The organism is Azorhizobium sp. AG788 (assembly GCF_004364705.1).
Lineage (GTDB): Bacteria > Pseudomonadota > Alphaproteobacteria > Rhizobiales > Xanthobacteraceae > Azorhizobium > Azorhizobium caulinodans.
In genome coordinates, this window is the sequence record NZ_SOBM01000001.1 from 734916 (window position 1) to 790373 (window position 55458).

The following is a 55458-nucleotide window of genomic DNA, read 5'->3' on the forward strand; positions in this document are numbered from 1 at the left end:
CGCCATCATAGCCGCGCGCCCAGAGCCAGAAATGGTCCGAGAGCAGAAGGGCGACGCGGCCCTGTCCCACCCGGTCGAGCTGGAGCACCGGCTTGTCGCCGGGGGCGCTGAGGACCGTGACGCCCGAGCGCGCCTCCGCATCCACCACCCGGAAGAAGCGGCTCCAATGCGGCGGATCGCTCTCCGAGCCGGGCAGGCCGCGCGTCACCGGATGGCGCTTGCCGAGGTCGGTGAGCTTGGCCACGTAGGGCGCTTCCGTGGTCTGGCCCGTGGGCGCGGCGGGGAGAATGTCCTCCAGCGGCGTGTTGTAGAGCGAGCCGGTGTCCACGAAGTCCGTGCCCGCCGCCACCAGCAGCGCGCCGCCATTGCGCACATAGCGCACGATGTTGTCGAAATAGACCTGCGGCAGCACGCCCTGCTGGGCGTAGCGGTCGAAGATGATCAGGTCGAAGTCGCGGATCTTGGTCTGGAACAACTCGCGGGTCGGGAAGGCGATCAGCGAGAGCTCGTTGATGGGCGTGCCGTCCTGCTTCTCCGGCGGCCGCAGGATGGTGAAGTGGACGAGGTCCACGTTCGCATCGCTCTTCAGCAGGTTGCGCCAGGTGCGCTCGCCCACGTTCGGCTCGCCGGAGACGAGCAGCACCCGCAGCTTGTCGCGCACGCCGTCGATGGAGACGGCGGCGCGGTTGTTCACCAGCGTCAGCTCGCCTTCGAGCGGCGGGGCCTCCACCTCGATGATGTTGGCGCCCGCATGGGCGATCTCCACTTCCACCTGCGCGGGTCGGCCGGCGGTGACGACAGGATTGGCAATCACCTCGCCGTCACGCCGAACAATCACGCCGACGCGCGCGCCCGCCGGCACGCCTTCGTCGGTCACGCGGAAGGTGAGCATCTGGCGCTGGCCGACGATGCCGAAGCGCGGCGCCTTCTCCAGCGCCACCCGCCGGTCGCGCTCGCCCGCCTGACCGGTGATGAGGCCGTGCACGGGGGCGTTGAAGCCGAGCGCGGCGGCCTGCTCGGGCACGTCGTGCACGCGCCCGTCGGTGATCATGATGGCGCCCGCCACCCGCTCCGGCGGCACATCGGCGAGGCCGGCGGAGAGGGCGGAGAAGAGCCGCGTGCCGTCCGTCTCGCCGTCGCGGGCGTCAGCCTCAATGGTGCGGATCTCAAGGCCCGGAATGCGCTTCAGCCGCTCGTCCAGCGCGGCGCGGGCGGCCTCCGTCTGGGTGGTGCGGTCGCCGAAATTCTGGCTGGCGCTCTTGTCCACCACCACCGCCACCACGGAGGAGAGCGGCTCGCGCTCCTCCCGCGTCAGGGACGGGTTGGCGAGCGCGATCAGGCCCACGAGCAATGCTAGCGCGCGGATGGCACCGCCGCGCGTGCGCGCGCCCACCAGCAGCACCGCCAGCACCAGAGCCACGGCGGCAAGGGCGCCGAGCACCGGCCAGGGCAGGAAGGGCTCGAATGCGAGGCCGTAGCTCATGAACGCCTTTCAGGGGCCGCCGGGCGGCGGGACACGGGCTTCGTCATTGGCCGAGGCGCTCCAGCAGGGCCGGCACGTGCACCTGATCGGCCTTGTAATTGCCGGTGAGCACGTACATCACCATGTTGGCGCCCGCCCGGAAGGCCATCTCCCGCTGGCGCGGCTCGCCGGGGGTGAGGGGCAGTAGGGGCTCGCCATTCGGCCCCACGGCCCAGGCGCCGGCCAGATCGTTGGACGTGATAATGACGGGCGAGACGCCATCGCCCGCACGCGCGGGACGCTCGTCGCCGTCCTGCGCCGCCGGCAGGGCCTCAACCCAGGTGGTGCCGCCGGTGAAGCGGCCCGGGAAATCGCGCAGCAGATAGAAGGTCTTGGTCAGCACGTGATCGCGCGGAATGGGCGAGAGTTCGGGCACGTCGAGGCCTGACAGGATCTCGCGCAGGCGCGCGGCGGCGGGCGAGAGGGGGCCGCTGCCGCCCTGCGGCGTCTCAAGGGCGTCGCGGGTGTCGAACACGACGGTGCCGCCCTGCTTCATGAAGGCGTCGATGCGCGCCAGCGTGGCCGGGGGCGGAACGGGGGAATTGGGCAGCACCGGCCAGTAGAGGATGGGGAAGAAGGAGAGGTCGTCCTTGCCGATGTCCACGCCCATGGGTTCGCCCGCCTGCAAGGCGGTGCGCTGGGCGAGGAAGGTGGTGAGGCCTTCAAGGCCGGCGCGGCTGATCTCATCCACCTGCGCATCGCCGGTGGTGACATAGGCAAGGCGTGTCTGGGAGGTGGCCTTCACCGCGAAGTCCGAGGCCGCATCCGCCCGCGCGGGGGAGGGGGCAAGGATGCCGCCAGCCCCAAGGGCCAGTGCGCCCAGCAGCGCGGCGGTGGTCGCCCGCCGCCCGAAGCGGCGCAGCGCGCCGGAGAGCACCAGCACCGCCAGCGCATCGAGCAGCAGCAGCGCCATGGCGGCGAGCAGCGCCAGCCCGCGCAGGTCGCGCGGCGCGGCCTCGCGCACCGGCGCGGCGGTGGCGCCGAGGGGGGAGAGGTCGAGAGGGGCGAGCGTGTCGTCGGGCTTCAGGGCATTCACCGCCAGCAGGGCATCCGGCGGGCCATAGAAGCCGGGCGGATGCTCGGCGCTGGCGCGCTCGTTGAAATTCGCCGGAACGGGCTTGGCGGTGGGGCCGGGCGGGCCGAAGGCGCCGTAGCCGTCCAGCAGGCGGGTGGGCGGAATGCTGGCCACTGCCCCCTGCGCCACACGCGCGGCGGCCGTGTCGGCGCGACCCTCATCGGTCGCGGCCGCGGCATCGGAGAGGGCGATCACCCGGCGCAGCATGTCCACGAATGTGCCAGAGAGCGGCAGGTTCGACCAGCTTGTGTCGGCCGTCACATGGAACAGCACCACCATGCCCCGCCCGCGCGGCGCGCCGGTAACCAGCGGCGTGCCGTCGGTAAGGGCCGCCCAGGTGTGCTCGCCGAGATTGCCGTCCGGCTCGGCCAGCACCTGCCGGTTCACGCTCACATCGTTGGGCAGCTTGAGGTCGTGGAAGGGGCCTTCCGTGGTGAGGCTGCCCAGCGCCTGCGGCGTCTCCCACGACAGCGAGCCGCCGAGCGTGCGTCCGCCCCGGCGCAGGCGCACGGGCAAGAGGTCGTCCTGCGCATTGGCGAGGCGCGGCCCGGCGAAGCGCACCAGCACGCCGCCATTCTCCACAAAACGGGCAAGGCGCGTGCGGGTGGCCGGGGGAATGGTGCCCACGTCGGTGAGCACGATCACCGGCACGCGCTGCTCCAGGAAGCGGTTGATGTTCTCCACGGGCGCGCCGGTCTCGCCCATGCGCAGGTCCGCGAAGGGGCCGAGCGCGCGGGAGAGATAGTAAGTGGGGGCCAGCAGAGGCTGGCCGGTGTCGGTGGACGCGCCAGACACGACGCCGACCGTGCGGCGGCGCCAGCGCTTGTCCAGAAGCTGCACCGCGCCGGCCGAGCGTTCGCCGACGATTTCGAGGCGCGACACCTCGTTGCGGATGTCCACCGGCAGATTGAAGGTGGCAAGCGCCTCCCGCACGCCGGGGCCGAAGGAGAAGGCGGCTTCCCCGAGCGCGAGGCCCTTCATGTCACGGGCTTCCACCCGCCCGGCGCGGGCGGGGCCGTCGTCGGGGCGCAGCACCTTCACGGTGAGCGCGCCGGCGGCATTGTCGGGCGCGGCGAGGGCGAGCGGGGTCGCGACGCCGCCACTCACCACCAGTGGGGGGCGGGCACCCTTCAGCGCGGCAAGCTGCTGGGCGAGGTCGGGATCGGTGGCAAGGTCCACGCCGTCGCTCACATAGACGAGGCCGGCGTCGCTCTGGCTGCCGATGATCTTCGCCGCCAGCGCGAAGGCCTCCTTGCGGGCCGGAGCCCAGGCGACGGGGGTGAGCGAGCGCAGCTTGTCCCGCGCCTGCGCCGGCAGGAGGAGCGTTGCGTCCTTCGGCACGTCGCCGGTGGGAATGAGGGCGACGCCCCGGCCGTTGGCGGCGGCCTCATCCACGAGGCCATTGGCCGTGGAGATGCGCTGCGCCCATGTGGCGGCGGCAGGCCAGCCCTGGTCGATCACCAGCACGAGCGGGCCGGAGGATGAGGGGGCGGAGGCGGGCGGGTTCCAGATGGGGCCGGCGGCGGCGAGGATCACGAGCGCCGCCAGCAGCAGGCGCAGCAGTGTCAGCCACCACGGGGTGCGGGCGGGCGTCTCCTCCTTCGGCCGGATGTCGAAGAGGAGGCGGGTCGGCGGGAAGTTCAGTTCCTTCGGGCGCGGCGGCACAACGCGCAGCAGGAACCACAGCGCCGGCAGGGCCAGCAGCGCGGTGAGCAGCAAAGGCGAGGCGAAGCTGAGCGGAAGGCCCATCATGCGCGGGTCTCCGTCGCGTCCGGTGTCAGGGTCGCGCCTGCATTCCCCACCCCCATGCGCATGTGCAGCGCCAGCAGCAGTTCGCTCGCCGGCCGGTCCGTGCGGTGGACGCGGAAGCTCCAGCCGAGCCGGTTGGCGGCGGCGCGGATGGCCTCGCGATGGGCGGCAACGCGCGCCTCATAATCCGCCCGCCACGTTTCGGCACGGCCGACCGTGATGCTCGCGCCGCCTTCCGGCTCGCGGAAGGCTATGCGGCCGGAGAAGGGGAAGGTCTCTTCCGCCGGATCGACGATCTGCACCACATGGCCGTGGGCACCGGTGCCGGCCAGCGCCTCGATGCGCGCCACCACCTCCGGCGTCGGGCTCCAGAAATCGCCCAGAAGCACCACTTCGGACAGAGGCGAGGGATGGAACAGCGGCGGCAGGCTGCCGGGCAGGCTTGGCGCCAGAAGCAGTTGCTCGGCCATCCGCTCCATGATGCGGCGGCTGGCGGTGGGACGCAGGATATCCGGCACGCCCACGCGCTCGCCGCCCTTTACCAGAAGCTCGGCGAGCGCCAGCGCCACCACCAGCGCCCGGTGGCGCTTGGGTTCGAGCTTGGGCGAGGCATAGTCCATGGAGGCGGACAGGTCCGGCCAGATCCACACGGTGTGGGCGGCCTCCCATTCGCGCTCACGCACATACAGATGATCGTCGCGGGCGGAGCGCCGCCAGTCCACGCGCGCGGCGGGCTCGCCATCGGTGAAGCGACGGTACTGCCAGAAGTTCTCGCCCGACCCCGAGCGGCGCCGGCCGTGGACGCCATGCTGCACGGAGGCGGCGATGCGCCGTGCCTCCAGCACGAGGCGGGGCATGGCCGCCGCGAGCACGGAAGCCTCATGGGACAGGTGCGCCATGCCGATGGCGGCGGCCTCTGCCGTCTCTGGGATGTCCTTCGGACGCAACGCCACGCGATTGCGCCTCAGCCCAGCCGGGCCGCGAGGCGCTTGATCACGCGCGTCACGCTCTCGCCCTCGGCACGGGCGGCGAAGGTGAGCGCCATGCGGTGCTTGAGTACCGGCTCCGCCAGTGCCACCACGTCATCCAGCGAGGGCGCATAACGGCCATCCAGCAGGGCGCGGGCGCGCACCGCCAGCATCAGCGCCTGCGAGGCGCGGGGGCCGGGGCCCCATGCGATGTGCTTCTGCTCGTCGCTCTCGCCGGTGCCGGGGCGGGCCGAGCGCACGAGGGTGAGGATGGCTTCCACCACCGATTCGCCCACCGGCAGGCGGCGCACGAGGCGCTGGGCGGCGAGCAGGTCATCAACGCTCATGGCGGCGCGGGGCTTTGTCTCTTCCGCGCCCGTGGTGTCGAACAGGATGCGCCGTTCGGCATCGCGATCGGGATAGTCCACGTCGATTTCCATGACGAAGCGGTCGAGCTGGGCTTCGGGCAGGGGATAGGTGCCTTCCTGCTCCAGCGGGTTCTGGGTCGCGAGCACATGGAAGGGCTTGGGCAGATCGTGTCGCTCGCCGGCCACCGTCACATGGTATTCCTGCATGGCCTGAAGCAGCGCCGACTGGGTGCGGGGCGAGGCGCGGTTGATCTCGTCCGCCATAAGGAGCTGGGCGAACACCGGCCCCTTGATGAAGCGGAACGCGCGCTTGCCGCCGGCGCTTTCCTCCAGCACCTCGGCGCCCAGAATGTCGGAGGGCATGAGGTCGGGCGTGAACTGCACGCGCCGGGCATCGAGGCCCAGCACCGTGCCCATGGTTTCCACAAGCTTGGTCTTGGCGAGGCCCGGCACGCCCACCAGCAGCGCATGGCCGCCGGAGAGGATGGTGACGAGGGCCTGATCGATCACCGTCTCCTGGCCGAAGATCACCGAGGAGATGGCCGTGCGGGCCGCGCGCACGCTGGCGGCGGCCGCCTCGGCATTGCGCACGATCATCTGATCCAGGTCGAAGGTTTCGCTCGGTGCCGACATGCCCTATCTCCGCTTCGCCGGGAGCTTCGCCGCCAAACACGGCAAGACCAAGCCCGCTCTCGTCCTTGTCAGGTCGCGAGGAGGCCGCGCCCGGAACCGGCAGGCGGAGCGTCGGATTTCTCCGGCGCACCACCACCCTGCCGGAGGATCAAGCTTACGATAAGTTGGCGCCGCGTCGAGCCATCCGTTTTGCGGTGCACGGAAATCGGTGTCACGTCATTGCGAGGAGCGGGCGTAAGCATGGCTGAGGAAACCGGTCCGACCGGACAGGAAACGGGCGAGGCGGGCGCCGCCTCCGGCCGCCTCGAGGCCGTGATGGCGGCGGTGAAGGCCGCTGGCGGACGCGGTCCGGCGCCCGTGGAGAAGTGGAACCCGCCCGATTGCGGCGACATGGACATGCGTATCGCCGCCGACGGCACCTGGTTCTACATGGGCACGCCCATCGGCCGCCCCGCGCTGGTGCGCCTGTTCGCTTCCGTGCTGACGCGGGAGGGGACGCGCTATGTGCTGAAGACACCGGTGGAGAAGATCGGCATCACCGTGGACGACGCTCCTTTCCAGGCGGTCGAGATGGCGGTGGATGATGCGGACGGACAGCCGGTGCTGGTGTTCCGCACCAACATGGATGACCTCGTGCGCTGCGGCCCCGGCCACGACCTGCGCTTTGCCCCCGGCGGCGAGCCCGGCGAGCTGACGCCCTATGTCCATGCGCGCCATGGGCTGGAGGCCCGCCTCACCCGCGCGGTCTTCCTGGATCTCGTGGAGCGCGGCGAGGTGCGGGAGGTTGAGGGCACGGCGATGTTCGGCGTCGCCTCGGGCGGGGCCTTCTATGCCATGATGCCCGCCGCCCAACTGGAAGGCAGCCTGTGATGACCGCCCCCTTTCCCTCCGCCGGGGCGCCGGTTGGCACGTCGTCGCCCGAGCTCGAAGATTTCCTCGACCGCGCCGCCTTCGGCCTCTCGCAGGTGCCGCCTCCGCCCTATGTGCGGGACGACCATGCGACGCTGAACGGCGACCACGCCATCTCCAGCCATGTGCCGGTGCCGGAGAAGCCGCCGCGCCCGGCTGCCGTTCTGGTGCCCGTGGTGGCACGGCCAGAGCCCACGCTGCTCTTGACGCTGCGCGCCACCAACCTCTCCCATCATGCCGGACAGATCGCCTTTCCCGGTGGGCGGATGGACCCGGAGGACAAGGACGAGGTGGCCACGGCACTGCGCGAGGCGCGGGAGGAGGTGGGCCTTGCGGGCGATCTGGTGCGCCCTCTCGGCTTCCTCGACGGGTACCTCTCCAGCACCAATTTCTGGATCGTACCCGTGGTCGGGCTTATCCCGCCCAATTACGCCCTCGCCCTCAATGAAGCCGAGGTGCAGGAGGCGTTCGAGGTGCCGCTGGCCTTCCTGATGGACCCCGCCAACCACCAGCGCCAGTCGCGGGTGCGCGAGGGCATCCGGCGCTATTTCTTCGCCATGCCTTATGGCGAGCGGTTCATCTGGGGCGTAACGGCCGGGCTGATCCGCAATCTTTACGAGAAGCTCTACGCATGATCCGCACCGTTCTCGTGGAGACCGCGCTCTTCCTCTCGCCCTTCATTGCCTATGGCCTGATCCTGCTGGCGCTACGCGGCTCCGTGGTGCCGGCGCACTGGTCTCCACGCGCGCTCGCCGCCTGTGCCGTCCTTGCGGTGCTGCTGGTGGCGGCGGGTCTGTGGCTGTTCGAGTGGGATCAGGGCGCGCGGCCGGGCAGCCGCTATGTGCCGGCCCATATGGAGAATGGCGTCTTCGTGCCGGGCCGCTACGAATGAGCGGCCCGTCGCTGGCGGGGGCCGTCTTCCTTGCCGCACCCCCGTTGCGGGCGGTGCTGGCCGCGCTCAATGGCGACGGCGAGGAAACGCGCATCGTCGGCGGCGCGGTGCGCAACGGCCTGCTGGGCGAGGCCGTGGGCGAGGTGGATCTCGCCTCCACCTGCCTGCCGGAGGAGGTGGTGCGTCGCGCCGAGGGCGCGGGCTTGAAGAGCGTGCCCACCGGCATCGCCCACGGTACCGTGACCGTGGTGAGCGCGGGCGTGCCCTTTGAGGTGACGACGCTCCGCGAGGATGTGGAGACGGACGGGCGCCATGCGGTGGTGCGCTTCGGCCGCGACTGGGCGCGCGACGCCGCGCGCCGCGACTTCACCCTCAACGCCCTCTATGCGGATGCGGACGGCCGGGTCTTCGACCCTGTGGGTGGTCTGCCGGACCTCATGGCGCGCCGCGTGCGCTTCATCGGTGATGCCGAGACCCGCATCCGCGAGGACCATCTGCGCATCCTCCGCCTGTTCCGCTTCCACGCCACCTATGCCGAGGGTCCCGTGGACGCCGAGGCGCTCAGGGCCGCCGAGCGGCTGCGGGCCGGCCTCGACCAGCTCTCGCGGGAGCGGGTGCGGGCGGAACTGGTGAAGCTGCTCGTGGCCCGGCGGGCGGCGGACACGCTGGTGGAAATGACCGATGCCGGCCTGCTGACCCGCATCCTCGCGGGGGTGCCGGACCTCGCGGGCTTTGCGCACCTCGCACGGCTTGAGCCTGAGCTTGGCATCCAGCCGGCACCCATGCGCCGGCTCGCGGCGCTGGCTGTCCGGATTCCCGAGGATGTCGAGCGTCTGAGGGTCCGCCTGCGGCTTGCCAATGCAGAGCACGCCCGCCTGCTGGCGCTCGCCGGCGCGCGGGCGGTGGGGCCGGGCCTCTCCGCTCCGGAGGCTCGGGCGTTGATCTTCGCGCTGGGAGCGGACGTGTTCCGGGATGCCCTGCTGATCGCGGCGGCACGGCGGGGCGGCGATCCATCGGCGCTGCTGGCGCTCGCCGCCGCATGGCCGGTTCCGGAATTCCCGCTGACCGCTCGGGATCTCATGGCCCTCGGGCTCAAGCCGGGACCGAAGCTCGGCGCCGCGCTGGCGTCGGCGCGTGAGGCATGGGTGGCGGCGGATTTTCCGCACGACGCCGAAACCCTTGCGGGCATGGCGCGCGCGGCGGCCGAAGCGGGAGGCGGCGGGCCGTCCTCCCGCTGAACGCGGGGCCGATGCGGCGCGACCGCAGGCTCAGTCCTCGTCTTCCTCGTCCCCGTCTTCTTCCACCTCGAACTCGGTGATGTCGAGGACTTCAAGGCCGATCACCGGCAGGGTCTGGGTGCGGAACTCGCCATTCTCGTCCGAATACCACACCACCTCGACCATCTCGCCGGATTCGGAGATGACGGTGAGGGCAGGGCTGCCGGACTTGAGCTGAACGATGTCACCGGGGGCGAAGGCCATGGGTGTTCTCCGTTACGGCGCCTGAAGCGCTTCAACGGTGTAGCGAGCCTGTGTGACGCCCCGACAACGGCGGTGGTGCCGTCCTACGGCCACTTCACCACGGGCGGCATGGAGGAGAGGATGGAGGCGATGTTGCCGCCGGTCTTCAGGCCGAAAATGGTGCCGCGGTCGTAGAGCAGGTTGAACTCCACGTAGCGGCCGCGGCGCACGAGTTGCTCCTCGCGCTCCGTCTCGTCCCAGGGCCGCGCCATGTTGGCGCGCACGAGGCGGGGATAGATGTCGAGGAAGGTGGTGCCCACCTCCCGCGTGAAGGCGAGATCGGCGCCGAAGTCGCCCGAGTTCAGCCAGTCGTAGAAGATGCCGCCGATGCCCCGCATCTCGTTGCGGTGCTTGAGGAAGAAATACTCGTCGCACCACGCCTTGTAGCGGCCGTAGTCGGCCACCGCATGCGCACCGCAGGCCTTCTCGAACGCGGCGTGAAAGGCTCGCGTGTCCGGATCGTCCTGCGTGCGGCGGGTGTCGAGGACCGGTGTGAGGTCGGCGCCGCCGCCGAACCAGCTCTTTGTGGTGACGACGAAGCGGGTGTTCATATGCACAGCCGGCACATGGGGATTGGCCATGTGGGCGATGAGCGAGATGCCGGAGGCCCAGAAGCGCGGGTCTTCCGCCGCGCCGGGAATCTGGCCCCGGAACTCGGGCGCGAATTCACCGAAGACGGTGGAGGTATGCACGCCCACCTTCTCGAACAGCCGTCCGTGCATCATGGCCATGGTGCCGCCGCCGCCGGGCGCGCCCGTATGGTCCGTGCGGTCCCATGGCGTGCGCACGAAACGGCCGGCCTTTTCGCCGTAGAGCGTTGGGGACGCCTCGTCCTCCAGTTGCTCGAAGGCAGCGATGATGCGCCCCTGCAAGGCCTCGAACCACGCGCGGGCCTCGGCCTTGCGGCGCTCCAGCTCGGCGGTCTCGATGGCGGTGTCGGTCATCGGCGCTTAACCTCCTGCGGGCCCCCGCCGCGTTCTAGAGCATGTTCGGTCCGCCGACGGAAGCGGCGGGCAGGGACCCGCGCCGGAGAATCATGTGGGCTCCGGGGCGGGGAAACCGTTCGTCTGCCGCAGGGCCTCGCCCAGCGCCATGGCGGCGGAGACCGCCACGTTCAGCGAGCGCATGCCCGGCCGCAGCGGGATCTTCACCCGCGCATCCGCGGCCGCATGGACCTCCTCCGGCGCTCCCGCGCTCTCGCGGCCGAACAGCAGCACGTCGCCGGGCTGGAAGGTGAAGGCGGGCAGGGGCGTCGCCCCCTTCGTGGTGAAGAGCACGAGGCGCCGGCCTTCCTCGCGGCGCCAGCGCTCGAAGGCGGCGAAGGAAGCATGGCGTTGCCACTCCACCGCATCGAGATAGTCCATGCCGGCGCGGCGGAACGCGGGCGCGCTCACCGGAAAGCCGGCGGGCTCGATGATGTGCACGGGAACACCGAGGCAGGCGCCGGTGCGCAGGCACGTGCCGGTATTCTGAGCGATATCTGGGCAGTAAAGAGCGAGGATCATCCGTAAAGTTACGTAGCTGGCAGAGTTCTGGCGGAAAGATGGCGAACCCGAGACCCGGTGCCGCATGGGGGCGATCTGGACACGGTTCGGATAGGGTGTAATTAGAGACACTTGAAGGTGCTGCTTCCCTTTCGTCGGGAGGGGTGTGCCTTAATCTCGCGGCGTTCGCACATGCGGAAAACAGCATTGTTCTCCGCAATATATTTGTTGCAGCCGCGAAGATGACGCGAACGAATATTGAGGGAAAGCGCCGTGGCACATACGGAGACGACCCAGACGACCCGCCGGGATTTCCTTTACATTGCAACGGGCGCGGTCGGCGCAGTCGGCGTGGCCGGGATGGTCTGGCCCTTCGTGTCGCAGCTTCAGCCGGACGCTTCGGTGCTGGCGCTGTCCACCACGGAAGTGGACCTGACCCCCATCGCCGAAGGCCAGATCGTCACCACCCAGTGGCGCGGCAAGCCCATCTTCATCTTCAACCGCGCCCCGAAGGACGTGGAAGCCGCGCGCGCCGTGCCGCTGACGCAGCTTCTCGACCCGCAGCGCGACCAGGACCGAGTAAAGACCGGGCATGACAACTGGCTCGTGGTGATCGGCATCTGCACGCATCTGGGCTGCGTGCCGCTCGGCCACCAGGGCAATTATGACGGCTGGTTCTGCCCCTGCCATGGCTCGCAATACGATTCGTCCGGCCGCGTGCGCGTCGGACCGGCCCCGCTGAACCTCGCGGTGCCGCCCTATAATTTCGTTTCCGACAGCAAGATCGTGATCGGCTGACGCGCGCGTCGCCCGTCCATAACAAGGGTTGGCCCCATGGAAGGACATTCCACCTACCAGCCGAAGAGCAGGGTTGCGCGCTGGTTCGAGAGCCGGCTGCCGCTCGTCGGTCTCGTGCATTCGAGCGCGATTGCCTATCCGGTCCCCAAGAACCTGAACTATTTCTGGACCTTCGGCGCGATCCTCACCCTCATGCTGGTGGTGCAGATCGTCTCGGGCGTGGTGCTCGCCATGCACTACACCGCCTATGCGCCGGTCTCCTTCGCCCGCGTCGAGCACATCATGCGCGACGTGAGCTTCGGCTGGATGATCCGCTACATCCACGCCAACGGCGCTTCGATGTTCTTCATCGCCGTCTACATCCACATGTTCCGCGGCATGTATTACGGCTCCTACAAGGCGCCGCGCGAGGTGCTGTGGATCCTCGGCGTCATCATCTACCTGTTGATGATGGCCACGGCCTTCATGGGCTACGTGCTGCCGTGGGGCCAGATGTCCTACTGGGGCGCCACCGTCATCACCAACCTGTTCTCGGCCATTCCGCTGGTCGGCGAGACCATCGTGCAGTGGCTGTGGGGTGGGTATTCGGTGGGTGATCCGACCCTCAACCGCTTCTTTGCGCTCCACTATCTGCTGCCCTTCATGATCGCCGGCGTCGTCGGCCTGCACATCTGGGCGCTGCACCATGTGGGCCAGAACAATCCCGACGGCCTCGACGTGAAGAGCGTGGCGAAGGACACCGTGCCGTTCACCCCCTATGCGACCATCAAGGATGTGTTCGCCATGGTGGTGTTCCTGCTGTTCTTCTCCTGGTTCATCTTCTACGCGCCCAACTACATGGGCCACCCGGACAACTACATTCCGGCCAACCCCCTCTCCACCCCGGCGCACATCGTGCCCGAGTGGTACTTCCTGCCCTTCTACGCCATCCTGCGCTCCATCCCGGACAAGCTCGGCGGCGTGCTGTGCATGTTCGGCGCCATCGCGGTGCTGGCCTTCCTGCCCTGGCTCGACACCTCGAAGGTGCGCTCGGCCAAGTACCGCCCCCTCTTCCGCCAGTTCTTCTGGATCTTCGCGGTGGTGGCGGTGGGCCTCGGCTACCTCGGCTCGCAGCCGGCGGAGGGCGGCTACGTGATCGTGTCGCGCATCTTCACCGCTTATTACTTCATCCATTTCCTCGTCATCCTGCCCGTGCTCGGCCTCGTCGAGCGCCCGAAGCCCCTGCCGGCCTCCATCGCCGATGCGGTTCTGGCCAAGGGTGGCGCAACGGTCGTCGCCGGAGCCTCGGCTCCGCAGACCAAGGGCTGAGCGAGCGGCGGAGACAGAGCCATGAAGAAGACGTTTCTCCTCGGCGCCGTCGCGCTGGCCCTCGCCTTCGCCGCGCCGGCCCGCGCGGCGGAAGGGGGCCACGACGACCTGCCGCACCGCGAAAGCTGGTCCTTCGCCGGGCCGTTCGGCATGTACGATCCGGCCCAGCTCCAGCGCGGCTTCAAGGTGTTCCGCGAGGTCTGCGCCTCGTGCCACTCGGCCAATTACCTCTACTTCCGCAATCTGGCGCAGGAAGGCGGGCCGCACTTCTCCGAAGCCCAGGCCAAGGCGGTGGCGTCCGAGTATCAGATCACCGATGGTCCGAACGATCAGGGCGAGATGTTCCAGCGCCCCGGCCGCCTCTCGGATCACTGGCCGGCGCCGTTCCCCAATGACCAGGCCGCGCGCGTCGCCAATGGCGGCGCCCTGCCACCGGATCTCTCGGTGATCGCCAAGGCCAGAGCCTCGCACGTGGGCTTCCCCGGCTTCATCCTCGACGCCTTCACCCAGTATCAGGAAGGCGGCGTCGACTATATCCACGCGTTGCTCAACGGCTATGTGGAGCCGCCGGAAGGCGTGACCGTGCAGCCCGGCCTGCACTACAACAAGTATTTCCCCGGCCACCAGATCGCCATGCCCAAGCCGCTGAGCGACGGGCAGGTGGAATATACGGACGGCACGCCCACGACCGTGGATCAATATTCCCGCGACGTGTCGGCCTACCTCATGTGGATGGCAGAGCCGCACCTTGATGCCCGCAAGCGCATCGGCTTCCAGGTGTTCATCTTCCTCATCGTGCTGGGCGGTCTACTCTATTTTACGAAGAAGAAGATCTGGAAGAACATCGCCCACTGAGGCGATCTCCGCTCCCGCTTCAGACAGGCCCCTTCGAGGGGCCTGTTTTCGTTTGAGAAATCAGAACCGTGTGGCGAGGCTTACGAACCAGTCCGGCAAGGCAGCGACCACCATGCCTTCCAGCGTCTTGTCGAGCCCGGTGAGGATGAGCACCGCCACCAGCACGAGCGCGACGCCGAAGAGGCGGCGCGACAGATGGGCAGCCCGTGCCAGGCGGCCCCGCCCGCGCGCCGCGAGCAGTCGCGCGCCGCTGCCCGCCAGCAGCAGGGAGGTGGCGGCACCCAGCGCGAAGACGCCCATGGCGGCAGCGGCCTGAACCTTCGAGCCGCCCGAAGCGGCCAGGGCAAAGGCTGCACCGAGTGTCGGCCCGACGCAGGGTGCCCAGGCGAGACCCAGCAACGCGCCGGCACCGAACTGGCCGGCTAGACCGGGCGAAAGCCCGCCGGCGAGCCGCGCCGCACCACCCGCCAGCGGCGCAAGCAGGGCACCGAGCTTCTCGCCCACGGCCGGCAGCGCGAGTGCCAGCCCGGCGACCAGCAGAAGGCCCGCCGTGCCGAAGCGCAGGGCGTGGGATTCGCCGAACTCGATCCCGGCCGAGGCCAGCAGCACGCCGCTCACCGCGAAGCTCACGGCAAGACCAAGGGCAAGTGCGAGCGGTCCGAAGCGGCTCGAGGTGGTCGCGCCGGCGAGGACCACGGGCAGCAGAGGCAGCACGCAGGGATTGAGGATCGTGAGGAGGCCGGCGACGAAGCTCAGGGCGAGGATCATGGCTCACGCGCCCCAGAGCGGGCGCCGCCGGAGGCGGGCGGTGACCATCGGCTTGGGGGCGGGAGGCAGGTCACCGGGCGGCCTCAGTAAGCCGAATCCAGAACCTTCACCACATCCGCCTCGGTCACGCCCCACGACATGCGGCCGGTTTCCTTGCTGCCGTCATAGGCGATGAGGGTGGATCGGGGGACACCGAGTTTCGCGACCACATCCTTCTGCTCGTCATAGGCCACGCGCAGGAAGGTCGCCTTGGCGTATTTCGGATCGTTCACCAGCCGGGAGAGGATGCCCTCCTGCGCCCGGCATTGCAGGCACCAGGGGGCATAGACATGCACGAAGACCGGTCCGCCCGCCTTCGTCGCCGCCGCGAAGGCCGCGGGCGTGTAAGGCTGGAAGGCGGCGGCAAAGGCGGGGGTGGCCGCAAGGGCGAGGGGCACAGAGAGGCTTGCGAGCGCGAACGTGCGGCGGGAGAGGGGCATGCGGTCCTCCTGATCCATCGGTGCGCGGCTGCGGGCCGCATCCCAGTCATGGGCTGGCTACGGTGCGCCGCGCATGGCGGATCATCCCCTCACGGGGGCTTGAAGGCTTTGTCGGGTCCTCAAACGATGCTAGGTGCGAGGCATCGGGCGCCGCAGCGCGGACGCCAGCTTCCCCTTGCCGAACGGCTATTCCGCGAGTTCCTCTGATGTCGCCTCTTCCCGATCTGGCCTCGGTCGTCCGGACCATCCCCGATTATCCCAAGCCCGGCGTCATGTTCCGGGACATCACGACCCTGCTCGGCAATCCCCAGGCCTTCCGCCGCACGGTGGACGAACTGGTGCAGCCCTGGGCCGGCGCGAAGATCGACAAGGTGGCGGGCATCGAGGCGCGCGGCTTCATCGTCGGCGGTGCGGTGGCGCACCAGCTCTCCGCCGGCTTCGTGCCGATCCGCAAGAAGGGCAAGCTGCCCCACCAGACCGTGCGCATGGCCTATGCGCTGGAATACGGGCAGGACGAGATGGAGATGCACGTGGATGCCGTGCATCCGGGCGAGCGGGTGATCCTCGTGGACGATCTCATCGCCACCGGTGGCACGGCGGAAGGGGCGGTGAAGCTGCTGCGCCAGATCGGCGCGCAGGTGGAGGCCGCCTGCTTCATCGTGGACCTGCCGGATCTCGGCGGTGCCGAGAAGCTGAGGGCCATGGGCGTGCCGGTGCGCACCATCATGAGCTTTTCGGGCCACTGAGCCCGGAACCCAAACGCAAACGGGCGGCCGCAGGGCCGCCCGTATCATTTCAGGCGGAACACCGCGCCTCACATGTTGGGATAGTTCGGCCCGCCGCCGCCCTCCGGCGCCGTCCAGTCGATGTTCTGGTTCGGGTCCTTGATGTCGCACGTCTTGCAGTGGACGCAGTTCTGCGCGTTGATCTGGAAGCGCGGACCGGACGCCTCTTCCACCCATTCATAGACGCCCGCCGGGCAATAGCGGTTGGACGGGCCGGCGAAGACGTCGTGTTCCGAGCGCTTCTGCAGGTCGAGGTCGCGCACCTTCAGGTGAACGGGCTGGTCTTCCTCGTGATTGGTGTTCGAGATGAACACCGAGGACAGCTTGTCGAAGGTCAGCACGCCATCGGGCTTGGGATAGGCGATGGGCTTGAATTCGGACGCGGGCTTGAGGCTCGCGGCGTCGGTCTTGCCGTGCTTCTGGGTGCCGAAGAAGGAGAAGCCGAGCGTGTTGGTCCACATGTCCAGCGCGCCAAGCGGAATGCCGAGATAGGTACCGAAGCGCGACCAGAGCGGCTTCACATTGCGCACCCGGTGAAGGTCGCGGCCCACGTCCGAGGCCCGCCAGGCGGCCTCGTAGCTCGACACCTCGTCATAGCCGCGCCCTTCCACCAGCGGGCCGAAGAGATGCTCGGCCGCCAGCATGCCGGAGAGAACGGCATTGTGGCTGCCCTTGATGCGCGGCACGTTCACGAAGCCTGCGGCGCAACCCACCAGCACGCCGCCGGGGAAGGAGAGGCGGGGCACGCTCTGGTAGCCGCCCTCGGTGATGGCGCGCGCGCCATAGGAGATGCGCTTGCCGCCCTCGAACGTGTCGCGGAACGTGGGGTGCGTCTTGAAGCGCTGGAACTCGTCGAAGGGCGAGAGATAGGGGTTCTGGTAGTTCAGGTGGACCACGAAGCCCACCATCACCTGACAGTCTTCCATGTGGTAGAGGAAGGCGCCGCCGCCGGTCTTGCCGTCCAGCGGCCAGCCGAAGGCATGCTGCACGAGGCCCGGCTGGTGCTTCTCCGGGGCTACCTTCCAGAGTTCCTTGAGTCCGATGCCGAACTTCGGCGGCTCGCGGCCGGCGTCAAGCCCGAAGCGGGCGATGAGGCGCTTGGTGAGGTGGCCCCGCGCGCCCTCGGCGAAGACCGTGTAGCGGCCGCGCAATTCCATGCCGCGCGTGAATTCACCCTTGGGCTGGCCTTCGCGATCGACGCCCATGTCGCCCGTGGCGACGCCGCGTACGGCGCCATTTTCGTCATAAAGCACTTCGGAGGCGGCGAAGCCGGGATAGATCTCGACCCCCACGGCTTCCGCCTTCTGGGCGAGCCAGCGCACCACATTCCCCAGCGAGCCGATGTAGTTGCCGTGATTGTTCATCAGCGGCGGCATGGCGAAATTGGGCAGGCGCACGCCGCCGGCAGGACCGAGGAGGTAGAAGCGGTCGTCGGTGACCTGCGTCACCAGCGGGGCATCGCTTTCCTCGCGCCAGCCGGGCAGCAGGCGATCGAGGCCGATGGGGTCGATGACCGCGCCCGAGAGGATGTGGGCACCGGCCTCGGAGCCCTTCTCCACCACCACGACGGAGATGTCGGCGCCCTTTTCCTCGGCGAGCTGCTTCAGGCGGATGGCCGTGGCGAGGCCGGCGGGACCGGCGCCGACAACCACGACGTCATAGTCCATGCCTTCGCGTTCCGGCAGCTCCGCCTCGGTCATCTCTCTGTTTCCCTGTTATGATGTGCCGGCGCGGGCGTGGCGCCGGCGGAGGTTGGAGTTGTTCCACGCTCTTTCCCGAATGGCAATTCGCTTTGCGTTCGGGCAAGGAGCCCGTTTGCCGCCATGGCTCCGGTTTCCGCGCGGGGCGGCTCTGCTATAAGCTGGCCCGAGGCACGCCGGAACACCGATGACTTCATTTGCGTACGAACATTTCCGCGATGCACTCGCCTTCTATGCGGAGGCGGGGGTGGACGTGGCCATTGGCGATGAGCCTGTGGACCGTTTCGCGGAAAGCGCGGCGGAAAAGGCCCGCCGCGGCGTCGGGCGTTCTGCACCGCAGACGGCTTCCGCGCAGCCCGTAAATGATTCGCCGGCTGCTTCACCCGCGCCGGTTCGCGCGCCTGCTGCGCCGCGTGCGCCGACTCCCGCCGCTGCCGGGCCGGGACCCATGGCCGCAGCACAGGCGCCTGATCAGGCGGTGATGGCGGCGCGCGAGGCGGCGCACACGGCGGCGAGCCTTGATGAATTGCGTGCCATGCTGGAGGCCTTCGAGGGCTGCCCGCTCAAGCGCACGGCCACGCGGCTGGTGTTCGCGGATGGCAATCCGGCGGCGAAGGTGATGTTCGTGGGAGAGGCGCCCGGCCGCGACGAGGATGTGCAGGGCCTGCCCTTCGTCGGCCGCTCGGGGCGGCTTCTGGACCTGATGCTGGGGGCCATCGGCCTCGACCGCACGAAGGCCTATATCGCCAACGTCATTCCCTGGCGTCCGCCGGGCAACCGCACGCCGACGCCGCAGGAAACCGCCATCTGCCTGCCCTTCATCCGCCGGCAGGTGGAACTGGCGAATCCGGACGTGCTGGTGTGCCTTGGCGGGCCGTCCGCACAGGCACTGCTCTCAACCACCGAAGGCATCACCAAGCTGCGGGGCCGCTTCATGTCCTATGACACCGGCAGCCGCACCATCAAGGCGATCGCCACCTTCCATCCCGCCTATCTCCTGCGCACGCCGCTGGGCAAGCGCCTCGCCTGGCGGGACATGCTGGCGGTTGAAGCGGCACTGAACGGCGAAACTGCCGGCTGACGGCGCATTTTCCTTACAAGCCCCAAAAAGGACAGGCCCGGCCCGGTCGCGTGGGGGCTTCGCGACCGAACCGGGCCAGGCTCACGCCTTGTTCAAGGCGTCGAGGGGTCAGCCGGCCTGGGCGGGGCCGGAGTGGGGATCCGTATCCGAGAACGGGCCATAGGCCGGAACCTGCGGGGCCGGGAACTGGCGGGCCTCGTGCATCTGCACGGTACCGCTGGTCGGCGCGGCGTTGAGCGGCAACTTATCGCCGTTGTCGTAGGCGCCGGCCGCGACGGCCTGGAATTCCTTGTTCGACGCCGTCAGATACTCGTCGGCAAAGGCCGAAGAGGCTGCGCCCACGAGGCTGGAAGCCACAAGGGCAGCGGCGATGATCTTGGTGCTGAGGGTCTTCATTGTTTCTCTCCTGTCCAGCCAGTTGGGGGGATTGGCCGGGGATGAAGCTTGATTGCTTCGCTTCCTCGAGGCGGGAATTTATGTAGCTGGCGCCGGATCGCAAGTAACGAACGTGTGCGCCGCAGCGTAACAAAGTTGTTATTCTGATTTCACGGGTCCGTGTGTGTGGATCGCGCGTTCGTGAGATGTCGTAAAAAGGTGTTAAATCCAAATAATGACACGAACATTATATTAATGTAATCTAGTGCAGTTTAAAATACGAATTTTAATATCATTTATGAATTTGCATGTTCAGTAGAATGTCTGTCTTGGCCGTGAGGCTTGAGCTTGAAATGGCAGCGTCCTCACCGCGGGTGCTGCATGTTCGTTAATGGTAATCACATGAACAATAAATGGACGTGCTCTTGGCGGCCGGCATTGCGCCCTGCCCAGTGCCGGCGTCCGTGGCGAGACCGGGGCTTCAGGCGTGTTCGGGGCGGGGGATCGGCTCGCTGGACAGTGCAGAGTTCCGGTAGCGGGGATCGTGCGTGACTTCCTGCCCCACCCATGGCGGCAGATCGACCTGTTCCGCCGGATGGTCGAGCTCGATTTCCGCCAGAACGAGGCCACTGTTCTCCGCACCGAAGACATCGACCGACCAGGTCTTGCCGCCATAAGGCACGTCGTAGCGGGTCTTGAGGATCAGTGGCTGCCGGCAGAGGTCACGCAGCATGGCCTGCGCATCCTCCAGCGGAATGGGATACTCGAACTCGGCGCGGGTGATGCCGCTGGTGGGGCCCTTCACCGTAATGAAAGCCTCCTCGCCCGCGATGCGGATGCGCACCGTGGTGTCGTCCGAGGTGTCGATATAGCCCTGACAGTAACGGGCGCCCCGCGCCCCGGCGCGCCAGGCGTCCGTGGCCACCAGAAACTTGCGCTCGACTTCCGTCGCCATGGCGCGATCCGTCCTTGATCGGAGCGCGCGGATTTTCCACGAAACAGGGCCCGGGAGCCAGCCAAAAGGTGGCGCCCAGGCCCTGAAGAGGTCAGCAAATGGTCGCATCGCCCTTACGTCAGGCGGCGCGAGGGGCCGGCTTTATCGACCAGGGCGGGCGTGCGCTGGCGCCTGCGTGCTTCAGGTTGCGGTCGCACCGTCCGTGTCGAACTTCGACGGCGGGTCGGTGTCCCCGATGGTGGTGACCCGCAGGATGTTCGTGGTGCCGGGCTTGGCGAAGGGCACGCCGGCCGTGATCGCGAGCCGGTCGCCGGGTGCGGCCAGCTGCTGCTCCACGGCCACCTGCACCGCGCGGTCCACCATCTCGCCGAAGGAATGGATGTCCTCGCCCACATTCACCGCATGCACGCCATAAGAGAGGGCGAGACGGCGGGCGGTGTCGGCGCGGGTTGTGATGCCGAGGATGGGCATGGGCGGGCGCTCGCGCGCGGCGCGCAGGCCCGTGGTGCCGGAGAGCGTATAGGCGACGATGGCGGCGGCATCGACGGCGAGCGCCGTCTGGTAGGCGGCCTTGGTCATGGCATCGCCGATGGTCTTGCCCCATTCCGCCTGCGTCGCATCCAGCACCTGCCGGTAGCCGGGGTCGCGCTCCACGTGGCGGATGATGTCGTCCATGAAGGAGACCGCTTCCACGGGATACTGGCCCGCGGCGCTCTCGGCGGAGAGCATCACGCAGTCCGCGCCCTCATAGACGGCGGTGGCGACGTCTGAGACCTCGGCGCGGGTGGGCACGGGAGCAGAGATCATGCTCTCCAGCATCTGGGTCGCCACGATCACCGGCCGACCCTGTCTGCGGGATTCCGTAATCATGCGCTTCTGGAGGGCGGGCAGTTCGGGCAGCGAGAGCTCCACGCCGAGATCGCCGCGCGCCACCATGATGGCATCGGAAAGCTCCACAAGCTCTTCCAGATGCTCGACGGCCGCCGGCTTCTCCATCTTCAGCATCACGGCAGCGCGGCCCTTGATGAGGTCGCGTGCCTCGTGGATGTCTTCCGGGCGCTGCACGAAGGACAGAGCGATCCACTCCACGCCCTGCTCCACGGCGAAGGCGAGGTCGGCGCGATCCTTCTCCGTCAGAGGGGAGAGCGGCAGCACCACGTCGGGGATGTTGAAGCCCTTGTTGTTGGACAGGCGCGTGCCGCTGACCACTTCCGCGTCCAGCCAGCCGTCGCCCTTGCCCACCACCTTCAGGCGCACCTTGCCGTCGTCGCACAGGACGGTGCTGCCGATGGTCAGGGCTTCAATGATGTCGGGGTGGGGAATGGGCACGCGGTCGGTATCGCCCATGGTCGCGACATCTGCGTCGAAGCGCAGGCGCTTGCCGGGGGTGAAGGTGATGGCGCCCTCGGTGAAGCGGCCGATGCGCAGCTTCGGTCCCTGAAGATCGGCGATGACGCCGATGGGGCGGCCGATCTCGGCTTCGAGGCGGCGGATATGGCCGAGAACGATGCCATGGTCGGCCTGCGTCCCATGGCTGAAATTGAGCCGGAACACATCGACACCGGCCAGGAACAGGGCCTTGAGCTTCTCCGGCGTGTTGGAGGCCGGGCCCACGGTGGCGATGATCTTGGTGGCGCGGTTGCGCTTCAGCGGCATGGATGTCTCCCCCGATTGGGCGACATCTGCCGTGCCGCCTTTGTCCTGGTCGCACTTGATACAAAGGCGCGGTGACGCGGGTGCGTCACCGCCATGGCCCGTCGCCGGGCCATGGCGGGCAAACGGTCAGGCGATGTCGTGGTTCGCCAGCAGTTCCAGCGCGTTCACCATGGCGGAGTGATCGAGCTTGGAGCCGCCGCGGGCGGCCACGGCGTTGAACAGCTCCTGCGCCGTCGCGGTGTTCGGCAGCGCCACCTTGAGCGCCCGCGCGGAGGACAGAGCGAGGTTCAGGTCCTTCTGGTGCAGCTCGATGCGGAAGCCGGGATTGAAGTTGCGCTTCACCATGCGCTCGCCGTGCACCTCCAGGATGCGCGAGGAGGCAAAGCCGCCCATGAGCGCCTGGCGCACCTTGGCCGGGTCGGCGCCCGCCTTGGACGCGAAGAGCAGCGCCTCGCCCACCGCCTCGATGGTGAGGGCGACGATGATCTGGTTGGCGACCTTGGTGGTCTGGCCGTCGCCATTGCCGCCGACGAGGGTGATGTTCTTGCCCATCTTCTCGAACAGCGGCTTCACCGTCTCGAAGGCCTTTTCCGGGCCGCCGACCATGATGGTGAGGGAGGCGGCCTTGGCGCCCACGTCGCCGCCGGAGACCGGGGCGTCGAGATAATCGCAACCGAGCGCGTTGATCTTCTCGGCGAACTTCTTGGTTTCCACCGGCGAGATGGAGCTCATGTCCACCACGATCTTGCCGGCGCTGAGGCCTTCCGCAACGCCGCCGGCGCCGAACAGCGCCTCGTCCACGTGCGGGGTGTCCGGCACCATGAGGATGATGACGTCCGCATTCTTCGCCACCTCGGCGGAGGAGGCGACCGCCGTGGCGCCCTTGTCGGTCAGCTCGGCGGGCACCTTCACTACGTCATAGAGGAAGAGGGTGTGCCCGGCGTCGATGAGGTGGCCGGCCATGGGGGTGCCCATGATGCCGAGACCGATGAAACCCACGTTCATTGTGCGTGCTCCCGTGCATGTGCGCCACGCACGCCCGGCAGGCCGGGCGGCGGGCGGTGTCCTTGGCGAAACGGTTCTGGCGGCTCAGCCCTTGTAGGGGGCGAACCAGCCGATGCCGGCGTCGGTGGTCGTCGCGGGCTTGTATTCGGCACCGATCCAGCCGGTGTAGCCGGCATCGTCGATGGCCTTGAAGATGAACGGGTAGTTGATCTCGCCCGTGCCCGGCTCGCCGCGGCCCGGATTGTCCGCGAGCTGGATGTGCTTGATGCGGGCCATGTTGGCGCGCAGCGTGGGGACGAGATCCCCCTCCATGATCTGCATGTGGTAGATGTCGTACTGGAAGAAGACGTCCTGCGGCCCCACGTCGTCCAGCAGGCTGAGCGTCTGCTTGGTGGTGTTGAGATAGAAGCCGGGGATGTCGCGGGTGTTGATGGCCTCGACCACCAGCGGGATGCCCGCCTTTTTCGCTTCGGCAGCTGCGAATTTCAGGTTCGAGACCAGCGTCTCGTAGATCTTCTCCGCCGGCACGTCCTTGGGGGCGATGCCCGCCAGCACGTTCAGCGTCTGCGTCTTCAGCACCTTGGCATATTCGAGTGCGGTGCCGACGCTGTCCTGGAACTCGCCGACGCGGTCGGGCAGGACGGCGATGCCGCGTTCGCCCTTCGCCCACTCGCCGGCCGGCAGATTGTGCAGCGCCTGGGTGAGCCCGTGCTTCTCAAGGCGCTCGGCCAGCTCCTCCTTGGGATAGGCGTAGGGGAAGAGATACTCCACGCCCTTGAAACCGGCCTCCGCCGCCTTGGCGAAGCGGTCCAGGAAGTCGATCTCGTTCCAGAGCATGGTCAGATTGGCAGCAAACTTGGGCATTCACCTCTCCGCTGGCTGAGCCTGGGCAAGTCAGGCTTCGATTGTTTGGCAATCCAAGCCGTAAAACGTTCCGTGTGAAAGGGATAGGGCGGACGGGCGGGACAGATCGGCTCAAGTGCCCCGGCTTGCCCCGTTCCGGACGGCCGGACGTCCCGCCGCCGCGCCTCGGGACATGCCGCGCCGGACACCCGCGCGGCACGCCTGCCGTGCGCCTCGCGGGAGGGCACGGCAGGTAGACATGGGAGACCGGGGTTTACTCGGCCGGCTCCACCACGCGCGCGGTGGCGCGGGGCAGGTCGAGGATCTCCTCGAACTCGTTGACCTTGTCGATCTCGACGCCCATGGCGATGTTCGTCACCCGCTCCAGGATGAACTCGATCACCACCGGCACCTGATGCTCTTCCATCAGGGCCTCGGCCCGCGAGAAGGCATCCTTGAACTCATTCGGCGTACGCACCCGGATGGCCTTGCAGCCGAGGCCCTCGGCCACCGCCACATGGTCCACGCCATAGGCGCCGGCTTCCTCCGAATTGATGTTCTCGAAGGCGAGGCTCACCTCGAAGTCCATCTCGAAGCCGCGCTGGGCCTGCCGGATGAGGCCGAGGTAGGAGTTGTTCACCACCACGTGCAGGTAGGGCAGCTTGTGCTGGGCGCCTACCGCCAGCTCCTCGATGAGGAACTGGAAGTCATAGTCGCCCGAGAGGGCCACGATCTTCCGGTCCGGGTCCGCCGCGCGCACGCCGAGGGCCGCCGGCAGCGTCCAGCCCAGCGGGCCGGCCTGTCCGCAGTTGATCCAGTGGCGCGGATGGTGGACGTGCAGGAACTGCGCGCCGGCGATCTGCGAGAGGCCGATGGTGGTGACATAGGTCACGTCACGGCCGAACGCCTCGTTCATCTCTTCATAGACGCGCTGCGGCTTCAGCGGCACGTTGTCGAAGTGCGACTTGCGCAGCATCGTCTCCTTGCGGCCGAAGCATTCCTTGGCCCAGGCGGACCAGTCCGGCAGCTTGCCGGCGGCCTTCCATTCCTTCGCCACCTCGATGAACAGCTTCAGCGCCGCCCCGGCATCCGAGACGATGCCGAAATCCGGGCCGAAGACGCGGCCGATCTGGGTCGGCTCGATGTCCACATGGATGAAGGTGCGGCCCTTGGTGTAGACCTCCACCGAGCCGGTGTGGCGGTTGGCCCAGCGGTTGCCGATGCCGAACACGAAATCGGAGGCGAGCATCGTCGCATTGCCGTAGCGGTGCGAGGTCTGGAGGCCGCACATGCCGGCCATCAGCGGGTGGTCGTCCGGAATGGTGCCCCAGCCCATGAGGGTGGGGATGACCGGCACGCCAGTGAGTTCCGCGAACTCCACCAGCAGGTCGGAGGCATCCGCATTGATGATGCCGCCGCCGGAAACGATGAGCGGGCGATCAGCCTTCGCCAGCATGGCGATGGCCTTCTCCGCCTGCGCGCGGGTGGCGGCGGGCTTGTAAACGGGGAGCGGGGCGTAGGTGTCCTCGTCGAACTCGATCTCGGCCATCTGCACGTCGATGGGCAGGTCGATGAGCACCGGGCCGGGGCGGCCCGAGCGCATGACGTGGAACGCCTGCTGGAACACCATGGGAACGAGCGCCGGCTCGCGCACCGTGACCGCCCACTTGGTGACGGGCTTGGCGATGCTCTCGATATCGACCGCCTGGAAGTCTTCCTTATAGAGGCGGGCGCGGGGGGCCTGGCCGGTGATGCAAAGGATCGGGATGGAATCCGCCGAGGCCGAATAGAGGCCGGTGATCATGTCGGTGCCGGCGGGACCGGAGGTGCCGATGCACACGCCGATGTTGCCGGCGACGGCCCGGGTGTAGCCCTCGGCCATGTGGGAGGCGCCTTCCACGTGCCGGGCGAGCACGTGGCGGATGGAGCCGCGCGCCTTCAGCGCGGAATAGAACGGGTTGATCGCGGCGCCCGGAACACCGAAGGCGCAGCTGATGCCCTCCTTCTCCAGGACGCGAACGGCAGCATCGACGGCACGCATGCGGGCCATGGCGTTTCCTCCCCTTGGGACCGGTTTGTTCGACTTTCGTATATTGTATATCGGTCGAACTTGGCCCTCGCTATGGCAAGAAACGGCATCACATTGATGCCTTCCCGGCAATAATCTTGCTGCACTGCGAAGGGAGACGGCAAAAGACCCGCTGCTATGTCGCTGCCCTCAGCCCCGGCTGGCCTCGGGAAGGGGGCGCATGCGAGGGCGGTCGATCAGGTTGTCGAGGGCGAGCCAGCCCGGTCCGCGTGCGATGACAGCGAGAAGGCAGACGGCCCACGTCCCATGGGTCGCCCAGGCGTCCGGATAGACGAAGATCTCGATCACCAGCGTCATCCCGAGCAGCGCCAGAGCTGAGAGGCGGCTCGCGAGGCCGATGACCAGCAGCACCGGAAACAGATGCTCCGCGATGGCCGCGAGATGGGCGGCAAGCCAGGGGTTGATGAGCGGCAGGCGGTATTCTTCCTGAAACAGGAAGACGGCGCTGTCGGAGACATGCCAGCCCTCAAGCTTGGTCTGGCCGGACTGCCAGAAGACCCCAGCGATGGAGAGCCGCGCCAGAAGGCTGATGAAGCCGGAGGGGATGCGCTCCAGCACGGCGCGTCCGTGGTCCAGCAGATGTGCGCCGTTGGTGCGTCCGGAGCTGTGGGCGTCAGTCATGGGGTGCCTCCCAATGGATGGAGGAAAAGGCGCCGGCGGTGAGGGCAAGGCCAAGGGCGGTCACGACGTCGAAACCGGAGGCCATGGCCTCGGCGGCTTCCAGCGCGTCAGCGAGGTTGCGGCCGGCTGCCAGATGTTCGATGAAAACGCCGGCCCCCACAGGCAGCCGGCTGACGCTCACGCGCATCTGCGGACGGCTCACCAGCACGTCTTCCGGCGCCCAGTCCTCGATGGGTCGAAGGGGCACCTCGCCAGCGTTCATGGCCCAGATGGTGTGCACCGGGAACGGCGAGCGGAGCACGCCGAGAGTGGGGTGCGCCGTGAAGGTGAGGTCGGCCATGGCCTCCGGCGGCACCGCCGAGAGGCCATCGAGTGCCAGCGTCAGCGCATCCGCCGCGTGATAGGCCCGGCGACGCAGCGTTTCGAGTCGGGCGACGTCCGCGAGATAGGGCAGGGCCTCCGCTGGCTCGAAGCCCGCGACGAAATCGGCAAAGTCCGCGCCATAACCGAGCAGCACAGGCGAGCGCGGCGGATGGGCCGCCACATAGGCCTGCGCCAAAGCTGCGAAGAACTCGGCGCCGACGATGCGCTCCACGGCCGGAAATGCGGCGGCGAGCGCGGCGGTGAGGCCGGCCCGCACATTGTTGCGATAGACCTCGAAGCGGCGGACCGGTGGCGCGCCGGTCCAGGCCATGAGCCCGTCCGGCATCGGCGCATCAGCCGTGGTGAGAGCGGCGGCAAATGCGCTTTGGGCGGCGGGGAGGGCGCTCATCATGATGCCCTCACGCCGCATTCTGCCGAGCGCCTGCGAGCACCGTCTCGGCGCGCAGGGCCTCGGCGCGCAAGATCGGCCAGGCGGGCACGTCATTGTCCCATTCGATCAGCGTCGCGACCGGGCCGGTGCGTGCGATCACCCGCGCATAGAGCGCCCAGACGGGGTCGGTAACCGGCGTATCGTGGGAGTCGATGAGCAGGGGCGCGCCGGTCTCGTCCGTGGTCTGCGCGTGGCCGCTCAGATGGATTTCGCGGACCGCCTCGAGAGGAAAACGGGCGAGATAGGCGGCGGGGTCCGTATTGTGGTTCGTGGCCGCCACGAAGACGTTGTTCACGTCGAGCAGCAGGCCGCAGCCGGTACGCCGGGCCACTTCGGCGAGGAAATCGGTCTCCGCCAGGGTGCTCTCGGCAAAAGTGAGATAGGTGGCCGGATTCTCCAGCAGCATCTGCCGCCGGAGATGCGTCTGCACGCGGTCCACATGCTCCACCACGCGGCTGAGCGTCCCGTCCGTATAGGGCAGGGGCAGCAGGTCGTTGAGATAGACGCTGTCATGGCTCGACCAGGCGAGGTGTTCGGAGAAGCTCTCCGGCTCGTAGCGATCACACAGGACACGCAGGCGCTCCAGATGCGCCGCATCGAGCGGCTGCATGGCGCCGATGGACAGGCCGACGCCATGGATGGAGAGGGCATAATCCTCCCGCAGCCGGCGGAGCTGGGCATGGGGCGGGCCGCCTGCGCCCATATAGTTTTCCGCATGCACCTCGAAGAAGCCGAGGGGCTGGCGGGAGGCCACGATGTCCGCGAAGTGCTGCGGCTTGAAGCCGATGCCCGCGCGCGAAGGCAGTTGTGATGACTGCATGCTCATCTCCTCGAAGGCGGATGCGCGGCGCCCTCGGGCGCCGCGCGGGGCGTGTCGGTGTGTCTCAGACGGGAGCGGGACCCTGCTTCAGCGAACCCATGCCGCCCGGCACCTTGATGGTCTCGCAGGTGCCTTTGGGCACGAGCTTCCAGGCGTTCTTCTGGTAGTCCACCTTGGAGGTGCCTGCGCAGGTGGTTCCGGGGCCGGCGGCGCAGTCGTTCTGCCCCTTCATGGCCACGCCGTAGCACTTCTCCATCTCGGCGGCCGAGGCGGAAGTGGTCGCGGCAACGGCGAGGGCAGAGGCGATCGAGCCCGCCAGAGCGAGCGAAAGGACGCGGGTCTTCATGGGAAATCTCCGTGATCGGCAGCCGCATCGGGCTGACATGGGGGATTACGGAGAGGGGGCGGCCGCTGTTACAGGGCCGCGCAGAATTTTTCCGGGCGCCGTCCGCCGCCCCTTGTCGAAAGCGGTGCGGCGCGGGACAAAGCGGCGAATGCCATCGCGCGGAACGCCGCGCATTCTTTCTTCGTCATGACGTAACATTCCAGAGCGCCGCAACGTAAGGGTGGACAGGGGTGGACGGTTCGGCCCGCGACCAGCAGTGGAGCGAATGGATGCGCCTTGCGCTTGCCGGCGACGGCGCCGCCTATCGGCGGTTCCTCAGCGAGGTGACGCCGCATCTGCGGATGCTCGCGCAGCGCCGCTGCCGGGCCTTCGGCGCACCGGCGGGAGAGGCGGAGGATATCGTGCAGGAAGTCTTGCTGGCGGTGCATCTCAAGCGCGGTACGTGGGACCCCGCGCGGCCCATCGGACCGTGGCTTTCGGCCATCGTGCGCAACAAGCTGATCGACAGCCTGCGCCGGCGCGGGCGTGAACCGACGACGCCCATCGAGGATGTGATGGAGACGCTGGAGGCGGCACCCGTGGCGGACGGAACGGAGCGGCTCGATGCCTTGCAGATGCTGGGACATCTGCGCGATCCGCAGCGCGATATCGTCCGCTCCATCTCTCTGGAGGGGGCGGGCGTTCGGGAGACGGCGGCACGCCTGAAGATGACCGAAGGGGCTGTGCGCGTGGCGCTGCATCGCGCGCTGAAGACGCTGGCCAGGATTTACCGGAGCGAGGCCCATGAAGACCGATGACCTGATCCGCCTGATGGCGGAGGACGCGCCGGTCCGGGTGCGGCTTTCCACCGTTCTCGCCCTGGCGATCGCCGCCGGGGTCGTCTGCGCCGGGCTTATCCTGCTGGTGACCATCGGCATCCGACCGGATCTCGGGGCCGCGGTGGAAACCGTCCGCGTCCAGTTCAAGCTCGGGTTCACGCTCCTGATGGCGGCCGCGAGCTGCGCCGTGCTTCTGGTCGCGGGGCTGCCGGGCCGAAGCGCCGGCCGGCGTCTGGTGGTGCTCGGCCTGCCTCTGGCCCTGCTGGTGCTCGGTGTGGTTCTGGAACTCACGGTCGTTCCGCCGGGTCGCTGGGCCGCGAGCCTTGAGGGGCAGCACGCGGCCTTCTGCGTCTTCTTCATTCCCGTTCTCGCGCTGGTGCCGTTCGCGGCCTTCTTCTGGGCGTTGCGGGATGGCGCGCCGGAGAATCCGGGGCTCGCCGGCGCATCGGCGGGTCTTGCGGCCGGGGCGATCGGGGCCGCCGTCTATGCCTGGCATTGCCCGGACGACAGCCCGCTGTTCGTCGCGACCTGGTACATGCTCGCCATGCTGCTCGTCACGGTCGTTGGCTACGGGTTCGGCCGCCGCACACTGCGCTGGTAGGCGGAGCGACGGCCTGCGTCGATGCCGGCTCGGACGACGTCGCCACCCGACGATACATATGCCGGATGGGCACAGGCCCTGCGTGCATGATCTGAATCAAGGCTTTCGCCACACGATCGGCACAATGTCGCCACGCGGTCGCTTCCCAAGGGCTTCGCGCCGGTAGTCATCATGACCCGCCGGGCCGGGAACGTGCGCGACATGACGCGCCCGCCTTGACAGTTCCCTGACCGGACCGCCGGCCGCCTTTGCTTGGCCCGCCCGGACGCGCAGTGCTGGAGTCCATGATGCGTTACGCCAATTTTCCGATCATTTTGAAGGTCCTTGTCCTTCTTCTGGCACTCGGTATTACGAGCCTCGCGGGTGCCGGCTATGCGGCCTGGCAGATGTCGCGGATCGACGATGCCTATACGGGTCTCGTGGATGGCGCGCAGGTGGCGGTGCTGAAGATTGCCCGCGCCGCCCGCTTCTCGGTGGTTGTTCGCGCCGAGCTCCAGAGCGCGTTGCTCGCCACCTCCGAGGCCGAGATGCGGGCCGCTGCCGGACGGCGGGAAGATGCCATCGCGCAATATCGCCAGTTGATGTCGGAAGCGGCGCAGGCGATGCCCTCGCAGGCTGCCGGCATCCAGCGGCTGCGCGATCTGACCCACGCGGCCTTCGTCGATGCCTGCGGCGGCGTGGTCAAGGCCGCGGGCGGTGCCGACAGCGGGGCGGATGCGCGCCGGCTGATGGCTTCTTCCTGCGCCCCCGCCATCGACGCCTCCATCGCCGAGGCGCTGAAGTTCAACGAGGGCCTGCGCGTCGCCGTGCAGGACCAGCGCCAGGGCATCAGCGACACCACCGTCTCCTCCATCACCGTCACCTTCGCGGTCATCGCCGGAGCGACGCTGCTGGTGATGTTCGTTGCCTACTGGCTGGTGCGCGACGCCATCGTCAAGCCGCTCCGCCGCCTGATGTTCTCCATGGACGCGCTCGGCGAGGGACGCCTGCACGAGGACGTCACGGGCACCGAGCGCAAGGACGAGGTGGGGGCCATGGCGCGGACCCTCGACGTGCTGCGCGGGCATCTCGCAGATGCGGAGGACATGCGCGTGGCGCAGGCACGCCGCGAGGCCGACGAGCGGGACCAGCTTGCCAAGCGCGAGCGGCTCGCCACCTCCTTCATCGATCGCATGACTCAGCTTGCTTCCGGCTTTGCCAGCTCGGCGGGCGAGGTGGCCGATGCGGCGCGCAGCCTCTCGGCAACGGCGGAGCAGACCGCCCAGCAGGCGAATGCGGTCGCTGCTGCCGCCGAGCAGGCCTCCGCCAACGTGCAGACGGTTGCGGCCTCCTCCGAGGAACTCGCCACCTCGGTGCGTGAGATCACCGGTCAGGTGAGCCACTCTGCGGACGTGGCCGAGCAGGCCTTCCGCGAGGTCGAAGCCTCCAGCACCCGCATCGGTGCTCTGTCCACCGCCGCGGCCGATATCGGTGACGTCATCGGTCTCATTCGCGGCATCGCCGACCAGACCAATCTGCTCGCGCTCAACGCCACCATCGAGGCGGCACGTGCCGGAGACGCGGGACGGGGCTTCGCGGTCGTGGCTTCCGAGGTGAAGCAGCTCGCGGCCCAGACGGCACGGGCGACCGCCGACATTTCCGGCAAGGTGACGGAGATCCAGACCGCCACCGAGGGCACGGTCTCCTCCATGTCGCAGATCCAGCGGGTGGTGACCGACATCAAGCAGATCTCCTCCTCCATCGCCGGTGCGGTGGAAGAGCAGGGCGCGGCCACCGGGGAGATCGCGCAGAACTGCCAGCAGGCCGCAACCGGCACCCAGCAGGTCACCGACAATATCGGCGGCGTGGGGCAGGCGGCGCAGATGACGGGGGCGGCCTCCGACCAGCTTCTCGCGCTCTCTCAGGACCTGTCCAGTCAGGCCTCCGAACTGCGGGAGGTGGTGGAGACCTTCGTCCAGGACCTCGCGGCAGCCTGACCCCTCGGCCGTTGCCCTTTTCATCAGCACAAGGCCGCCGGTCCCCCGGCGGCCTTTCGCATTTCTGGGCGCCCTGTCACGGGCCAGGGCCCGCCGGCGTTTTCCGGCGTTTGAAGGGCATCTGGAGACGCCGAAACTACCTCCAGCCTCGCACAAGCCATGGGGCTTTAAGTGGCGCCAACGATCCATGGTCGACTGCCGACTGAACCATGCGCGTGGCCTTCGCGGCCACTATCGGGGATGCGGGACGTCACGGGGGGATGTGATGAAAGTCGTTATTCTGGCCGGCGGGCGCGGCTCGCGTCTCTCCGAGGAGACCAGCGTCCGGCCGAAGCCGCTGGTGGAGATCGGTGACAAGCCGATCATCTGGCACATCATGAGCATCTACGCTCATCACGGCTTCAACGAGTTCATCGTCTGCGCCGGCTACAAGGGCTACCAGATCAAGGAATATTTCGCGAACCTCGTGCTCCACCATTCCGACGTGACGGTGGATCTGGGTCGCAATCTCGTCCACTACCACCAGTCGGACAAGCCGAACTGGCGGGTGAGCATCGTCGACACCGGGCTCGATACCATGACCGGTGGCCGCCTGAAGCGCGTGCGCCCCTATCTCACCCCCGGCGAACCCTTCCTGATGACCTATGGCGACGGCGTCGCCGACGTGGACGTCGCGCAGGAAGTGGCCTTCCACAAGGCCCATGGGCTTAAGGCCACCATGTGCGCCGTGGCGCCTCCCGGCCGCTTCGGCAGCGCCAATATCGAGGGCAACAAGGTCTCCTCCTTCGTGGAGAAGCCGACCGCGGGCAACCAGCGCATCAATGGCGGCTTCTTCGTGCTGGAGCACGACGTTCTCGACCTGATCGACAATGACGACACGGTCTGGGAGGCGGAGCCGCTGGAGTCGCTGGTGGCGGAGGGGCAGCTCGCGGCCTTCCCGCACGACGGCTTCTGGCGTCCCATGGACACGCTGCGCGAGCGCACCCAGCTCGACGAGCTCTGGAACTCCGGCCGCGCGCCCTGGAAGGTGTGGGCGTGAGTGGGTTCTGGGCCGGTCGCCGTGTCCTCGTGACCGGACATACCGGCTTCAAGGGGGCGTGGCTCTGCCTGTGGCTGGAACGTCTCGGCGCGCAGGTGAGCGCGCTCGCGCTGCCGCCGGACACCGCGCCTGCCCTCTATGACGTTCTGAGCCCGTGGCCGGGCCAGACGCACGCAACCATCGACATCCGCGACCGCGCCGCGCTGGCCTCCGCAGTAGCCGAAGCCGAACCCCAGATCGTGCTGCATCTGGCGGCACAGGCACTGGTGCGCCGCTCCTATGCCGAGGTGGTGGAGACGTTCGCCACCAACATCATGGGCACGGTGAATCTGCTCGATGCGGTGCGCGGCGTGCCGGGCGTCGAGGCGGTGGTGGTCGTGACCACCGACAAGGTCTATGCCAATGACAATGCTGGCCGCCCCTTCAGCGAGGGCGACATGCTGGGCGGCAAGGACCCCTACAGCAACTCCAAGGCCTGCGCCGAACTCGTGACGCAGAGCTATCGCGACAGCTTCTTCAGCATCCACGGCCCCCGCATCGCGACCGCGCGCGCCGGCAATGTGATCGGTGGCGGCGACTGGTCCGCGGACCGTCTGGTGCCGGATTTCGTGCGGGCGCTCGGCAAGGGCGAGCCCGTGCGCCTGCGCTATCCTGACAGCGTGCGCCCATGGCAGCATGTGCTTGAGCCCGTGTCCGGTTATCTGGCTCTCGCCGAGGCGCTGGTGACGCGGCCGGCCGACGCGCCTGTGGCGCTGAATTTCGGCCCGGATCCGGCAAGCTTCGCCTCCGTGGCGCAGGTGGCCGACGGCCTTGGCACCGCCTTCGGCGTGGAGACGCCCTGGCTGCCCGCTGGTGGCACCCATCCGCCGGAGGCCAGCGCCCTGCTGCTCGCCTCCGACCTTGCGGCCGCGACGCTCGGCTGGCGTCCCCGCCTGCCCATGGCCGACACCATCGCCTGGACCGCGGACTGGTATCGCGCCCATCGCGAGGGGGCCGACATGCGCGCCTTCACCTTGGCCCAGATTGCAGCTTACGAGGAACTTCAATCGTGAAGGCCGGACACTGCCGCTTCTGCAACACGCCCCTCAGCCTGTCCTTCGTGGATCTGGGCTCGACGCCGCTGGCCAATTCCTATGTGCCGCTTGATCGCGCCGACGCGCCGGAGCCGAGCTATCCCCTGCGCGCCAGTGTGTGCGGCGAATGCCGGCTGGTGCAGGCCGATGCCTTCGTGCCGGCCGAGGACATCTTCAGCCATTACGCTTACTTCTCCTCCTTCAGCGACAGCTGGGTGGCCCATGCCCGGCGTTTCGCCCACATGGCCATGGACCGCTTCGGGATCGGCGCCCAATCCCTCGTTGTCGAGGTGGCGAGCAACGATGGCTATCTGCTGCGCCATTTCGTGGAAGCCGGCGTACCGGTCCTTGGCATCGAGCCCGCCGCCAATGTGGCGGAGGCGGCCCGCGCCGTCGGCGTGCGCACGGAAGCGGTGTTCTTCGGTGCCGCCACGGGCGATGACGTCAAGGCGCGGGAAGGCGGCGCCGACCTTGTGGTCGCCAACAACGTCCTTGCCCATGTGCCGGACATCAACGATTTCGTCGAGGGCTTTGCCCGCGTGCTGAAGCCCGAGGGCGTAATCAGCATCGAGTTCCCCCATCTGCTGCGCCTCATCGAAGACGTGCAGTTCGACACCGTCTATCACGAGCATTTCTATTATCTCTCGCTGCTCGCGGTGGAGAAGGTCATGGCCGCCCATGGCCTTCGGGTGTTCGACGTGGAGGAATGGCCGACCCACGGCGGCAGCCTCAGGGTGTTCGCCTGCCTCAAGGGGGCGAGCCACGTCGAACAGCCCGGTGTCGCCAAGGTGCGCGCGGATGAGGCGGCAGCCGGTCTTGACCGGGACGAGATCTATGCGGATTTCCAGCGCCGGGTGACGCCCATCCGCGAGGGGCTGCTGGCCTTCCTGCGGCAGGCGAAGGCCGAGGGCAAGCGGGTCGCGGCCTATGGCGCGGCGGCCAAGGGCAACACGCTGCTCAATTTCTCCGGCGTCGGCACCGACCTCATCGATTATGTGGTGGACCGCAATCCCCACAAGCAGGGGCATCTGCTGCCGGGCAGCCACCTTCCGGTGCATGCTCCGGAGAAGCTCGCCGAGACGAAGCCGGATTACGTCCTCATCCTGCCTTGGAACATCAAGGACGAGGTGGTGGCGAGCCATGCCCACGTCCGCGACTGGGGTGGGCGTTTCGTGATTGCCGTGCCGAGGCTGACGGTGCTGCCATGAAGATCAGCCCGACGAAGATCCCCGGCGTCATGGAGGTGGAGGTCACCCCGCTCACCGACGAGCGTGGCCTGTTCGCCCGCACCTTCTGCGCCGAGACCTTCGCGGGCCATGGGCTGGCGGATCGCTACCCGCATCAGAACACATCCTACAATCCACGCCGGGGCACGCTGCGGGGCCTGCATCTCCAGGCCGAGCCGAGCCCCGAGGCCAAGCTCGTGCGGGCGACGCGAGGGCGGGTCTTCGACGTGGCCGTGGACCTGCGTCCGGCTTCGCCCGCCTACCGCGATTGGACGGCGGTGGAGCTCGATGCCAACCGGCGCAATGCGCTCTACATTCCCGCGGGCTGTGCCCACGGCTTCCTGACCCTCGAGGACGACAGCGAGGTCTTTTATCTCATGTCGGAAACCTATGTCCCCGCGCTGGCCCGCACCTATCGCTGGAATGATCCGGCCTTTGGCGTGGACTGGCCTTTTGAGCCCAGTGTCATTTCGGCACGCGATGCCGCTGCAGAGGACTACACGCCATGAACGCTCCCATCGATCCTGCGGCGCTGGATGCCAGCGCGCCGGCCGCTATCGCGGAAGTGCCGGCGGAGGTCACGCTCAGCATCTGCGTGCCCACCTACAACCGCGCCCACTTCCTCGAATATCTCTTCCCGCATCTGCGCGAGGCGTGCGCCACCTTCGATTTCACCTATGAGATCGTGGTGTCGGACAACTGCTCCCCGGACAACACGCCCGAGGTTGTCGAGCGCTTCCGGGCCGAGGGCATGCCGATCCGCTATTTCCGGCAGGACGAGAACAAGCCGTCCGCCAACATCCTCAGTGTCTATCACCGGGCCCGCGGCAAGTATCTCGTCTATGTGGCGGACGACGACCTCATCATTCCCGAGGCGCTGGCGGACAATGTGCGCTTCATGATGGCCAATCCGGAGCTGCGCGCCTGCTACACGCCTTGGGAGGTCTATGACGACCTGCACAAGGTTTCGGGTGGCTATTTCTACGACCAGGCCGAGGATCTGATGATCTTCTCCCCCGGCCAGGAGCTGGAGCTGTTCGGCGCGCTGGTGCGGGACCACATCTTCCCCGAGACGGTGATCTACCGGGCCGATGCGGCCCGCAGCATCGTCTCCGCGCCGCGCTTCTGCTATTGGGCCTTTTCCTATCTGGCCGGCGTCGTGGCCGAGGGGCCTGTGGCGTTCCGCAACGTGCCCTTCTATCGCTCCGTGACGCTGACGCCCGTGGTGACCAACCGCGGACAGGCGGGCATCGACGGCGCCATGACAGAATGGGACAGCTATCGCGGCGGTCTCGAATATCTCATCTTCAGCTTCCTGCGTCGCAGCAACCTCGTGGCTGGCGCAGACTTCAAGTCGACGGTGCGTGACCTCGCCGACCACTTCGTGTCGATCCGCCTCAAGGTGGCGCTGCGTCTGTGGCTCGCCCGGCAGGATTACTGCCGTGCCTATGAGATTGTGGTGCGCCTGCAGTATCTCGATCCGGCGGGCATGGAGCATCTGGAGATCCCGGAAAACCTGGCGCTGCTCGCCAATGCGCAGACGCTCGCGCGCCTCGCCAACGGCATTGCCGAGATCGACCGTGTGGTGGTCGCGGGTGTCGAGGACGGTCAGGCGCTTGGCGCGCTGTTCCGCGATGCCGGCCTCGAGCGGCGCATCTTCGTCGTGCCGCCGCCGGAGAAGCCCACCGAGAAGCACCTGCGCAACTCGCTGGTCTTCCTTGCGGACGACAGCCTGCGCCAGACCTTCCTCGATCAGGGCTATTCGCCCGGTCTCATCGTCACCGAGCGCGAGGTGCGTGGCAGCGTTCTGCTCTGAGACAGGCCGGGCCCGTCATCCGGGCCCGCTCGCCGGCTGGCAAGATGGCTATGGTCAAAGACCAAACAAAAGGGGCCGGCGCCATCAGCGCCGGCCCCTTTTTCGTTCTGTGTCGGCGCCGCTCAGGCGTCGAGCCAAACCAGCTCGAGGCCGTCGCGCTGGAGCACCGGCACCTGCGCGACGATGGCGCGGGCCTTCTTCGGATTGAGGCCGACGAAGACCACATCCACCTCGTCCGGCAGATCCGCCGGCGGCACGACCGGCCGGTCGAACATGGAGGAGCCCTTCAGGTTCGGATTCTGGTCGAGGAAGGTCGCGACCGAGACCTTCTCGCCCACGCGGCTTGCGATCCACGCGCCATAGAAGCCGGCGCCATAGATGGCCGCCCGCCGCCCTGCAAGGTCTCCCGCAGCCGCATCGAGCCGTTTCGCCGCGTCCGTCCAGAAGCCGCAGGCCTCGGAGGCGAGGGTCGCAACGCCGGCGTCCGCCTTGGCCTTGGCCGCGCCATCCGCCTTGCGGGCGGTGGCGAAGAAGGCGCCGGGGAAGGAAGAGGCGTCGCACACGTCCATGGCGAAGCCCGCCTCGGCGAAGGCACGCGAGAGTGAGGGGACATTGAAGTGGTTGAGGTGGTCGGCGACGATCATGTCGCCGGGATTGGCGATGGAATCGGGCACCGAGATCAGCACCTGTCCATCGGGCTTGAGCAGGTCGTGGATCACCTTCAGGAACGGCACCGGATCGGCCACATGCTCCAGCACGAAGTGGCTCATCACCGCATCGAAGCGGCCGGCCCATTCGGCGGGAACGTCATAGGTGGCCTGGGCGTCTTCCGGCACCCAGCCCTCCCAGGCAGCGGTGTAGTCGGTGCTGACGTCGAAGACGGCCGGCTTCAGGTCCGGTCGGCTGCGCATCATGTGCCGGAGGGTCGTGGCCTTGGCCGCGCCGTAGTCGAGCAGGCTCGCGCCCTCGGGCAGGTTCAGCAGGCGCAGCGCGATGTTGGCCTGATGCTCCGTCCGATAGATGGGCGTTCCGTCCGGCGCCACCGCGAAGAGCTGGTCGTGGTTCTCCGAGGCCAGCGAAATCCGGTAGCCGGTATCGTAGAAGGCCTTGATGTCCGGCAGGTCCGGGCTCTGCACGTGGTTGCACGTCTCGCACACGAACACCTGCGTCGGAACCGACACCAGCGTCATGATCGAGGTCATGGATGGCGCCTGCGCCTCATAGGCCGGCGCGCCCAGCGGCGCACCACACACGCGGCAGCAGGTCATGCGGCCTCTCCACGGCTGACCAGAAGCTCAGGGAGCACGTCGGCAAACTTGATGCCGGCGGCGAAGGAGCCGCGCCAGCCGATGCGGGTGCCCAGCTCATCCGCGAAGTTGAAGTAGCGGAACTGGATGGTCCAGCGCGGCGTCTTCGACTTGTTGTGCCCGCCCTGATGCAGGGTCAGGAAGTCCATGAGCACAAGGTCGCCGGGCGTGGTGAGCGGGGCGACGATATTGTACTTGGCGAGGCGCTCCTGCTCGCGGTCGAGGTGCAGCGCATAGGTGCCGGAGGCGCCGACGCCCTTGTCGTCCTCATACACCGGCACGATGCCTTCGGCGTGCGAGCCCTCGGCGATCTCCACCGGGCCCATGTCCGCCGTCAGCGGCAGGAGCGGGGTCCAGAAGACGATGCCGTCGACGCTGCGGAGCTGGGAGGGGAATTCCTGGTGCCAGTGGGCGCGGAACTTCTCCTCGCCGGGATTGTCGATGCGGATGCCGTAGCCGCCGGCCGCAAGGCCCGGCACGCTGCCCTCGCGCAGGGCGCGGAACACGTCGTCGTTGCGCAGGTTGGTGACGAGCCGCATGAAGGCCGGGATCTGCTTCACGGCGTCATAGACCTCGCCGCCCCAGGCGCGGTTCTTGGCGATGAGCGCGGGATAGGCGACGGTCATGGCCTCGTGCGCCGTGCCGGTGGGGGCGTCGACACCATACTTGCGGCACACATGCTCCAGGATGACCCGGATGCCTTCGTGGATGGGAGCAACGTCGGCCTTGGGGTCGTAGAACTGGCGCAGGACGGTGTAGCCCTGCTTGGCAAACTGTTCGCGCTGTTCTGCGCCGACGATGGATGTGTCGGTCATGGGTTTTCCCTCCGCTGTTTCAGAAACGGCCGCCAGGCAACGGTGGCCGGCCGCAGATAGGTGATGGCGTCCCGCCCTGTGTGGGCGATGAGATCAAGAATGCTGACATAGGGGGTGAAGGCCCCCTTGCCCTGCGGCCAGGGCGTGAGGCTGTACGCCATATACTCCACGCCCACCCCCGCAGCCTCGAAGGCGTCATGGTCGAGATAGCGCGCGGCGCCGTGCCCGGTCAGATAGCGCGTGCCGCCCTGGTCGAGCACAAGGTCAAGGACGCGCTGCCAGGAGGTGCCCTCCACCTTGCAGGCCGTGGTGCGGCCGATGTCGCGCCCCGAACCGATGCCGAGATAGCGTGCCGGCTCCTCGATGCTGGCGATCAGCAGGTCGCACAGGTCGTCATGGGCATAAGCGGCATCGAGCAGGCCGAGGGCGTCGTCGCGATGGGGCGCGTCGGCGAGGGACTGCGCGAGCAGGGCCCGATGGGCGGATTTCCAGTCGCCGTCAGTGGCCTTCAGTTCCGCGATGGGCTGGAAGCTGCCTTTTCCGGCGAGGGGGATCGTCATCCACCGCCGGTCGTCGCCGTATTTGACCTGGATGCGATTGGTGAAGCTGCCCTTCGAGAACTGGGCGTCGTCGAGATACAGATAGGCGTCGGCCAGCATCAGCTGTTCAAAGAACCCCGGCCAGGGGAACAGCATGGGCTGGGTGATGACGACCGCCGTCATGACGCCATGTCCCCGAGATGGCGCTCCAGCAGCGCCACGTCATGGACGCCGTCGCGGCCGTGGAAGTGCGCCGTCATCAGGCCCACGGTCCGATAGCCCGCCGCGTGATGGACCCGGAGCGAGGCGGCATTGTCGGCCCGGATCTCCGCCATCAGCTTCGTGAGGCCGAGCCGCCGCGCCGCATGGTCGAGGAGCAGCGCCATGGCCTCGTGGCCAAAACCCTGGCCGCGGGCGTGGGAAGCGAGCGCAAGCCCGCCTTGTCCTACCCGATTGCGCCGGTGGACGTGGCTGATCTGGACGAAGCCGAGAAAGGTCTCCGAGCGGGCGTCGGCCACCACCTGGAAGGCGCCGCCGGGCTCGCTGGTGCGCCGCTCGATCCACGCGGCCATGGCGTTGTCGTCGAGGGCGTCCGCCACGGTGAGAAGCTGCGCCTGTAGCTCGTCATCGCGCCGCATGGCGGCGAGTGCCGGAACATCCGCCTCCCGCACGTCGCGCAGATGCGCGCGGCGGGTCGTGGCGCTTGGCCATGTCTCCGCTGTCAGGCCTTGACGCATCGCGTGTATCCGCCCGGAGAGCTGGAGAGCACCAGCTTGCCGTTGATCACCGGATCGACCTCGAAGCGGTCCGTCTCTGCGAGATAGGCCTTCAGCGCGGTCAGCGGCTCGTCACCGGGATGCCAGATCTTCGAGCGCTTGGTAGGGGTCTGGGAGGCGTCCACGCGGCCGAGCAGCGTGTCGGCGACCACCAGATACTGCCCCTGGGTGACGAGCGGACCATAGGTGCGCAGTTCGTCGAGCACGTGGTCGCGGCTGTGGTCGCTGTCCAGCACCACCATCACGGAGGCGCCGGCCGGGATCGCGGCCCGGACCTTGGACATTGTCTCGTCCGAGGTGGACGGCCCTTCGATCAGCTCGATGCGTGACGACATCGGGTGCTTCTCGATGGAATCGCGATTGTGCGCGCGGATGTCGATGTCCACGCCGACGACCTTGCCCTTGCCGATGAGCTGCAGCATGGCGGCCATGAAGATGACCGAGCCGCCCCGCGCCACGCCGGTCTCGATGATGACGTCCGGCTTCGTCGCCCAGATCACTTCCTGCGTCGCCATGACGTCCGCCGGCATCTGGATGATCGGCACGCCCATGAAGCTCCAGAGATAGGAGTAATCATAGGTGTCGAGCGAATGGAGGGCGGTGGTGATCTTGTTGAAGGTGGCCTCGTCGCGCCCCAGCGCCAGGCACATGTCGCGCTTGTGCGCTTCGAATTCGAGACGGTCGTCCTTGATCATCTGGGTCATTCCGCTGCCACGCGATGCGTCCGGCCACCGGCGAGCACTTCGCGGAAGGCGGCACAGACGATGTCGACCTTTTCTTCGGTCATGTTGTAGCCCGACGGCAGGTTGATGCCGACACGGGCGATGAACTGCCCGCAGTCGTTCGGCGTCACGAAGCGCTTGGCTTCGGGATGCGCGTCGAAGGCGGGAAGGCTAGAGAGCGGCGAGAAGAAGGGCCGGGTGTCGATGTTCCGGCGCTCCATCTCGGCCATCAGGGCGAATTTGTCGAAGCCATAGGCCTCGCAGGGGACGGCCGTCACCATCCAGTAGGAATTGGACACGCCCTCGGGCTCGCAGTTCAGCGTCAGGCCGTCCATGTCGGCGAGGCGGTCGTGATACCAGCCATAGATGGCGCGCTTGTGCGCGATGAGCGCATCGATGCGCTCCATCTGGGCGATGCCGAGCGCGGCAGTGACCGCATTCATGCGGTACTTGAACGCGATCTCGTGGTTCTGGAAGAAGCGGTCCCCCGGCTTGCGGCCATGGTCGCGCAGGAAGAGCACGCGGGCGTTGAGTTCGGGATCATCGGTCACGAACATGCCCCCCTCGCCGGTGGCCACCGTCTTCGAGCCGTGGAAGCTGAAGGCGGCCGCACGTCCGAAGGCGCCGGCGCGGCGCCCGTTGAGCGAGGAACCGAGCGCCTCGGCAGCGTCCTCCACGAGATGCAGGCCGTGGCGGTCGGCGATGGCCTGAAGGGCCGGCCAGTCGCACATGGAGCCGTAGAGATCGACGCCGAGGATCGCCTTGGTGCGCGGACCGATGGCGGCTTCCACGGCCGCAGGGTCGATGCACCATGTATCGGGGAGGATATCGACGAGGATAGGCGTCGCGCCGAGATGCACGATGGGAGCGACGGAGGCGATCCAGGTCACGTCCGGCACGATGACCTCGTCGCCGGGACCGATGCCGAGAGCCGCGAAGATCAGGTGCAGGGCGGACGTGGCATGGGGAACGCTGACGGCATGGCCCACGCCCACGTAATCCGCCATCATCTTCTCGAAGCGCGCGTTATAGGCGTAATGATTGGCGTACCAGGCGGTGCGTGCCGCCTCCGCGGCGAGCTCCGCCTCCCGGTCCGTGATGGAAGGACCGGCTACAGGAATGCGCTCCGCCGAAGTAATCATGTTCGTCTGCTCTCGAGCTTATCCGCAGGGTGGAGACTAGGATCGGAGGCTTGCCCCAAGCCTGCCTTCCCGGCCTTTGCCCGCGAATACTTCGGCAATCTCAGGCCTCTGCCAGAAGCGGCACCGTCTGCGCGGCGCTGAACGGCATATGCGCGCCATGGACCGCCGGGATCGCAGGCATGAGGCCGGCCCAGTCGCGCGCGGTCAGGGCGGCTTGGAAGTCGTGCCGGCGCGGCGGCATCAGCCCGATCGCGGTGTAGGCGCGGGCAAAGGTTCGCAGCGTATTGGCGGGAATATGGCTCTGCGCCATGTCATACATCGCCTTGGCGCCGAGCTTGGCCACGCGCCGCGGATTGCTGCGCGTCCAGTCGAGCAGGGCCGCCGCGTCTTCGACGGTTTCAGCGAGCAGGGCGTTGCGCCCCTCGCGTACGACGCTGGCCTCCGGTCCGTGGCGCCAGACCAAAGGGGTAGCGCCCACCGACATGGCCTCCACGAGCGTTGCCTCGCAGGGATCGGCGCGCGTCGGGTCGAGCAGGTGGATCAGCACATCCAGCTTGCTCAGCACCGTCTGCGGATCGAACGCCTCACGCTCGAAGACGATGCGTTCGGGGTGCCGCATGGCGGCGGCACGCGCGGCGATCGGGCCGGTCTTGTCGGGCGTCCCCCAGAGGGAGACGCGGATGCCGGTGCTGGCAGCGTCGATGACATCGAAGAAGCGCGGATCGAGCGTTGCGGCATCAAGGGGAGCGCAGCAGCCATAGGTGAGCGGCCGGGTGGGGCAGGCGGGACGATCGACGGGCGCAAGGCCAAAGCAGGCGTTGGCAAAGCCCAGGGCCTCCGGCGGCGGCTCCAGCGCGGGCGCGAGCGGCACGGCCTTGCCCGTCGAGGCATGGGCGAGAAAGGTCCGGTCGGCGAGCGCGAGAAGGCCGGGCGGGACGAGGCCGGCGCCGGTGCCGTGTACCCAGAGGATGAGCCGCATCGCCGGCAGCGGCGTGTGCGTCAGCAGGGACGGAAGCGAGGAGGCACCGGTCCATTCCAACTGGACGATATCGGCAGCGCCCACGAGGTCGGCCATCTTTCGGGCATCCGGTTGCACGACGACCCGCCCGCCCGCCGATGTGATGCGGTCGATCTGGCTGGTGTCGGCCGGCGTTTCCAGAAGCACATAGGCGTGGAGCGTGCGCCGGATGGCACCGCGCGAGGTGCGCGCGGCTTCAAGAAGGGTCGCGTGGGCCTTGCCGAGGGTGCCTTCCAGATGCGGCGCGATATGGAGAATCCGGGCGCTGCCCGCCGGATGTCCAGGCATCGTGCCTCGCATTCCTGTCTCTACACCCGCAATCATGCGTCCCACCTCCGCCGCATCGCATCGGAAGCAAAGCGCGGAAGGATTGCCTGAGGCTGTTGAGGCGGTAAAAGGATATGCGCAGGGGCATTTTCGGAAATGAAGCCACAAGGCTTGCGACAGCCTCCCCATCCATGGTGCCATCCTAGAGGGGGGCGTCGCTTGCGCGGCGCACCATCAAGAAGAACGTCGAAGTCCCATCATGATGCGTGCGCCAGTCCCGGCTCGGTCCGATCGCAAGCCCTATGAGAAGGAGCGAGCCTGATGCCGCGCCGTGCCGCCGCCCGCCGTCTGAAGCTGGTATCCAACGCCCTTGTGGGCCGGCACTTCGAGGCCCTGCCGGATGCGGCGATGGCGCGTGATCTGCTCCGCGTCGCCAACGGCCGCGCGCCGGCCGGCGTTCCGATCCTTCCCCGCGCGCGTGCTCTCTGGCTCTATGGCGCCGGCCCCCTCGGCAAGGAGGCGCGCCGCTATTTCGAATCCGTGGGTCAGCCCGTCGCGGGCGTAATCGACAGCGACGCGGCCGCTTATGCCGACGATCCCGACTGGGCGGACCTTCCTGTGCGCGGACCCGAAGCGGTGCCGGAGCTTCAGCGGGCGAAGGCGCTGCTCGCCATCGCGGTGATCGACCGGCCTTATGTGCCGCTGGAAGCCGAGCTCAACCGGCAGGGCTGGAGCCAGTGCGTTCCCCTGTACGACGTAACCGAGGCCTTCCGGGACCAGCACCCCTTGAGCAACGGCTGGTTCGCCAGCCCGCTCAGCGAGGTCGAACTCGCCGCGGCCGATGAAATCCTCGCGGGCTTCGCCGATGATGCCTCGCGCGCCCATTACCTGCGGTTCGCGGCCTGGCGGCTTGCGCGGCAGGAATGGGATTTCGAGGGCGCGCCGGTGGAGCCGGACGCGCGCTTCTTCATTCCCGAGATCACTTCGGTGCTGAAGGGCGACGAACGTTTTCTCGATGCCGGTGCCTATCACGGCGAGGTCACGGCCCGGCTTCTGCAGGCGACGAACGCCAGCGTCTCCACCGTCTGGGCCATCGAGCCGGATGTCGCCAACCGGTCGGTCCTTCAGGCCTATGTCTCCGGTCTTGACGTGACGCTTCAGGCCCGCATCCAGGTGCTGGATGCGGTGCTCGGTGCACGCACCGAGGCGGTGCGTTTCCACGAGGGGCTCGGCCATGCCTCGCAGATCGCGCCGACGGGCAAGATCCTGCGGGCCTGTGCGCCGCTCGACGCGCTGAGCCTCGATCCGACCTTCGTAAAGCTGCATCTGGAAGGCGCCGAACTCGCCGCGCTCAATGGCGCGCGGGAAACGCTGCGCCGGCGCCGGCCCATCGTCGCGGCCGCCGTCTATCACGATGCCGCAGGTCTTCTCGGCACGCCGCAATGGTTCATGCGGCATCTGCCGGACTATACCATCCTCATTCGCACCCACGACTGGTGCGGCATGGGTGCGATTGTTTATGCCCTTCCCAAGGAGCGTGTTGCCACATGACGGTGTTTGCCGATTCCAGCCGATTCATCATGGACCTCGGCATGAACAATGGCGACGATACCGCCTATTACCTTGCCAAGGGCTTCGATGTGGTGGCGATCGAGGCCAATCCGGCGCTCGTGGAAGCCGCGCGCACGCGCTTTGCGAAGGAGATCGCGGCCAAGCGCCTGACCCTCGTCGAAGCGGCCGTATGGGCGACGTCCGGCACAGTGGCATTTCACGTGAATGAAGAGGACAGCCGCAGCAGCAGCGTCGAGGAGGTCTGGGCCAAGCACCACGACGCCGCGACGCATGTGGTCGAAGTGGCGTCGCTGACCCTCGGCGACCTGTTCGACCGCTTCGGCACGCCCCGTTACCTGAAGATCGACGTGCGCGGTGCCGACGAGATCGTGCTCAAGCAGCTGCGCGGCCAGATCATCAAGCCGCTCTATGTGAGCGTGGAGGACTGCCGCTCCGGCTATGATTTCATCGCCGCCCTGGATGAGGCCGGCTATGACGGTTTCAAGCTGGTGGACCAATCCCGGGTGACACAGGTGCGCGACCCGAAGGTGAACTTCCGCTTCACGGAAGGCTCCTCCGGTCCCTTCGGCGACGCGCTGCCGGGCACGTGGCTGGATCGCAAGGCGTTCGAGAAGCTCTATTCCACGACGGTGCGCGACCGCGCGGGCAATCGCATCGCGCCGAAGAATTTGTGGTTCGACATCCACGCCGCCAAGCTCTGACGGCCTATCGCGGTCCGGAGATACAAAGGGCGCGGTGATCTTCCGATCACCGCGCCCTCTTCGTTTGGGCTTCAACGCGAACCGTGCGGTCCCCGCTCACACCACGATCGGTTCCGGCACCTTGCCGGCGCTGCGCAGCGCGTGCATGCGCTGGTAGGCGGCCTCGATATCGCGGGTGAATTTCTCGGAATCGAACAACGGTGCCGTCGCGCGGGCTTCGACGAGGCGGGCCTTGAGGCCGGCAAGCCGCTCCGGATCGCGGGCGAGCGCCAGCGCCAGGGCCTCATAGTCAGCCAGCGACGTGGTGATCAGTTCCGGCATGCCCACGGCGTCGAGCAGGCTTGCGGCGACGCGCGCCGCGAAGGTCTCGCCCGCGCAGGTGACGATCGGCACACCGGCCCAGAGCGCATCGCTGGCCGTGGTGTGGGCATTGTAGGGCAGGGTGTCGAGGAACAGGTCGGCGTGCGCATGCCGCGCCAGATGATCCGCCAGCAGGGCATTGGGCGCGAAGATGATGCGGTCGGGCTCGATGCCGAACTTCGCGGCCTCATAGGCGAGGTTGTCGCGCGCCGCCGCATTGGCCTCATAGAGCCACAGCACCGAGCCGGGCACCTCGTCCAGCAGCCGCATCCAGACCGAGAAGACCGCGGGCGTGATCTTGTAGGTATTGTTGAAGCAGCAGAACACGAAGCCGCTCTCCGGCAGTCCGCAGGCCGCGCGGCTCGGCAGGGTCTCCGAGATGCGACGATGCCGGTCATTGGGCTGGTAGCAGTGCGGCAGCTGGACGATCTTCTCGTCATAGTCGGCCGCGGCGGACAGCGGGGTCACGAAGCGGTCGCCCACCACATAGTCGATAAAGTCGGCGCCCATGCTGCCGGGATAGCCGAGGAAGTTCACCTGAACCGGCGCGGGCCGCAGGGCCATGATCTCGGACCTGGCGCCCTGGGTGTAGCCCTTGAGATCGACGAGGATGTCGATTCCGTCCGCCCGGATGCGGCGCGCCGCCTCCGGATTGCTCATGCGCTCGATTTCCACGAAATGGTCGAAGGCGGAAACCACGCGCCGGCGCATGTCCGACTTGTCGTCGGGGCTGTGCGAATACGCGAAGATCTCGAACTTCTCGCGGTCGTGCCGCTCGAACATCTCCACCGCCAGGAAGGTGGTGGCGTGGTTGTAATAGTCGTTGGACAGATAGCCGATGCGGATGCGCCGGGACGGATCGGCGGGCGGCGCCGGCGGCAGCTTGTCGTCGCGCTCCACGCGCACGCTCTGCGCCCATACGCGGGCGGCGCGCAGGTGGTCCTTCGGCGTCATGTGCGAGGACAGGAGAAGGAAGGGGCCGGTGCGGGTCGCGCTCTGGGCCAGCAGCTTTGCGATGGCCGCTTCTTCCTGCTCCACATTGCGCCACTGGCAGATCTGCCGCGAGGCGTTGGCCGCGCCGAGGCGCGCCACCACATTGTCGGGCTCGATCTTCAGGACGCGATTCAGATAGGCGAGGGCCTCGGGATAGGCCTTCCGGTCGAGGCAGACGCTGCCGAGGTTCAGCAGCGCGCCGACGTGGTTCGGGTCCACCTTCAGCGCTTCGCCCAGCGCCTCCATGGCCTCGGCGTGCCGCCGCTTCTCCAGCAGGATCATGCCGAGATTGGCATGGAGCGCGGCCACCGTCGGCTTCAGCGTGGCGGCGATCTTGAGCAGGGCGAGGGCTTCGCGGTCGCGTCCGCCGCGATAGGCGTTCACGCCCTCGATGCCGATGTCCTCGGGCGTGAGCGCGCCGCGCTGCACGGCCTCGACCCAGACCTTGGCCGCGTCGTCCGGCTCTCCGCCGCTCGAAATGATGGCGCAGCCGAGCGCGAGCGCGGCCTGCCCGTTGCCGGGCTGTTCCGCCACCGTGCGCAGCAGGTCGTCGAGGGAGCCGTCCACGGCCGAGAGGCGGGCCACGCCGGCTTTCGCCACCGGGTGGTTCGGGCGCAGCGCCAGAGCCTTCTCGAACGCCTCGCGGGCGGCGGCACGGTCGCCCATCTGGAGCAGCAGGCTGCCGTAGTCCGCGAGCGCCTCCACGTTCCGGGGATCGAGCGCGGTGGCGATGCGCAGCGCCGCGACCGCTTCCGGGATGCGGCCGATCTGGCGCAGGCACAGCGCATACATGTGCTGGACGATGGGGTTCTTCGGGTCGCGCTTCAGGGACGCGGCATAGAGCTGGGCGGCGCCCTTGTGATCGCCGGCCTGATGCAGGGTGCCGGCGCGCAGCGCATCCTTGGCGGACTTCAGACGTCCGCCGTCGGGCTGGCCGAATGCCGCCCGCTGACCCTTGCCCATGTTCCCCTCCATGCTCACGGCGCGCCGGGCCGTTCCGCCCGGATGGTTCCAGTGGGCACTTGTCGGCCCTGTCACTTGCTTGAGGCTTGTCTGGCGCGGGCGGAGGGCGGCCTGCGGCAATGTGGGCGCCGAATCGTGGCGGCGCGGGGGGCGCTCGGCTATGAACGGACCTTCACCGGCGCAGCAAGCGGCGGAAGAACGGATCAGAGGGTGAACGGCGTTGCGTGAGTCTCTCGTTTTCTACAGTCCCGCCGACGTGGCCGCCGATTGGCTGGCGGCCATCGGCGAGCATCTCCCCGGCCTCGACATGCACATCGCCACCCGCGAGGGCGCGCCGTGCCCGGCGGAGGACGTGCACTACGCGGTGGTGTGGAAGCCGCCGCAGGACTTCTTCAAGCCCTTCACGAACCTGAAGCTGGTGGTGAACCTCGGGGCCGGCGTCGATGCACTCGTCTCGCGCACCGACCTGCCGGACGTGCCGATCACCCGCCTGTCCGACCCCGAAATGTCGAAGATGATGGCCGGCTTCGTGCTCATGTGCGTGCTGCGCCATGCCCGTGACATCGTGGCCTTCGAACGCATCCAGAAGGAAGGCCGCTGGCGCTACATCCATCCCACCACGCCGGACCGTATCCGCGTGGGTGTGATGGGCCTTGGAGAACTGGGGGCCACCGCCGCGCACGAAATCGCCCGTTTCGGCTATCCGGTGAAGGGCTGGTCCCGCACGCCCAAGGCACTGCCCGGCATCGAATGCCACCACGGCCTCGAGGCCCTGCCGCAGTTTCTCGCGCAGACCGATATCCTCGTGGTGATGCTGCCCCTCACTCCGCAAACCCGGCACATCGTCAATGCCGAGCGTCTCGCGATGCTGCCGAAGGGGGCGAAATTCATCAATGTCGCCCGCGGCCCCATCGTGGACGAGCCGGCGCTGGTGGCGGCGCTCCAGTCCGGCCATATCTCGGAAGCCTCCCTCGACGTGTTCGAGGAGGAGCCGCTGCCGGAGGCGAGCCCGCTCTGGGGCATGGACAACGTGCTCATCACGCCGCACCTCGCCTCCATTGCCCTGCCGAGGTCGGCGGCGGCGCAGATCGCGGAGAACATCCGCCGTATCCGCGCGGGCCAGCCGGTGCTGAACCGCGTCGATCCCTCCCGCGGCTACTGACCGGCGCGGGGCGGCGACGGTCGCCCCGCTGACGCCGCCGTGATCGGAAAAAGCGTCTCAACCCCCTGACAAACGCGGCCCGGTCTTCTTATATGAGCCTCACTTGCCCTAGCGGCAGGCTTGCGCGCGTCGGGCGCGCCATAGAGGATGACGATGAGCGTTTTCAAGGGTCTGACACGGTTCGCGGCGGTTCTGGCGCTGGGCCTCGCCGTGACCCTGCCGATGGTGGATCACGCCGATGCGCGGCAGGGCGGCAGCATGGGCAGCCGCGGCTCGCGCACCTATCAGGCGCCCGCCGCGACCAACACCGCCCCCTCCGCTTCGCAGCCGATCCAGCGCTCGGCGACCCCCTATAACCAGAGCGCGCCGATGGCGACGCCCGCCCGCACAGGCGGTCTGTTCGGCAACGGATTTGGCGGCGCGCTCATGCGCGGCCTGCTGATCGGCGGCCTCGTGGGCATGCTGTTCGGCGGCGGCCTCGGCGGCCTGTCGGGCTTCCTCGGCCTCTTGCTGCAGGTGGCCCTCATCGCCGGCGTGGTCATGCTGGCCCTGCGCTTCTTCGCCAACCGTCGTCAGCCGGCTCCGGCCGGCGCGGGCTACGGCATGGCGCGGGACAATGGCGCCAGCGCCTCGGGCCGTGGCCCGACCGGGCCGCTCGGCGGTCTGGGCGGCCTCGGCGCGGGTCTTGGCGGCCTGGGCGGCGGCCAGACTCAGCCCCAGCCGCAGGCGGCGCCGTCCGGCCCGAAGGACGAACTGGGTCTCAAGGGTGCCGATTTCGATGCCTTCGAGAAGCTCCTCTCGGACATCCAGGCGGCCTACAGCCGTGAGGATCGCAACAAGCTCGCCGAGCTCGTGACGCCGGAAATCCTCGGCTATTTCGAGGAAGAGCTGCGCGCGAATGCCGAGCGTGGCGTCCGCAACCAGGTGAACGACGTGAAGCTCCTCCAGGGCGACTTGTCGGAAGCCTGGCGCGAAGGCCAGTTCGAATATGCCACCGTCGCGCTCCGCTATGAGGCGCGCGACACTATGCGCGACCGCACCACAGGTGCGCTGGCCGCCGGTTCCACCGATGCGCCCAGCCAGAGCACCGAGGTGTGGACCTTCATCCGCCTGCGCGGCCAGCCCTGGAAGCTCTCCGCGATCCAGTGAGGCGCATCCGCCCATCCGAACGGCCGTCCGCCCCGCGCGGGCGGCCGTTTTCGTCTGCCGCGCCTTTTCCAGCCTTCATGCCCGATGCTAGCCTGATCCGGCCGCTGCCCCGTGCCGGCGCGGACAGCCTTTTTGCGCCTGCCCTGATCCCACCCCACGGCTCCGCCCGGTCCGTCCGAGGCTGACCCGACATCAAGAGAGACCGATGGACTATCTGGTTCAACTGGCCTCCGATCCTGCGGCCTGGATCGCCCTCGTGACCCTCGTCGCCATGGAAGTGGTGCTGGGCATCGACAATCTCGTCTTCATCTCCATCCTCACCAACAAGCTGCCCGAACATCAGCGCTCCCGCGGCCGGCGCATCGGCATCGGCCTGGCGCTCGTGCTGCGCCTCGGCCTCCTGAGCACGGTGGCGATCATCGTGAAGCTGACGACACCGGTCTTCTCCGTGTTCGGGCAGTCCTTCTCCTGGCGCGATCTCATCCTCATCGCCGGCGGCCTGTTCCTCGTCTGGAAGGCCACGAAGGAAATCCATCACCACGTCGACCCTAATCCGGGGGAGGGCGTGTTCGAGACCGGCAAGGCGGCCATCACCTTTTCCGCCGCCATCGTGCAGATCCTGATCCTGGATCTCGTCTTCTCCATCGATAGCATCATCACCGCCGTCGGCATGACGGAGCACATCCCCATCATGGTGATCGCGGTCATCGTGGCCGTGCTGACCATGCTGCTGGCCGCCGACCCGCTGGGCCGCTTCATCGATGCCAATCCCACCGTGGTGATGCTGGCGCTGGCCTTCCTCATCATGATCGGCATGACACTGATCGCCGAAGGCTTCGGGGCGCATGTGCCGAAGGGCTACATCTATGCCGCCATGGCCTTCTCCACCGCCGTGGAGGGCCTCAACATGCTCTCCCGGCGGGCCAAGGCCCGGCGGGGCGGGGCCGGACACTAAGCCGGCCCGGCCCCTGCGGCGGCCTCCGCGCCTTTGCCGCAATGGAACGGCAGGATGTTGCTTGCCGTTGCCGTTTCAGGCGAAAGGGGAAAGCCGCCGCATCATGATCCGTGTCCTTGCTCTTCTGGGCCTGCTGGGTGCCTTTGCCGGCGCGCTGCCGGTGATGCTGCCGGCGGCGAAGAGCGGCGTGCGCCTCGTGATGGCGCGGGATGATCCGGCGCGTATGGCCGACCTTGCTGCCGAGCGCCTCTCGGCCGAGGACATCCGGCGCGAAATCGAGGCGGCGCTGGCGACCCCGGATGCCGACCTCGCCGCATCCTATGTCGCCCTCGCGGAGGCGCGAGGCCTGGCGCTGCCGGCCGAGTTGCGCGCGCGCGTCACGGCGGCGGAGGCTGATGCCCATTCCACCTGGCAGCAGATGCGCAGCTTCGGCGCCGGCTTTCTCACCGGCACGCCGGAGGACCTGCCCGGCTTTGCCGGGGCGGCGGTGGGCGACTTCATGGTTTGGGGCGACATTCGCGACGCCACCCGCGAGGGCTGGAAGCTGGCGCGGGGCGAGGAGGCCGATGAGCTGATCCTTGGCCTCTCCACCGTCGGCCTTGCGGTTACGGCCGGAACCTATGCGCTGGGCGGGGCGCCTGCGCCGGTGCGGGCGGGTGTGTCGCTGGTAAAGGGGGCGAAGCGCGCCGGGCGGCTCTCGGCAGGTCTTGGCGCGGGCCTCGTCCGTTCGGTGCGCGAGAGCGTGGACTTCGCCGCCTTGCGACGGGCGCCCGAACGCGTGGCGGCGCTCGACGCCGCGGCGCTGAAAAGCGTGGTGCGTACAGAGCGGCTTCGTGACCTCGGCCGCGTGCTGTCCGACGCCGGCACCATCGAGGCCAAGGCCGGCACCCGCGCCACCATGGAGAGCCTGAAGGTCGCCGACGGCACCGCCGACCTCTCCCGCGTTGCTCGTGTGGCGGAAGCCAAGGGGCCGCAGACGCTGGCGCTGCTCAAGAGCTTCGGCCGGGGCGCCTTCGCGGTGACGGGGGCGGTGCTGGGGCTGGTGTGGTGGGGCCTCTTGGCGCTGGTCTGGCTCGTGGGCGCGATCTCCACCTTCAACGCCCTCGTGGTATCGCTGCTGCGGCCCCTGTGGCGCAGGCGCAGGCGCGGTCCGTCCACAGCGCATGGCCGCATGTCTGCGGCGGCGCTTCCCTCCGGCGGCCTGTCGCACTAGGTTCCGCCCTCGCTTCGCCAGCCTGCCCGAGGGAACCCATGCCCAGCTTTCTGTCCGACGGCCTGGAACTCGCCTATCTGGACGAGGGGGAGGGCGCGCCCGTCCTGCTCATCCACGGCTTTGCCTCCACCAAGGAAATCAACTGGGTCTTTCCGGGCTGGGTGAAGACGCTGACGGACGCCGGCCGGCGCGTGATCGCCTTCGATCATCGCGGCCACGGCGCCTCGCAGAAGCTCTATGACCCGGCCCAGTATCATACCCGCCTGATGGCGGAGGATGTCGCCAATCTCCTGAAGACGCTCGGCATTCCTCAGGCGGATGTGATCGGCTACTCCATGGGCGCGCGCGTCACGGCGCAGCTCACGCTCAGCCACCCGGACGTGGTGCGCAAGGCGGTGCTCGGCGGGCTCGGGATCCATCTCGTGGACGGGGTGGGGCTGCCCCAATCCATCGCAGAGGCGCTGGAGGCGCCTTCGCTGGAAGACGTGACCGACCCCATGGGGCGCATGTTCCGCGCCTTCGCCGACAGCAACAAGGCAGACCGCAAGGCGCTCGCCGCCTGTATCCGTGGATCGCGCCAGAGCCTCGACCGGGCGGAGGTGGCGTCCATCCGTCATCCCGTTCTGGTGGCGGTGGGCACGCGCGACCTCATCGCGGGCGATGCCCATGCGTTGGCCGCCCTGCTGCCGAACGGGCGTGCGCTGGATATTCCCAACCGCGACCACAATCCGGCGGTGGGCGACAAGGTGTTCAAGCAGGGCGTGCTCGATTTTTTCGCCGAGCCGGCCTGATTGCCGCTCCGGTCAGGGTGGCCTGACCCGACGCCCATCTGTGTGCTAGAAGGAAGGTCACTGACCTTCAGGGAGGCAGCGATGCTGCAGCATGGTTTCCAGGCGACCAAGCCCGCGAACGACCGGCGTCCCGAACTCGTGGACCCGGTGTGGGCACGCCTCTGTCGCGAGGCAGAGGAAGCGGCCGCGCGCGAGCCCATGCTGGCGGGCTTCCTCAAGGGTGCCATCGTCAGCCATGAGACGCTGGAAGGCGTGATCGCCGAGCGCATCGCCGCCCGGCTCGATCATCCGGACCTGCCCGGCTATGCGATCCGCGGCGCCTATCGCGAGGCGGTGGCGGCCGATCCGACCCTCTCGCAGGCCCTGCGCGCCGACATCATGGCGGTGGTGGACCGTGACCCGGCCACCACGCGGGTGCTGGAGCCGGTGCTCTATTTCAAGGGCTTCCACGCCCTCCAGACCCACCGCCTCGCCCACTGGCTGTGGGAGAACGGCCAGCGCGACGCCGCGCTCTATCTCCAGAGCCGCGTCTCCGCCGTGCTGCAGGTGGACATCCATCCGGCCGTACCCATGGGTCGGGGCATCTTCCTCGACCACGCCACCGGGCTGGTGGTGGGCGCCACCGCCGTCATCGAGGATGACGTCTCCATCCTTCAGGGCGTGACGCTGGGCGGCACCGGCAAGGAGCGGGGCGATCGCCATCCCAAGATCCGGCGCGGCGTGCTCATCGGCGCCGGCGCCAAGGTGCTCGGCAATATCGAAGTGGGCCATTGCGCCCGCATCGCCGCTGGCTCCGTCGTTCTGCATCCCGTGCCGCCGGCGACCACCGTTGCGGGCGTGCCGGCCAAGGTGGTGGGCAGCGCCGGCTGCGCCGAGCCGAGCCGTGCCATGGACCAGATGTTCGACGTCGAGATTTACGCCGGCGCGGACATCTGAACCCTCGCGTTCGTCCGTTCGCCGATCCGCCGCCCCGCGCGGCCGCATACCCCACGGGCGCTGGAGCGCGTGCCGTGACATTTGGAGGATGACCATTGGATAAAACCGAGCTCGAACGCGTCCAGCGCTATCTCCGCACGCTGTTCGGCAATCCGCAGATCAAGGTCACGGCCCGTCCCAAGAAGAAGGACTCGGCGGAGGTCTATCTCGGTGATGAGTTCATCGGCGTCCTCTTCAAGGACGAGGAAGACGGCGACCTCTCCTACAATTTCCAGATGGCCATTCTGGATACCGATCTCGAAGACTGAGGCGTTCCGGGCTCCGCTGCGGCGGGGCCCTTTTCATAGGGGGACGCATGCGCCCGTGCGCCTCCGCTGAAAGCGCTTTCCTCCGCCCGGACAAGGCGATACATCGGTCTGGCATACAATATCCGCACGAGGCCCGTGCCGTGTCTGTCCTCGAAATCGCCGGTGAACATTTCCGCTTCGACGTCCAGGGTCCGGAAGGCGCGCCGCCGCTGGTGCTGGCCCATTCGCTCGGCACGACGCTCGAACTGTTCGATGCCGTGACGCCGCTGCTCGCCTCCCGCTTCCGCGTCGTGCGCTACGACCTGCGCGGCCATGGCGAGAGCACCGCGCCGGACGCCGTGCACGGCATGGGCGATCTCGGGCGCGATTTCATCAATCTGGTGGAGGGCCTGAAGCTCGGACCGGTGCATTTCTGCGGCCTGTCGCTGGGCGGAATGGTGGGACAGTGGCTCGCCATCCATGCGCCCAAGCGGCTGAAGCGCATCGTCCTCTCCAACACCACGGCCTATGCCGGCCCGCCCCGCATCTGGGAGGCGCGCATCAAGGCCGTGCGCCGCACGGGCACGGACCATATCGCCGACGCGGTGATCGACAGCTGGTTCTCGTCCGGCGTGAAGGCCCGCATGCCCGACACGGTGGCGCGGGTGCGCGAGATGATCGCCGCCACGCCGGCGGTGGGCTATGCGGCCACGAGCTGCGCGATGCGCGACATGGATTTCCGCGCCGCCTTGCACAAGGTCACGACGCCGACGCTGGTCATCGTCTCGGACGAGGACCGCTCCACACCGCCGGAGTGGGGCGA

54 protein-coding genes and 1 pseudogene (2 of these 55 running past the window's edge) are annotated in these 55458 nt (G+C 68.0%); 27 read left to right on the top strand and 28 right to left on the bottom strand.

Translation table 11 applies throughout. From position 1 onward, the window contains the following. From DFO45_RS03355 to DFO45_RS03370, 4 genes are all read right to left on the bottom strand, one after another. Window positions 1-1483 carry the 5' portion of a hypothetical protein gene (locus DFO45_RS03355; RefSeq protein ID WP_133863726.1) on the bottom strand. The gene continues 584 nt to the left of window position 1, outside the view, so only the first 1483 of its 2067 coding nucleotides appear in the window; it begins with the start codon at window positions 1481-1483; its stop codon lies off the left edge, out of view. Window positions 1484-1526: 43 nt separating this feature from the next. Continuing rightward, entirely contained in the window at window positions 1527-4349 is a 2823-nt protein-coding gene (locus DFO45_RS03360; RefSeq protein ID WP_133863727.1) for a DUF4159 domain-containing protein, read from the bottom strand. Beyond that, the gene (locus DFO45_RS03365; RefSeq protein WP_133863860.1) at window positions 4346-5245 is read right to left on the bottom strand and encodes a DUF58 domain-containing protein; all 900 of its coding nucleotides are present in this window, start codon (window positions 5243-5245) and stop codon (window positions 4346-4348) included. The genes DFO45_RS03360 and DFO45_RS03365 overlap by 4 nt, the downstream gene beginning before the upstream one ends. A gap of 65 nt (window positions 5246-5310) precedes the next feature. Then, a complete protein-coding gene (locus DFO45_RS03370) occupies window positions 5311-6315 on the bottom strand; it encodes a MoxR family ATPase (RefSeq protein ID WP_012172032.1) in 1005 nt (334 codons plus the stop codon). A gap of 240 nt (window positions 6316-6555) precedes the next feature. Here DFO45_RS03370 and DFO45_RS03375 point away from each other — a divergent pair, with 240 nt between their 5' ends. From DFO45_RS03375 to DFO45_RS03390, 4 genes are read left to right on the top strand one after another with little or no spacing between them, the layout of a single operon-like run. After that, window positions 6556-7185 carry a DUF1285 domain-containing protein gene (locus tag DFO45_RS03375; RefSeq protein WP_133863728.1) on the top strand — a complete coding sequence of 210 codons (630 nt, stop codon included), beginning with the start codon at window positions 6556-6558 and terminating at the stop codon, window positions 7183-7185. Further along, window positions 7185-7859, top strand: a complete 675-nt coding sequence (locus DFO45_RS03380) for a CoA pyrophosphatase (RefSeq protein ID WP_133863729.1) — start codon at window positions 7185-7187, stop codon at window positions 7857-7859. Before DFO45_RS03375 ends, DFO45_RS03380 begins: the two co-directional genes overlap by 1 nt. Next, window positions 7856-8116, top strand: a complete 261-nt coding sequence (locus DFO45_RS03385; RefSeq protein ID WP_012172029.1) for a DUF6111 family protein — start codon at window positions 7856-7858, stop codon at window positions 8114-8116. The genes DFO45_RS03380 and DFO45_RS03385 overlap by 4 nt, the downstream gene beginning before the upstream one ends. Further along, window positions 8113-9354: a CCA tRNA nucleotidyltransferase gene (locus DFO45_RS03390; protein WP_133863730.1), complete on the top strand. Its 1242-nt coding sequence runs from the start codon at window positions 8113-8115 to the stop codon at window positions 9352-9354. Before DFO45_RS03385 ends, DFO45_RS03390 begins: the two co-directional genes overlap by 4 nt. Window positions 9355-9384: 30 nt before the next feature. Here DFO45_RS03390 and DFO45_RS03395 read toward each other — a convergent pair whose 3' ends face one another. The 3 genes from DFO45_RS03395 to DFO45_RS03405 all read right to left on the bottom strand — a co-directional run bounded on the left by DFO45_RS03395 (window position 9385) and on the right by DFO45_RS03405 (window position 11141). After that, window positions 9385-9597 carry a DUF2158 domain-containing protein gene (locus DFO45_RS03395; protein ID WP_133863731.1) on the bottom strand — a complete coding sequence of 71 codons (213 nt, stop codon included), beginning with the start codon at window positions 9595-9597 and terminating at the stop codon, window positions 9385-9387. Window positions 9598-9680: 83 nt separating this feature from the next. Further along, on the bottom strand, window positions 9681-10580 hold the full coding sequence (gene hemF / locus DFO45_RS03400; protein ID WP_133863732.1) for an oxygen-dependent coproporphyrinogen oxidase: 900 nt from the start codon (window positions 10578-10580) through the stop codon (window positions 9681-9683). Window positions 10581-10670: 90 nt separating this feature from the next. Then, window positions 10671-11141, bottom strand: coding sequence for a tRNA (cytidine(34)-2'-O)-methyltransferase (locus DFO45_RS03405; protein WP_012172025.1), 471 nt, complete (start codon window positions 11139-11141; stop codon window positions 10671-10673). Window positions 11142-11393: 252 nt separating this feature from the next. Here DFO45_RS03405 and petA point away from each other — a divergent pair, with 252 nt between their 5' ends. From petA to DFO45_RS03420, 3 genes are read left to right on the top strand one after another with little or no spacing between them, the layout of a single operon-like run. Next, window positions 11394-11918, top strand: coding sequence for a ubiquinol-cytochrome c reductase iron-sulfur subunit (gene petA, locus DFO45_RS03410; protein ID WP_043879554.1), 525 nt, complete (start codon window positions 11394-11396; stop codon window positions 11916-11918). A 36-nt stretch (window positions 11919-11954) separates the two neighbouring features. After that, window positions 11955-13226 (top strand): cytochrome b/b6, encoded by a 1272-nt coding sequence (locus tag DFO45_RS03415; RefSeq protein WP_012172023.1) that lies wholly within the window; start codon window positions 11955-11957, stop codon window positions 13224-13226. Between the two features lie 21 nt (window positions 13227-13247). Continuing rightward, a complete protein-coding gene (locus tag DFO45_RS03420; protein ID WP_012172022.1) occupies window positions 13248-14081 on the top strand; it encodes a cytochrome c1 in 834 nt (277 codons plus the stop codon). A gap of 60 nt (window positions 14082-14141) precedes the next feature. On the opposite strand, the gene DFO45_RS03425 is transcribed toward DFO45_RS03420, so the two are convergent. Together DFO45_RS03425 and DFO45_RS03430 are read right to left on the bottom strand one after the other, a co-directional pair. After that, window positions 14142-14849: a cytochrome c biogenesis protein CcdA gene (locus DFO45_RS03425; protein ID WP_133863733.1), complete on the bottom strand. Its 708-nt coding sequence runs from the start codon at window positions 14847-14849 to the stop codon at window positions 14142-14144. 83 nt (window positions 14850-14932) lie between these two features. Continuing rightward, entirely contained in the window at window positions 14933-15328 is a 396-nt protein-coding gene (locus DFO45_RS03430) for a thioredoxin family protein (RefSeq protein WP_133863734.1), read from the bottom strand. Between the two features lie 206 nt (window positions 15329-15534). On the opposite strand from DFO45_RS03430, the gene DFO45_RS03435 reads away from it, so the two are divergent. After that, a complete protein-coding gene (locus DFO45_RS03435; protein WP_043879552.1) occupies window positions 15535-16074 on the top strand; it encodes an adenine phosphoribosyltransferase in 540 nt (179 codons plus the stop codon). A 68-nt stretch (window positions 16075-16142) separates the two neighbouring features. Here the strand turns inward: DFO45_RS03435 and DFO45_RS03440 are convergent, their stop codons facing one another. Next, entirely contained in the window at window positions 16143-17813 is a 1671-nt protein-coding gene (locus DFO45_RS03440) for an electron transfer flavoprotein-ubiquinone oxidoreductase (protein WP_133863735.1), read from the bottom strand. Between the two features lie 187 nt (window positions 17814-18000). Here DFO45_RS03440 and DFO45_RS03445 point away from each other — a divergent pair, with 187 nt between their 5' ends. Continuing rightward, the gene (locus DFO45_RS03445; RefSeq protein WP_133863736.1) at window positions 18001-18894 is read left to right on the top strand and encodes a uracil-DNA glycosylase; all 894 of its coding nucleotides are present in this window, start codon (window positions 18001-18003) and stop codon (window positions 18892-18894) included. A 108-nt stretch (window positions 18895-19002) separates the two neighbouring features. Here DFO45_RS03445 and DFO45_RS03450 read toward each other — a convergent pair whose 3' ends face one another. From DFO45_RS03450 to DFO45_RS03495, 10 genes and pseudogenes are all read right to left on the bottom strand, one after another. Beyond that, window positions 19003-19290, bottom strand: a complete 288-nt coding sequence (locus tag DFO45_RS03450) for a hypothetical protein (RefSeq protein WP_012172016.1) — start codon at window positions 19288-19290, stop codon at window positions 19003-19005. A 460-nt stretch (window positions 19291-19750) separates the two neighbouring features. Further along, window positions 19751-20224 carry a CYTH domain-containing protein gene (locus DFO45_RS03455; RefSeq protein ID WP_133863737.1) on the bottom strand — a complete coding sequence of 158 codons (474 nt, stop codon included), beginning with the start codon at window positions 20222-20224 and terminating at the stop codon, window positions 19751-19753. 180 nt (window positions 20225-20404) lie between these two features. Next, window positions 20405-21880, bottom strand: coding sequence for a pyruvate kinase (gene pyk / locus DFO45_RS03460; RefSeq protein WP_133863738.1), 1476 nt, complete (start codon window positions 21878-21880; stop codon window positions 20405-20407). A gap of 126 nt (window positions 21881-22006) precedes the next feature. Then, window positions 22007-22888 (bottom strand): annotated as a pseudogene (gene glxR, locus DFO45_RS03465) (2-hydroxy-3-oxopropionate reductase); the annotation flags it as partial. An 81-nt stretch (window positions 22889-22969) separates the two neighbouring features. Continuing rightward, a complete protein-coding gene (hyi, locus tag DFO45_RS03470) occupies window positions 22970-23749 on the bottom strand; it encodes a hydroxypyruvate isomerase (RefSeq protein WP_012172012.1) in 780 nt (259 codons plus the stop codon). Window positions 23750-24002: 253 nt separating this feature from the next. Further along, the gene (gene gcl, locus DFO45_RS03475) at window positions 24003-25778 is read right to left on the bottom strand and encodes a glyoxylate carboligase (protein ID WP_133863739.1); all 1776 of its coding nucleotides are present in this window, start codon (window positions 25776-25778) and stop codon (window positions 24003-24005) included. Window positions 25779-25946: 168 nt separating this feature from the next. Further along, the gene (locus tag DFO45_RS03480; RefSeq protein WP_133863740.1) at window positions 25947-26438 is read right to left on the bottom strand and encodes a DoxX family protein; all 492 of its coding nucleotides are present in this window, start codon (window positions 26436-26438) and stop codon (window positions 25947-25949) included. Beyond that, entirely contained in the window at window positions 26431-27213 is a 783-nt protein-coding gene (locus tag DFO45_RS03485; RefSeq protein ID WP_245517933.1) for a DNA-binding domain-containing protein, read from the bottom strand. Before DFO45_RS03485 ends, DFO45_RS03480 begins: the two co-directional genes overlap by 8 nt. A 7-nt stretch (window positions 27214-27220) precedes the next feature. Next, a complete protein-coding gene (locus DFO45_RS03490; protein WP_133863741.1) occupies window positions 27221-28072 on the bottom strand; it encodes a DUF692 domain-containing protein in 852 nt (283 codons plus the stop codon). Window positions 28073-28136: 64 nt separating this feature from the next. Continuing rightward, window positions 28137-28418: a DUF2282 domain-containing protein gene (locus DFO45_RS03495; RefSeq protein ID WP_012172007.1), complete on the bottom strand. Its 282-nt coding sequence runs from the start codon at window positions 28416-28418 to the stop codon at window positions 28137-28139. A gap of 230 nt (window positions 28419-28648) precedes the next feature. Here DFO45_RS03495 and DFO45_RS03500 point away from each other — a divergent pair, with 230 nt between their 5' ends. The 8 genes from DFO45_RS03500 (at window position 28649) to DFO45_RS03535 (ending at window position 36967) form a co-directional block, all read left to right on the top strand. Beyond that, a complete protein-coding gene (locus tag DFO45_RS03500; RefSeq protein ID WP_133863742.1) occupies window positions 28649-29215 on the top strand; it encodes a sigma-70 family RNA polymerase sigma factor in 567 nt (188 codons plus the stop codon). Further along, window positions 29202-29837, top strand: a complete 636-nt coding sequence (locus DFO45_RS03505; protein ID WP_133863743.1) for an NrsF family protein — start codon at window positions 29202-29204, stop codon at window positions 29835-29837. The genes DFO45_RS03500 and DFO45_RS03505 overlap by 14 nt, the downstream gene beginning before the upstream one ends. Window positions 29838-30124: 287 nt before the next feature. Beyond that, window positions 30125-31813: a methyl-accepting chemotaxis protein gene (locus DFO45_RS03510; protein WP_166657037.1), complete on the top strand. Its 1689-nt coding sequence runs from the start codon at window positions 30125-30127 to the stop codon at window positions 31811-31813. A 265-nt stretch (window positions 31814-32078) separates the two neighbouring features. Next, on the top strand, window positions 32079-32852 hold the full coding sequence (gene rfbF / locus DFO45_RS03515) for a glucose-1-phosphate cytidylyltransferase (protein WP_012172003.1): 774 nt from the start codon (window positions 32079-32081) through the stop codon (window positions 32850-32852). After that, window positions 32843-33904, top strand: a complete 1062-nt coding sequence (gene rfbG / locus DFO45_RS03520) for a CDP-glucose 4,6-dehydratase (protein ID WP_133863745.1) — start codon at window positions 32843-32845, stop codon at window positions 33902-33904. The genes rfbF and rfbG overlap by 10 nt, the downstream gene beginning before the upstream one ends. Next, entirely contained in the window at window positions 33901-35133 is a 1233-nt protein-coding gene (locus tag DFO45_RS03525; RefSeq protein ID WP_133863746.1) for a class I SAM-dependent methyltransferase, read from the top strand. Before rfbG ends, DFO45_RS03525 begins: the two co-directional genes overlap by 4 nt. Continuing rightward, window positions 35130-35660: a dTDP-4-dehydrorhamnose 3,5-epimerase gene (rfbC, locus tag DFO45_RS03530; protein ID WP_133863747.1), complete on the top strand. Its 531-nt coding sequence runs from the start codon at window positions 35130-35132 to the stop codon at window positions 35658-35660. Before DFO45_RS03525 ends, rfbC begins: the two co-directional genes overlap by 4 nt. Continuing rightward, window positions 35657-36967 carry a glycosyltransferase family 2 protein gene (locus DFO45_RS03535; RefSeq protein WP_133863748.1) on the top strand — a complete coding sequence of 437 codons (1311 nt, stop codon included), beginning with the start codon at window positions 35657-35659 and terminating at the stop codon, window positions 36965-36967. Before rfbC ends, DFO45_RS03535 begins: the two co-directional genes overlap by 4 nt. A gap of 122 nt (window positions 36968-37089) precedes the next feature. Here DFO45_RS03535 and DFO45_RS03540 read toward each other — a convergent pair whose 3' ends face one another. The 7 genes from DFO45_RS03540 to DFO45_RS03570 form a co-directional block, all read right to left on the bottom strand. Beyond that, window positions 37090-38235: a class I SAM-dependent methyltransferase gene (locus tag DFO45_RS03540; protein WP_133863749.1), complete on the bottom strand. Its 1146-nt coding sequence runs from the start codon at window positions 38233-38235 to the stop codon at window positions 37090-37092. After that, complete coding sequence (locus DFO45_RS03545; protein WP_133863750.1) at window positions 38232-39089, bottom strand: phytanoyl-CoA dioxygenase family protein; 858 nt, start codon at window positions 39087-39089, stop codon at window positions 38232-38234. Before DFO45_RS03545 ends, DFO45_RS03540 begins: the two co-directional genes overlap by 4 nt. Continuing rightward, window positions 39086-39811, bottom strand: coding sequence for a WbqC family protein (locus DFO45_RS03550; RefSeq protein ID WP_133863751.1), 726 nt, complete (start codon window positions 39809-39811; stop codon window positions 39086-39088). Before DFO45_RS03550 ends, DFO45_RS03545 begins: the two co-directional genes overlap by 4 nt. Next, entirely contained in the window at window positions 39808-40365 is a 558-nt protein-coding gene (locus DFO45_RS03555) for a GNAT family N-acetyltransferase (protein ID WP_133863752.1), read from the bottom strand. Before DFO45_RS03555 ends, DFO45_RS03550 begins: the two co-directional genes overlap by 4 nt. Then, complete coding sequence (locus DFO45_RS03560; protein WP_245517934.1) at window positions 40350-41108, bottom strand: CmcI family methyltransferase; 759 nt, start codon at window positions 41106-41108, stop codon at window positions 40350-40352. Before DFO45_RS03560 ends, DFO45_RS03555 begins: the two co-directional genes overlap by 16 nt. Beyond that, on the bottom strand, window positions 41105-42268 hold the full coding sequence (locus DFO45_RS03565; RefSeq protein ID WP_133863753.1) for a DegT/DnrJ/EryC1/StrS family aminotransferase: 1164 nt from the start codon (window positions 42266-42268) through the stop codon (window positions 41105-41107). Before DFO45_RS03565 ends, DFO45_RS03560 begins: the two co-directional genes overlap by 4 nt. A 100-nt stretch (window positions 42269-42368) precedes the next feature. Continuing rightward, window positions 42369-43574 carry a glycosyltransferase gene (locus DFO45_RS03570; RefSeq protein WP_133863754.1) on the bottom strand — a complete coding sequence of 402 codons (1206 nt, stop codon included), beginning with the start codon at window positions 43572-43574 and terminating at the stop codon, window positions 42369-42371. Window positions 43575-43874: 300 nt separating this feature from the next. Between DFO45_RS03570 and DFO45_RS03575 the strand changes: the two genes are divergently transcribed. Both DFO45_RS03575 and DFO45_RS03580 read left to right on the top strand, forming a co-directional pair. Beyond that, on the top strand, window positions 43875-45104 hold the full coding sequence (locus tag DFO45_RS03575) for an FkbM family methyltransferase (protein ID WP_133863755.1): 1230 nt from the start codon (window positions 43875-43877) through the stop codon (window positions 45102-45104). Then, window positions 45101-45826, top strand: a complete 726-nt coding sequence (locus DFO45_RS03580) for an FkbM family methyltransferase (RefSeq protein WP_133863756.1) — start codon at window positions 45101-45103, stop codon at window positions 45824-45826. Before DFO45_RS03575 ends, DFO45_RS03580 begins: the two co-directional genes overlap by 4 nt. A gap of 96 nt (window positions 45827-45922) precedes the next feature. Here DFO45_RS03580 and DFO45_RS03585 read toward each other — a convergent pair whose 3' ends face one another. Beyond that, on the bottom strand, window positions 45923-48142 hold the full coding sequence (locus DFO45_RS03585) for a tetratricopeptide repeat protein (protein WP_166657038.1): 2220 nt from the start codon (window positions 48140-48142) through the stop codon (window positions 45923-45925). A gap of 220 nt (window positions 48143-48362) precedes the next feature. Between DFO45_RS03585 and DFO45_RS03590 the strand changes: the two genes are divergently transcribed. From DFO45_RS03590 to pcaD, 8 genes are all read left to right on the top strand, one after another. Continuing rightward, window positions 48363-49304 (top strand): glyoxylate/hydroxypyruvate reductase A, encoded by a 942-nt coding sequence (locus tag DFO45_RS03590; protein WP_245517935.1) that lies wholly within the window; start codon window positions 48363-48365, stop codon window positions 49302-49304. A gap of 153 nt (window positions 49305-49457) precedes the next feature. Continuing rightward, entirely contained in the window at window positions 49458-50453 is a 996-nt protein-coding gene (locus tag DFO45_RS03595; protein WP_245517936.1) for a Tim44 domain-containing protein, read from the top strand. Between the two features lie 205 nt (window positions 50454-50658). Further along, entirely contained in the window at window positions 50659-51408 is a 750-nt protein-coding gene (locus tag DFO45_RS03600) for a TerC family protein (protein WP_012171986.1), read from the top strand. Window positions 51409-51511: 103 nt separating this feature from the next. After that, entirely contained in the window at window positions 51512-52621 is a 1110-nt protein-coding gene (locus tag DFO45_RS03605; protein ID WP_133863759.1) for a hypothetical protein, read from the top strand. A gap of 38 nt (window positions 52622-52659) precedes the next feature. After that, window positions 52660-53412: an alpha/beta hydrolase gene (locus DFO45_RS03610; protein ID WP_133863760.1), complete on the top strand. Its 753-nt coding sequence runs from the start codon at window positions 52660-52662 to the stop codon at window positions 53410-53412. 81 nt (window positions 53413-53493) lie between these two features. Beyond that, a complete protein-coding gene (cysE, locus tag DFO45_RS03615) occupies window positions 53494-54348 on the top strand; it encodes a serine O-acetyltransferase (RefSeq protein ID WP_133863761.1) in 855 nt (284 codons plus the stop codon). 95 nt (window positions 54349-54443) lie between these two features. Next, window positions 54444-54656, top strand: coding sequence for a DUF3126 family protein (locus DFO45_RS03620; RefSeq protein ID WP_012171982.1), 213 nt, complete (start codon window positions 54444-54446; stop codon window positions 54654-54656). Window positions 54657-54796: 140 nt separating this feature from the next. Continuing rightward, on the top strand, window positions 54797-55458 hold the 5' portion of the coding sequence (pcaD, locus tag DFO45_RS03625; RefSeq protein ID WP_043879542.1) for a 3-oxoadipate enol-lactonase. It continues 115 nt past the right edge of the window; the window shows 662 of its 777 coding nt (coding positions 1-662); the start codon lies at window positions 54797-54799; its stop codon lies beyond the right edge, outside the window.

Excerpts from the sequence above, each read along its gene's own strand:
- DFO45_RS03535 (WP_133863748.1), top strand. The coding sequence starts at position 35,657 with ATGAACGCTCCCATCGATCCTGCGGCGCTGGATGCCAGCGCGCCGGCC.
- cysE (WP_133863761.1), top strand. The coding sequence starts at position 53,494 with ATGCTGCAGCATGGTTTCCAGGCGACCAAGCCCGCGAACGACCGGCGT.
- DFO45_RS03420 (WP_012172022.1), top strand. The coding sequence starts at position 13,248 with ATGAAGAAGACGTTTCTCCTCGGCGCCGTCGCGCTGGCCCTCGCCTTC.
- DFO45_RS03445 (WP_133863736.1), top strand. The coding sequence starts at position 18,001 with ATGACTTCATTTGCGTACGAACATTTCCGCGATGCACTCGCCTTCTAT.
- DFO45_RS03580 (WP_133863756.1), top strand. The coding sequence starts at position 45,101 with ATGACGGTGTTTGCCGATTCCAGCCGATTCATCATGGACCTCGGCATG.
- DFO45_RS03505 (WP_133863743.1), top strand. The coding sequence starts at position 29,202 with ATGAAGACCGATGACCTGATCCGCCTGATGGCGGAGGACGCGCCGGTC.
- DFO45_RS03550 (WP_133863751.1), bottom strand. The coding sequence starts at position 39,811 with ATGACGGCGGTCGTCATCACCCAGCCCATGCTGTTCCCCTGGCCGGGG.
- DFO45_RS03485 (WP_245517933.1), bottom strand. The coding sequence starts at position 27,213 with ATGATGAGCGCCCTCCCCGCCGCCCAAAGCGCATTTGCCGCCGCTCTC.
- DFO45_RS03480 (WP_133863740.1), bottom strand. The coding sequence starts at position 26,438 with ATGACTGACGCCCACAGCTCCGGACGCACCAACGGCGCACATCTGCTG.
- DFO45_RS03565 (WP_133863753.1), bottom strand. The coding sequence starts at position 42,268 with ATGATTACTTCGGCGGAGCGCATTCCTGTAGCCGGTCCTTCCATCACG.
- DFO45_RS03510 (WP_166657037.1), top strand. The coding sequence starts at position 30,125 with ATGCGTTACGCCAATTTTCCGATCATTTTGAAGGTCCTTGTCCTTCTT.
- DFO45_RS03585 (WP_166657038.1), bottom strand. The coding sequence starts at position 48,142 with ATGGGCAAGGGTCAGCGGGCGGCATTCGGCCAGCCCGACGGCGGACGT.
- DFO45_RS03435 (WP_043879552.1), top strand. The coding sequence starts at position 15,535 with ATGTCGCCTCTTCCCGATCTGGCCTCGGTCGTCCGGACCATCCCCGAT.
- DFO45_RS03450 (WP_012172016.1), bottom strand. The coding sequence starts at position 19,290 with ATGAAGACCCTCAGCACCAAGATCATCGCCGCTGCCCTTGTGGCTTCC.
- DFO45_RS03605 (WP_133863759.1), top strand. The coding sequence starts at position 51,512 with ATGATCCGTGTCCTTGCTCTTCTGGGCCTGCTGGGTGCCTTTGCCGGC.
- DFO45_RS03575 (WP_133863755.1), top strand. The coding sequence starts at position 43,875 with ATGCCGCGCCGTGCCGCCGCCCGCCGTCTGAAGCTGGTATCCAACGCC.
- DFO45_RS03375 (WP_133863728.1), top strand. The coding sequence starts at position 6,556 with ATGGCTGAGGAAACCGGTCCGACCGGACAGGAAACGGGCGAGGCGGGC.
- DFO45_RS03415 (WP_012172023.1), top strand. The coding sequence starts at position 11,955 with ATGGAAGGACATTCCACCTACCAGCCGAAGAGCAGGGTTGCGCGCTGG.
- hemF (WP_133863732.1), bottom strand. The coding sequence starts at position 10,580 with ATGACCGACACCGCCATCGAGACCGCCGAGCTGGAGCGCCGCAAGGCC.
- DFO45_RS03600 (WP_012171986.1), top strand. The coding sequence starts at position 50,659 with ATGGACTATCTGGTTCAACTGGCCTCCGATCCTGCGGCCTGGATCGCC.
- DFO45_RS03540 (WP_133863749.1), bottom strand. The coding sequence starts at position 38,235 with ATGACCTGCTGCCGCGTGTGTGGTGCGCCGCTGGGCGCGCCGGCCTAT.
- gcl (WP_133863739.1), bottom strand. The coding sequence starts at position 25,778 with ATGGCCCGCATGCGTGCCGTCGATGCTGCCGTTCGCGTCCTGGAGAAG.
- DFO45_RS03395 (WP_133863731.1), bottom strand. The coding sequence starts at position 9,597 with ATGGCCTTCGCCCCCGGTGACATCGTTCAGCTCAAGTCCGGCAGCCCT.
- DFO45_RS03360 (WP_133863727.1), bottom strand. The coding sequence starts at position 4,349 with ATGATGGGCCTTCCGCTCAGCTTCGCCTCGCCTTTGCTGCTCACCGCG.
- DFO45_RS03440 (WP_133863735.1), bottom strand. The coding sequence starts at position 17,813 with ATGACCGAGGCGGAGCTGCCGGAACGCGAAGGCATGGACTATGACGTC.
- DFO45_RS03430 (WP_133863734.1), bottom strand. The coding sequence starts at position 15,328 with ATGCCCCTCTCCCGCCGCACGTTCGCGCTCGCAAGCCTCTCTGTGCCC.
- hyi (WP_012172012.1), bottom strand. The coding sequence starts at position 23,749 with ATGCCCAAGTTTGCTGCCAATCTGACCATGCTCTGGAACGAGATCGAC.
- DFO45_RS03385 (WP_012172029.1), top strand. The coding sequence starts at position 7,856 with ATGATCCGCACCGTTCTCGTGGAGACCGCGCTCTTCCTCTCGCCCTTC.
- DFO45_RS03405 (WP_012172025.1), bottom strand. The coding sequence starts at position 11,141 with ATGATCCTCGCTCTTTACTGCCCAGATATCGCTCAGAATACCGGCACG.
- DFO45_RS03425 (WP_133863733.1), bottom strand. The coding sequence starts at position 14,849 with ATGATCCTCGCCCTGAGCTTCGTCGCCGGCCTCCTCACGATCCTCAAT.
- DFO45_RS03380 (WP_133863729.1), top strand. The coding sequence starts at position 7,185 with ATGACCGCCCCCTTTCCCTCCGCCGGGGCGCCGGTTGGCACGTCGTCG.
- DFO45_RS03490 (WP_133863741.1), bottom strand. The coding sequence starts at position 28,072 with ATGCAGTCATCACAACTGCCTTCGCGCGCGGGCATCGGCTTCAAGCCG.
- pyk (WP_133863738.1), bottom strand. The coding sequence starts at position 21,880 with ATGCCGCTGAAGCGCAACCGCGCCACCAAGATCATCGCCACCGTGGGC.
- DFO45_RS03365 (WP_133863860.1), bottom strand. The coding sequence starts at position 5,245 with ATGGCGCACCTGTCCCATGAGGCTTCCGTGCTCGCGGCGGCCATGCCC.
- DFO45_RS03570 (WP_133863754.1), bottom strand. The coding sequence starts at position 43,574 with ATGCCTGGACATCCGGCGGGCAGCGCCCGGATTCTCCATATCGCGCCG.
- DFO45_RS03595 (WP_245517936.1), top strand. The coding sequence starts at position 49,458 with ATGAGCGTTTTCAAGGGTCTGACACGGTTCGCGGCGGTTCTGGCGCTG.
- DFO45_RS03555 (WP_133863752.1), bottom strand. The coding sequence starts at position 40,365 with ATGCGTCAAGGCCTGACAGCGGAGACATGGCCAAGCGCCACGACCCGC.
- DFO45_RS03610 (WP_133863760.1), top strand. The coding sequence starts at position 52,660 with ATGCCCAGCTTTCTGTCCGACGGCCTGGAACTCGCCTATCTGGACGAG.
- rfbC (WP_133863747.1), top strand. The coding sequence starts at position 35,130 with ATGAAGATCAGCCCGACGAAGATCCCCGGCGTCATGGAGGTGGAGGTC.
- DFO45_RS03370 (WP_012172032.1), bottom strand. The coding sequence starts at position 6,315 with ATGTCGGCACCGAGCGAAACCTTCGACCTGGATCAGATGATCGTGCGC.
- DFO45_RS03560 (WP_245517934.1), bottom strand. The coding sequence starts at position 41,108 with ATGACCCAGATGATCAAGGACGACCGTCTCGAATTCGAAGCGCACAAG.
- rfbF (WP_012172003.1), top strand. The coding sequence starts at position 32,079 with ATGAAAGTCGTTATTCTGGCCGGCGGGCGCGGCTCGCGTCTCTCCGAG.
- DFO45_RS03495 (WP_012172007.1), bottom strand. The coding sequence starts at position 28,418 with ATGAAGACCCGCGTCCTTTCGCTCGCTCTGGCGGGCTCGATCGCCTCT.
- DFO45_RS03455 (WP_133863737.1), bottom strand. The coding sequence starts at position 20,224 with ATGGCGACGGAAGTCGAGCGCAAGTTTCTGGTGGCCACGGACGCCTGG.
- DFO45_RS03545 (WP_133863750.1), bottom strand. The coding sequence starts at position 39,089 with ATGACCGACACATCCATCGTCGGCGCAGAACAGCGCGAACAGTTTGCC.
- DFO45_RS03390 (WP_133863730.1), top strand. The coding sequence starts at position 8,113 with ATGAGCGGCCCGTCGCTGGCGGGGGCCGTCTTCCTTGCCGCACCCCCG.